This window comes from Thalassotalea euphylliae, from assembly GCF_003390395.1.
Lineage (GTDB): Bacteria > Pseudomonadota > Gammaproteobacteria > Enterobacterales > Alteromonadaceae > Thalassotalea_F > Thalassotalea_F euphylliae_C.
Map to the genome: position 1 here is coordinate 519,042 of NZ_QUOV01000001.1, position 57,671 is coordinate 576,712.

Sequence of the window (57,671 nt, forward strand, 5' to 3'; positions counted from 1 at the left end):
CTAGAATCTACCACCAATAGTGTCAGCTTCTTGATCCAGTAAATCTATTACCATCTCTTGGCAATCTTGCTTTGTTAACAATCCACCGTGACTAATCCACTCTAAATCAATGACTTCTGTGCCAGGCAAATGACTGTAGGTATATGGGTAAACGATTAAGTCTTGTTTTGAGGCGATCGTGAACACTTTTGTATTGGGAATAAGCGCTTCAAAGCTCGGTAAACTCTTAATAAAATTACCTTTGCTATAAAACATTTTTCTCGTCCATTTAAGCGCAAAACGGGTAACACTGGCCGTGCCTAGATGTGGGCTACCTAGCGTGATGACTAGCCCGATGTGAGGGGCAAGCTCAGGGTGGCGTTGCAGGACTAAACGGGTGATCAAACCTCCCATGGAATGGGCGATCACAACTATCTTGCGATTAGGGTCAATTCGAATGATTTCTTGAATGGCTTGGGCATAACGTTCGACATAAACTTGCGGCGCAATGTAGGGTTTGCCCATATCAATCGCCCACGAATCAAAGCCTTGTGCTGACAGCGTTTGGCGCAAACCATAAAAACAGCTGCCATTCATATAAAAACCATGCACACATAAAATATAAGGGCGATGATCTTTACTGATTTTGATCGGATCTTTTTTGTCGCGCTTGGATATTGCCCACCATACAATTTTGGCAGAGCTGATAATCGCTTCGAGATGAATTCGCCAAAAACCTTGCAGTGTTAATTTCGGATAACTGATGCCTAGTCGCTGATGAGCGTATGCTGAGCGAAAACACAAGGCCAGAATAATAATGCAGGCTAGCAGGTAAATACTGAGTAGATAAAATAACACACTGCTCATCAGTGGCTGACTTCCTTAGTTGTTAATAGCAATAGAATTAAGTAGTTACTTAAATTGATTATACTCGTAAACTTGAAAGTCAGCCGCACTAACTGCACTGAATGAGCAATTAACCGGTTTAGTGAGTTAATTTACGACAAGCGCTCAGCTATTTCTGCTACGGTTTCTTTACCAAAGAACAATTCGTCTCCAATATAAAAACTAGGCGCACCAAAGCTGCCTTTGTCTACTGAATATTGCGTATTTGCTGCCAGCTTTTGCTTAATTTCATCGCTTTGGCATAGCGTCATAATCTCATCGGCTGGCAAGTCTGCTGCAGACAGTACCTCTATCAATACTTGTGCGTCGTCCATTTTTAAGCCTTGTCGCCACATACCATCGAACATGGTATTAACGTACTTCTCAAATACCTGCTCGCCAAGGCTTTGCGCAGCAATTGCGCCACGCATAATCATCAGTGTATTAACTGGAAAATGCGGGTTCAGTTTAAACTTATCGGCTAGCTGATAACGGGTTAAAAATCGACGTAACTCGGCTTGCATATAGGCAAACTTGTTCTTTATTTTTTGGTTCGCCAGAAACGGTGACGTATTGCCTGTTGTTTTAAAAATACCGCCAAGTAGTACAGGTACGTAATCAAAATTAACTGCTTTTTTCTGTGTTAATTCTTGCACTAGAAGGTGGGCTAAGTAGGCATTAGGGCTACCAAAATCAAAGTGAAATTCGACGTTCGTGGTCATAAGTTGCTCCTTGCTTACCATTTTTCTGCATACGGGCGGATATCAAGCTCGAAAGTCCATGCATCGCGAGATTGCTGATGCAGCTGCCAGTATGCTTGTGCGACCGATTCGGGCTTCATTAAACCGTCTTCTGGCAGTGAACTTTCGTCAATACCGCGGTCTTTCATCAACTGATGCACCCATTCTGTATCTACACCGGCATCAATAACTAAGTGAGCTACGTGAATATTTTGTGGGCCCAACTCACGTGCCATGGCTTGTGCAAGCGAGCGTAGACCTGCCTTAGCACTAGAAAATGCGCCAAACCCGGCATTGCCTTTTACGCTCGCAGTCGCTCCTGTAAAGAAGATTGACCCGCGTTTTCTTGGCACCATATATTTCGCCGCTTCACGGCCATTTAAAAAGCCAGCGAAGCAGGCCATTTCCCAAACTTTGTGGAAGACACGAGAAGTGGTTTCTAAAATAGGGAACTGAACATTGGCGCCAACGTTAAAGATCATTACGTCAATTTCGCCTACGGTATTTTCAATTTCAGCAAATACATGCTCAACATTGGCTTCGTCGCGAGCATCTAAAGCAAAGGCTTTTGCTTTGCCTCCGAGTTCACTTATTTCATCGACGAGTGGCTGAAGTTTTTCTACTTTTCTACGCCCTAAACAGACGAGGTAACCTTCTTGGGCGAATCGTTTCGCAATCGCACTACCAATATAGTCACCGGCCCCGACAATTAGCGCGACTTTTTCTGCTGTTGATGACATTACACCTTACTCCTGTTGTTGCTTTTTCTTGTTGTTACTTTTTCATCGTTCCTTGTCGTGCTAGTCCCTGCTCAGAAAAATTTTTTAACGTTAATTTTAACTCTTAAAAAGTGAGCAAGTCATTGGCACGGTTTAAGTATTACTTGTTTGTTTCAAAAATAGCTATTCCATTTTTTGATCGGGGTTAATAAATTTCACTTGCGTTTTTTTTGTTCACAGGTTTAGATAGAGAAAACTGAGTAATTACTCAAATTTTTAGTGTAAGCGCTTAGCTCTCGATATAGAACTAACACATAAAGTGCTGACATTTGGTTCATACGAAAAGCGTGTAGAGAACCCATTAGTGCAAAATCAAAGCAATAAGATACTGAGCTTTGACAATTTAACTAATAAAAGTACCTGATTTGTAATGGAAAATTTAGGTGAGTTAGCGAGTACATCAAACTGTGCATGTTAAGGCATCGAAACAGAGTTGTTAATAATTCAAATACCGACTTGATACAATGGAGAATAGGTGTGCGTTCAACAATTAATAAATATGCGATTAAGTGTCTTTCGACATTTTTCCCAACGAAAAAGCCAACGCTATTTCAAGGGCAGGGAGCAACGACTAAGTTAACGGAATTAATGGTGGTCAATGGTCACAAAAGGCCATTAATAATTGTTGATGGTTTTCTTAATGCCAATGGCGCGATAAAAAGCACCGTTGAAAGCTTCACACAGGCGGGCTGCGAAGTCTCTGTATTTGACGAAGTTGCAGCAAACCCAACCTTTAAAATTGTTGAAGATTGCCTCAGCTTAGCGATAGCCAATAAATGTGACAGCGTGTTGGTTGTCGGCGGTGGTTCGGCGATTGATACAGCTAAAGTGGTGAGCGCAGCGCTAACCAATGGCGCGGTGTCGAGCAAGCTGATTGGCATGCTAAAAGTCAAAAATCCTCCGTTACCACTTTATGCGGTGCCAAGTACATCAGGTACGGGTTCTGAGGTTACTGCAATCGCAGTTATCTCTGATACCAGCACCCATAAAAAACAGTTCTTTATTGACCCTAAATACGTGCCTGTGTCGGCTGCGTTAGACCCTGAGTTAATTGCGAGCTTACCGCCAGAAATGACGTCTACAACGGGTATGGATGCTTTAACACATGCGATTGAGGCTTATACGTCAACCGTAAAATTTAGCGATGCGGAGCGCGATGCGGTTTCTGCGATTCGATTGTTGGTGAAGTATTTACCTATTGCTTACCAAGACGGTAGCGACTTGCATGCCAGAGAAATGGTGGCACTAGGTTCATTTCTAGCAGGCTATGCATTTAGTAAAACCGGTCTTGGCTATGTGCACGCTATCTCTCATCAAATTAGCGCGCATTACAATACCCCGCATGGCCTAGCTAATGCCGTGATATTGCCGAAAGTACTGCGTTACAACCAAAGTGTTTGCCAATCTCGATTTGCTGAATTAGAACGTGCTTTAGCTACACAGCCAAAGTCTTTAGATGAAAAAGTGCTTGCTGCAGATTTTATCAAGCGTATTGATCAACTATCAGAAGAAGTGCAAATTCCGGCAACATTGGAAGGCTTAAAAGATAGCGACTTTGATGCAATTGCGCGCGATGCGTTATCTGAGGCAAAAGAATCTTATGCGGTTCCTAAAGTAATGAAGGCATCAAACGTTAAAACAATTCTGCAAGCTATTGTGAATGGCGAGCGCAATGTTGTTTTTGCTTAGCGCATAGTTCAATAGCGCAACATGCTGCACCAATGCATTTGCGTAAACAAAAGATAAGCCCGTGAATCAAAGTCGCTTGATTCGCGGGCTTTTTATATCAACCCTACTTATGCAGATTCGTTAAGCGCTAGTGGTAGCGAACGAAGGCGCTTGCCGGTAGCGGCATAAATTGCATTGCCAATCGCTGCTGCGATAGGAGGCACGCCTGGTTCACCTACACCTGTTGGCGGCTTGGTTGACGGCACAATATAAACGTTAATTTGTGGTGCTTGCGGATAACGCATGATCGGATAGTCATGAAAGTTCGTTTGCGTTATTTGGCCTTGCGCAATCTTAACTTGGCTGTTCAATGCGGCCGACATGCCGAAAATAATACTGCCTTCCATTTGCGCTTTGATAACGTCGGGGTTGATCGCGACACCGCAATCAATAACGCAGGTAACCGAGTGTACAATAATTTTATCTGCCTCAACTGAAACATCAGCAATTTGTGCTACTGCTGTTTTTAATGAACGATGCACAGCAACGCCTAGGGCGCGCTTGCCTCTGCTTGATGACTCTGGGCTTGTTGATGCTGGTTTAGTTGGCCAATTAGCTTGTTTGGCAGCAATGCTAAGCACTTGCTTTAGCCCTTCATCTTTTAAGTTTTTCAAGCGAAATTCGATAGGGTCATGTGCGGCTTGGTAAGCGAGCTCATCAATAAAAGTTTCCTTAAAAAATCCACTGAGTGAATGGCCTACGCCGCGCCAGTAGCCCGTGCGAATGCCTGGATCGTAAGTGACATTGCGAATTTCACAATGCTCAGGCAAGTAGTCTTCAAATAAGCCCTCAACACTGGAAGTTTCATTCTTCCAGTTGTTGATCACATCGCCGCCGCGTTTTGCCAGCCATGCAGAAACGCCGGAAGGCACAAAGGCTGGCAGCACAGCAGGCAAGGCTTCTGGCAGCACATAGGGGAAAATATTAGGGCCAGCTCGTCGGCCACTGAGTACTTTTAAATAGCCATTATCATCAACTTTCGCTTGATATTGAATAAGTGCTGGAGGTCGATAATAGTCATTGTGCAAGTCTTCAGTGCGCGACCAAATAAGTTGAATCGGTTTATTGGTTTGCCGGGCGATGTGAGCCGCTTCTAAAACATAATCTACGCCAACACGTCGACCAAAACCGCCGCCCATAAATTGGTTGTGCAAGCTAACCTTGTCGCGATCAAGGTCGAGCAGATCAGCAACACCATTGCGGGCAAATTCTGGCGCTTGCGTACCGACCCAAATATCACATTGCTCATCATTGATATGAACAATACAGTTCATTGGCTCCATGGTCATATGGGCCAGATAAGGTGCGAAATAAGTCGCGCTATGATGATTTAGCGCTTGGTATTCGTCATCGTTTAGAGCATCAGAACCACCACCTTGTTTAAACGCTTCAACACCGGATTCTTGTGATAGTTTTTGCGTTAGGTGTTGCGGTAACTCATTACTATTGAATGTCGCTAAATCCCCTTGTGACCAATTGATTTCGATCAGAGGAATCGCTTGTTGTACTTGCCAATAGTGTTTAGCAACAATGGCAAGACCTGTAGGCACCGCGACAACATCGGTTACCCCCTCTAGCGCAAGCGCTTTGCTGGCATCAAAATCGACAAGTGTTGAATCTATACTTGGCCCGTGGATAACGGTTGCACGATGTAAATTAGGCACATTTTCGCCCAAATCGATACCATAGCTTGCTTGCCCTGTGACTTTGGCTGTAATGTCGATTCGTTTGCTGTGTTTGCCAATGTGCTTAAATTCGCTAGCGGCTTTAAGCGGGGCATTGTCAACGGGAGTTAGCTGAGCTGCCGCTTGAATAAAATCACCCATTGGGTATTTGTTGTCTTGGAATACAACAAAACCATTGTTAAGGGTTAGCGCATTTCGGTGAATACTGGGGTCAGTATTGAGGAGAGTGCTTAGCTGAGTGCTAGCAGCCTTGAGTATCGTTTCTCGCGCATTCGCAGCAGCTTGGCGAAGCGGTAGGTAGTGTTCGCGAATACTGCTGCTGCCCCACGTGCCTTGCATGTTGTAACCGGTATTGGTGTAGGTTTTATCAACTGGAGCAAAATGCACATTAATGCGCTCAGGGGCAATCGCCAGTTCTTCGGCGATGAGTGTGGTTAGCCCGTGGTAAATACCTTGCCCCATTTCATCTCGTGGTAATACAAAGTGCACTTCACCTGTGGCAAGAATTTGAATAAAGCCTTCATCTTGATAACTAGCGCTACTTATTTGCGCAAAGGCATTGGGTTTTGCCGCACAACCTGAAACGGGAACAATTAAACTGGCACCAGATGCCGCTGCAAGCTTAGTACTTAACTTGAGAAAGCCACGACGAGTAATAGTCATTACATTGCCTCCCCTGTAGCTTTTACTGCTGTGCCAGCTTCGTTAGGCACTTCTCGCTTAGCGGGTTCATATATTTCGACGCCATTGGCATTATTGCTAGACGAAGCGCTAGTGTTTATCGGTGATTCTTTGAGTGAACTTTGCTGCAAAGATTGCTTGTTGTTGATCACTCGCTTAATCGCTTTCTCAATTCTTGGGTAAGTACCGCAACGACAGATATTGCCTGCCATCGCCGCTTGAATATCTTTGTCACTCGGATTGGTATTCTTCTCTAATAATGCCAACGCCGACATGATTTGTCCTGACTGGCAATAACCACACTGTGGCACATTTTCATCGACCCAAGCTTGTTGCACAGGGTGCAATGTCTCGCCATCCGCAATACCTTCAATTGTCGTTATCCTTTGATTATTAGCAGCACTGACAGGCAGTACACATGTGCGAACAGGCTCACCATTTAAATGCATAGTACAAGCACCACATAAGCCCATACCGCAGCCAAATTTGCTTCCTGTTAGGCCAACGACTTCACGCACTACCCAAAGTAAAGGTGCGTTAGGATCAACATCTAGTGCTGTAGGTTTACCGTTAATTTCAAACTTGATCATCTTGTTTTTTAGCCGGTTCGAGGCAATTCGTTCGATTTTCTTCGATTATAGAGATATTTAATTCGTGCGTGTTATTCCTTTTTTTGTTTAGTGATAGCAAAGTTGGCTTGAAGTTTTCGCTCGTGGCTAGCGTATTGTCTTAATTTGGTTAATATAAGCGTTTTGCAATAATCATGAGATGACAATGTTTACGGAATCTTTTACGCCACATTTTAGTGATACCGACGCGCTTGGTCACATTAACAATACAAAAGTTCCCATTTGGTTTGAAGGCGCTAGAACCCCAGTTTTTAGGATTTTTACGCCAACCTTAGATACCGCAAACTGGCCACTTATTTTGGCCAAAATTGATGTGTCATTTGAAGCGCAAATGTATTATGGCGAGACCATGGAAGTGCGCACCGCAATTAGCCGAATTGGTGGCTCTTCATTTGATGTTTACCAAGAGCTTTGGCAAAACGGCCAGCGAGTTGCCAGTGGCACTGCAGTTATGGTGCACTTTGATTTCAAACAGCAAAAATCAGCGGTAATTCCAGAAAATATTCGTCAGCTGTTAACCGAACATTTAGTCGAGTCTTCATCTGACGCTAGCTAGCTCTGGGTTGGTATTGCTAAACATCTTTCAGGGACGAGATTTTTAGATCAGATAAAGATCTTTTACTGTTGCATCGAGCCACACGGTGGTAGAATCGATCAGCTAAGATGATCAATTTTCTATCGTGCGCCTGTGAGCGAATAACGATGGTTTTATAGTCAGTACGTGTTGCTTACTGTCAGATATTGAATAGGAAATATACATGGCCAGTCGTGGTATTAATAAAGTAATTATTGTAGGTAATTTGGGCCAAGACCCAGAAGTTCGTTTTATGCCAAACGGCGGCGCTGTGGCTAATTTTACCGTTGCAACCAGTGAAACTTGGAAAGACAAGCAAACGGGTGAGCAAAAAGAGAAAACTGAGTGGCACCGTATTGTCATGTATCAGCGTCTTGCTGAAATTGCTGGCGAATACCTGAAAAAGGGTTCAAAGGTATACTTAGAAGGTCGCCTGCAAACGCGTAAGTGGCAAAACCAGCAAGGTCAAGATCAATACACGACTGAAATTATCGTTAACGACATGCAAATGTTAGATTCTCGTGGCCAAGGTCAAGGTGGTTTCCAACAGCAAGGCGGTTACAACCAAGCACCTCAGCAGCAGGGTGGTTTTAAACCAGCAGCGCAACAAGGTGGCTTCAACCAAGCGCCTCAACAGCAGGGCGGCTTCAATCAAGCACCAGCGCAGCAGCCAAACCAAGCGCAAGGTGGTTTCAATCAAGCGCCAGCGCAGCAGCAAGGCGGTTTTAACCAAACGCCTCAGCAGCCAAGCCAAGCGCAAGGTGGTTTCAATCAAGCACCTGCTCAGCAGCCAAGCCAAGCACAAGGTGGTTTTAACCAAGCGCCTCAGCAGCCAGCAGCGCCTAAGGTAAACCCACAAGAACCAACTATCGACTTTGATGACGATATTCCGTTCTAACGAGTGTATTTTTACACGCTACTAGATAGCTAAATGGTGATTTAAGTGTATAGTCGCCAATAAAACAAAACCCAGCAACTAGGCTGGGTTTTTTAATTTTTGCTTAGCAAGCATTGTCAGTTTTACATTTGCGATTGTAAGTAGTTACTTAGCCCAATCTTATCAATTAAACCTAGTTGCTGTTCTAGCCAGAATGCGTGGTCTGACTCGGTATCGTTAATAAGCGTTTGCAACATGTCACGGCTAACGTAGTCTTGCTTGCTTTCACAAAGTGCCATTACGTCTTTAAGTTTCGCATCAACTGCGTATTCAACTCGTAAGTCACTGGCGAGCATTTCTGGTACGTCTTTACCTATTTTCAGGCCTTCACGTTTGACCATATCTGGTGTGCCTTCTAGAAACAAAATGCGTTCGATAAGCAGTGAGGCGTGGCCCTTCTCATCATCGAATTCATGGTCTATGCGTTCGAATAATTTATGTAGGCCCCAGTCATGATACATTCTGGAGTGGATAAAATACTGATCCATTGCTGCAAGCTCATAGGCAAGCAGGTCATTTAAGCTGTCGATTATTGCTTTATCACCTTTCATTGTTGTCTCCTAAAGCTGTGCTTGTAGGTATTTCTCAATACCCATGTTTGCTATTTGATACTCTTGCGTTTCGATCCAATCGATATGTTCTTCTTCACCTTCGAGGATCTCGGTCAACATGTCACGGCTCACAAAGTCTTGCTCGGTTTCACACAAGGCAATAGCCTCTTGCAATACGGTGCGTTGGCCTAGTTCAAACGTGTAGTCGCATTTGAGCATTTCCGTGGTCTCTTCGCCAATGGCTAGTTGGCCAAGTTGTTGTAAATTAGGTAGGCCCTCTAGAAAGAGGATACGTTCAATGAGCTTGTCAGCCTGCTTCATATCGAGAATCGATTTTTTGTAGCATTTTTCGTTAAGTTGGCTGAAACCCCAATTTTTGAAAATTCTAGCGTGCAGGAAATATTGATTGATCGACGTTAGCTCGGTTGTTAATACCTTGTTTAACATCGCGATAGTGTCGGTTTGCGATTTCATGATATTGTCCGTAATGAGTAAAGGGCAATATCAGTATAGTGGGGATATAGGGGAATGCAAAAAATACAACAAAGTCAATGACTTGTTAAAAATAATGATTATCAATTAGGTTATTGATAGCAGCTTGTTTTAGTTAGCCAACATCTTTAAACAGGCTTTCATCAACGATGGTAGTGTCGATAATTTGTTGAGTAAGTTTCACACAGGTACCGCATTGTGAGGCAATATCAAGCTGCTGTTTAAGTTCGCGAATTGAACCTACACCTTGCTCGATAACCATTTGTTTGATTTGCTTATCTGTAATGCCTTTGCAGATACAAACGTACATCGGTACCTCTTAAATGATCTGGAATATAAAAACGCAAGTGATAATAGTTATTATTTGATTTGTGATCAAGCAGTAATTTGAGCGGAATTTCTAAGCTATTAGCACAAAAGGATTTTTATTTTCTGAAGCTTTTAGCAGTTAGCTTAACTGGTATGAAAAACTGAGATAAAAAAAAGCCTAGCTAACATTACGTTAACTAGGCTTCTTTAGTGAAAACGGACAATCAAGGTTGATTACACTAATAGTAAATATCCTGTTTGTTGTGGACTTGAGGGTCTTCAACTAACTCCTCAAAATTAACTTCAAAACTGCTGTTATTGTCGTTGTCAGCTATGTATACGGTACGTGTAGAGCTGTCTATCCATGTTACGGTGCCGCTTCCTTTTTTACTGCCGCACTTCATGCCTATATGAATATCGTTAAACTCCATTGTTCCTCCTAAAAAGAAAAGTTGAGATATACCGCAGATGTTTAGATTAAACGTTCTACTGATAGTTCCCAGATCACAATTTATGTTCAGTTTTGTGTAAAAAACAAACAGGCGAATTACCAGTATAGAAGTAAATCAGTAGCTTGCTAGCTTTTCGGAATGTTTTTAAAAAGTACTTAAAAATTAGTGGTTAAGGTGAGAATAGTGCACCAAGTGTAGTTGCTTTTTCAGCGCCAGTCACGGCAGGCATGTTACTAGGCAGCTGGTTGATATAAGCAAAGGCAAGCCAAGCAAATGCCATTGCTTCGAGTTGGTCGCCGTCTATTTTCAGTTGTTCTATTGCAGCAACAGAAACATTATCAAGCTCTTTTGCTAACGCCTTTTGAAGTGTCGAATTTAAACGGCCACCGCCACAAAGCCAAACTGCGCAGGTTTGTGTTGAACCTGAGGTGAGTTTCTTTATTTGATCAGCGATAGTTCGTGCCGTCAAATTAAGTAGGGTCGCTTGTACGTCTTCTGGCTTGTGCGCTTGGTTGTCCAAATGCTTATTTAACCATGCGAGGTTATATACTTCGCGCCCCGTACTTTTCGGTGCGGGTTGTGTGAAGTAGTCGTGACTTAGCAGGGTGTTTAGTAATTCTTGATTGCAAGTGCCTGAAGCTGCCCACTCGCCATTCTTATCAAAGTAATTGCCTTGATGATGCAGTTGGTACCAATCATCGAGTAAGCAATTGCCGGGGCCAGTATCGTAGCCTTGAACATCTTGATTATTGCTTGGTAAGAAAGTTAGGTTGGCGATTCCGCCAATATTAACAATAACATTGTGATGACTAGCCGCAGGTGTGCCAGTTATAAGAAATTGATGAAATGGCGGCACGAGCGGCGCGCCTTGGCCACCAAGTGCGATATCTTTTAAGCGAAATTGGCCAACAACCTCAATCCCAGTTAAACAGGCTAATGTTTGGCTACAGCCAATTTGCAAGGTAAAAGGGTGTGTTTCTTCTTGGCTTGCTAGTGACGGACGGTGGCGAATGGTTTGGCCATGGTTTCCTATCGCGATAATTTGCTCAGCACCGACGTTCGCATTAATAAGCAATGTTTTTACCGCACTGCTAAATTGTTTAGCAAGCGCTTTATCTAGGCGTCCCATTTGCTCTATTTCGTTATCACTGCTGAGATAAAGCGAAGTGATTTGCGACTGGGTTATCTCGTCATAGGCTTGATAATGGCTAGCGACAAGTACGGGTTTACCTTGACTGAAATCGACAAGAGCAACATCAATACCGTCGGCGCTAGTGCCCGACATTAAACCAACATAATAACGCGTCATTGTCAGCCATTTAGCCGTTGTTGCTTTTGGTGCCTTGCATGGCTAATAACGCTTGCTTTGAGCCATTAAGCTCTTGAATGCGCTTTTGTGCAACGGCAGCAAATGCTTGTTTGTACTTTTTCGCGATCGGTTTTGCATCTGGTAGTTTAACCGTGCGTGGGTTACGGTGCGTACCGTTAACTAAGAATTCATAGTGCAAGTGTGGTGCTTGTGACATGCCAGTTGAGCCAACGTATCCAATGACTTCACCTTGCTTAACGCGTTGGCCTTTTTTCACAGCTCGTTTAGAGAAATGTAGGTATTTAGTAACGATACCGTCGCCATGTTGAATAAATACATAGTTGCCATTGTACTTGTTATAAGTCGAATGGGTGACTTTACCATTGCCTGCCGCAACTACCGGTGTGCCCGTTGAAGCTCTGTAATCTACGCCATTGTGCGCTTTCCAACGTTTTTGGATAGGGTGGAAGCGGCGAGGCTTAAAGTTAGAGCTGATATAACGGAAATTAACGGGCGCTCGTAAAAATGCCTTGCGCATACTTTTGCCTTCCGGCGTGTAGTATTCGTCGTCAGTGAAGCGAATAGCCTTAAATTCTTCGTTTTGGTTCACAAACTCTGCCGCCAGAATTTTACCTGGGCCTATGTATTCACCGTCAACATAGCGGTTTTCATAAACAACGTGAAAGCTGTCGCCTTTGCGAATATCTAGCGCGAAATCGATATCCCAACCAAAAATATTGGCGAGCGAGATAATTTGGTTATCGTCTAAGCCAGCGCTGATACCTGCATTCCAAAAACTTGAATTAATGATGCCATGCGCAAAGGTTTCACGTACTTCAACTGCTTTTTCTTCAGTACGAGTTTGGTAGCTATCGTCAATACGCTCAACGTACAAGGTTTTGATTTTCGACAGCGGATAAGCCAATGACACCAACTCACCTTGCTCGTTTTTACCTAAGCGTAGCGTATCGCCAACGTTAATTTTCTTGAGCTGTTTGGCTGCCTTATCAATTTCATAAGTGGTGCGCGCACTTAGGCCAGCACGCTTAAAAATTTTAGCCAGTGAATCACCTTTTTTAACCCTTGCTGTTTGCCATTTTAATGCTGGCGTTTTAGGCTCTGGTGCTTCAATTTCTTGCTTACCAGTGGGTTGCGGTAAATTGTTAGCAAGTGTTTCAGTAGGTGAGTTTTGCGTGTTTTTTGAGCTTTTTTCTTGAGTAATGCCTTGTGATTTTTCACTCGCCGTGACTTCTGCAACACCTTGCGCGGTAACTTGGTAACGTTTGCCAACTTCCAATGCAGGTGTTTGTTTGCTGGCGGTTGCTTTCTCTGATGGCAACAGCAACGACAGTACAAGTAGCGAGGACACTACGCTGATCACTACCTTGTGCTGTTTAGGCAGTGATAAATATAAATTTTTTATATTTTTCAATTGGCTACTACTCAAGTGATCAACTAGGAACAAAAACAATTGTGCCACTATAACAAAAAAATACAGCTTAAACAGTAACAGGGTTTTATCCAGCCCCTAATTTACAGTAGAATCGGCGACCTATTGATGAATAATATTGACCGATGTGGAGCGAGTTACATGACTGATGTCAGCCAAGCGTTTGCTGAAATTAAACGTGGTGCCGAAGAAATTTTGCTAGAAGATGAGCTGTTAGAAAAGCTCAAGCAAGGTAAACCATTAAAAATTAAAGCAGGCTTTGATCCAACAGCTCCAGATTTGCACCTAGGTCATACGGTTCTGATCAACAAATTACGTCAGTTCCAACAGTTAGGTCACGAAGTCATTTTCCTTATTGGTGATTTCACTGGCATGATCGGTGACCCAACGGGTAAAAACGTTACTCGTAAGCCGTTAACGCAAGAAGATGTACTTGCCAACGCTGAAACCTACAAAGAGCAAGTTTTTAAGATTCTAGACCCTGCAAAAACACGTGTGGAATTTAACTCGACATGGATGGAAAAGTTAGGTGCTGCAGGCATGCTTAAACTGGCTTCACGCCAGACCGTAGCACGTATGATGGAGCGCGATGACTTTAAAAAGCGCTATGCAGGCGGCCAAGCAATTGCCATTCACGAATTTATGTACCCACTTGTTCAAGGTTGGGATTCTGTAGCACTTGAAGCTGATGTTGAGCTTGGTGGTACCGATCAAAAGTTCAACTTATTGATGGGTCGTGAACTACAAAAAGTGGAAGGCCAACGCCCGCAAACGGTATTGATGATGCCATTACTTGAAGGCTTAGACGGTGTTCAGAAGATGTCTAAATCACTGGGTAACTACATTGGTATTACTGACACGCCAACGGAAATGTTCGGCAAGATCATGTCAATTTCTGATGATTTGATGTGGCGCTACTACGACCTACTAAGCTTTAAGCCGATTGAAGAAATCGACGCATTCAAGCAGCAAATAGCAGATGGCGCCAACCCGCGTGACGTGAAAATTGAATTAGCGAAAGAAATTATCGCACGTTTCCACGATCAAGCGGCGGCAGATGCAGCTCACCAAGAGTTCATTAACCGCTTCCAAAAAGGTGCGATGCCAGACGAAATGCCAGAGTTAACCGTTGCCACCACAGACGGTGTAATTGCCATCGCCAACTTACTGAAAGAAGCGGGCTTAGTGGCTAGTACCTCTGAAGCGATGCGTATGATTAAGCAAGGCGCTGCGAAAATTGATGGCGAGAAAGTAGCAGACAATAAAGTACAAGTTGAAAGTGGTACAACGGCTGTTTACCAAGTCGGTAAACGCAAATTTGCACGTGTGACAACTGCGTAACAAATCAGCCTTATTGATATTTAAAAAAACCAGCAAGTTTGCTGGTTTTTTTATGCTTGTATTTTCTTGGTCACTCGGTAGGCTAACTGACAAGAATCGTTAAATAATAAACAATAATCTATGCGAATCAGCTCGCCTAAACGCTTTTTTCAATTCACTAAGTTTGCTCGCCGCTTGTGCTGCCTTAGCGCTTTTTTCTTGCTAACAGCTTGCAGTTCACAACCTAAAATTGCCATTGTGAAATATCAGCCGATTTTTGATTTTAGCCAAGTGCAAAGCTATGGCTTGTACCAGCGTAATGACGAATTTAACGACTGGCAGCTAATCAGCGATAGTCTGCGTAATGGCATTGAGCTGGCAATCGAGCAAGCAATGGATAGCCAAGGTTTCGCGTTTAAAGACAGCAGCGAAGCAGATGTGATCGTAACCTACTATGTTATGCGTCGCAGTGCTCGTAGTTTTAAAACCTACAATCGTGGCGTTAACTATTGTTCATACTGTTTAACGAATAGCAAAACAGGTACGCGTGCCGAGCGATTAGATATCAAAGCGGGGAGTTTAGTGATTGATGTGATTCAGCCTAAACATCGACGCTCTATTTGGCGAACGAACTACCCACTTGGCCTGAACGAGAAAGACACCAGTATTGAAGTGAATGCAAAAATTAGTTTTGCGGTCGCGGCAATGCTCAAGCAATTTAGCCAAACTCAACAATGGATTACCTCGCATGCCACTTAGATCTTCTGGTGATCGAATGGGACAAAACACCTTACAACAGGCAATTTTTAGATGGTTGATTATTGCTTGTGTGGTGCTAGCCTTGCTGACTAGCGTGTTATTAGCGTTAGGTTACATGCTCAAGGAAAATGAACGCAAAACCAGAGCATTGATAGAAGCATCCCAACCTGCTCACCAATCCACACGCCCACGCGCCCAGCAGGCATTAGAAGCACAACCACATGCTGAGTCTATAAACCCTTTAATTGAATTGACTGATGACCTTTTGCCTACACCTGAACAGTCGCAACTAACACTAGCCACTCAAAATAGTGAGGAGAGCGCAGAAAGTGAGGTTGAGGCAAAGGTGAAAGCACAGCTATTAAAAGACTTAGCTCGCTTGCGCCAATTAGAACAAGCGAAACAGACCATCTTGAATAATTTAGTTTGCCAAGATGTTAGTCAATGCCATTTTGTTGATACAAGCTCGATCGAACTCGGTTGCGTTGTTGCCGTAAATACCATAGGTAAAAGTATGTTAAGTAAAGCGCAATTTGTGCAAACGTTCAGCCAAAATGACAGTGAATGTGAAGAGCGAATTAGCGAGCTTTCACTGACTTGCCATCACAATATGTGTTCCATTGAATAGAACACTTACAATCCCTACTAAACACATTATTGAACTCACTAAGCCACTACCGCTAAGCTATTTTCAATAAACTATTGTCACCAAGTGATGCTCGCATCTTCGTTTGGCTTGGGTATAATGCCGAACATCTTCCGATAACAGTGTAATTACTATGTCTTTCCCCAATGATGAAACGGGTAATGTCCTGCAGGAAATGCAGCAAGCAGGCATTGAGTTAAATGAAATGCATGATGTTGTGTTTTTTCAATTATTTGAGCAAAAAGCGCAAGCGGAGCAATTGGTTGCTCACTTACAAGCAGTAGCGCCAGATATGGTAGTAGAGCTTCATCCCGATGAAACGCCGAATGTTTGGGACGTTGACTGTACGGTGCGCATGGTACCAAGCTATGAAGGGATCGTCGCCCAAGAAGCCGAATTTGAGCAACTTGCGGCCAAGTTCAGTGGTTACAACGATGGCTGGGGCATTGAAGCCTAGCTGTTTTTCGTTAATACGTCGTGTGTGATTAGCAGCACCCACGACGAGTAGGCCAAATTCTATCGCTAATCAGCTATTGTTATCTTTGTCACGAATATGGAAGGCTGGCAAAGATACTCGCCAATAAATAGCCGCTAGGCGCAATAAGAGTGTTGTAAGAATCGCGGCAATCAACGTCAAAGTGTGATCTTGGCCATACCAAGAGAGCAGGGCAAACAAGCTACTTCCTAACATGGCAGCAGTTGCGTATATCTCTTGTCGTAAAATTAGTGGAATAACATTACACAAGACATCGCGGATCATACCGCCCGCTACCCCGGTGATAGTGCCTAAAACAACTGCCGCAGGAATTGGGGCCCCTAGCGACAAAGCCTTTTCCGTACCAACCACTGCAAATAGCGCCAAGCCAAAGGCATCGGCTATTAATAAAAATCGTGTCGGTATACGTTTGGGGCGGCGAATAAATAAAATGGTTAACAGCGCCGTTAAGCAAATCACCCATAGGTAGTAACTGTTGGCCAGCCAAAACACGGGCGCATCAAGAATGATGTCGCGAATGGTGCCTCCGCCTATCGCTGTCACGGCAGCAAGCACAATGACGCCGAATGGGTCGAGTTTAAAGCGTCCTGCCATCAGTGCGCCGGAAAGGGCAAAAACAACCGTACCAAATATATCTAGCCAGAATAACAACTCGGTCATTTAACCCAATTACTCCAAAGTTTTCAGCGGTAAACCGTTAGCTTGCCACGCAATAATGTCGCCAGTTAAATGCCAAATATTGGAATAACCTTGTTTGCGAAGTAATTGCTCAGCAACTGCCGCCCGTCTACCAGAGCGACAATAAACAATGATGTTGGCTGCCTTATCACTTGGCAGTAAAGTGAGATTATTGGCCAGTTCCGTATGGCTAATATTGATTGCCGATTGAATATGGCCAGTTTTAAATTCTTCTGCGGTGCGCACATCTAGCAGCGTATAGCCACTGGTGAGTGGTGCATTGACTAGGCTCAATACGTGCTCCTGTGACACGCTTGGCCGCTCAGATGCCCAGACAAAACTGGTAACGGTAACGAGTAGCAATTGCAGGCTAGCTGCTAACTTATTCATTTGAACCCTTAGTAATAGATAAAAGTATTTTCTAGTTTTTAAAGCTTAGGTTATGACGCTCAAGTTTTATGTATAAAGGTATGTCGCATAACTTTACTCAGTTTAATTATAGCGATGTTACGATCACGAACAGTATATGGCATGTAGGCAATAGCAAATTAGCTCAGGCTTTGGCTCGCTGCCCAAGCAAACACGTAATAACTAACGACTAAGATAACCAGTAGGGTATTGATCCGCCCAATAAATTGGTAAGCCTGACTAATCGTATTGATGTCTGGCGCGCGCCCTTTAGGATTAAACTCGATGCGTCTTAATTTTTTACCTTCATACATAGCCACACCCGCTAACTTGGTATTTAGTGCAATAGCAAAAAACTGCAGTAAAGCATCATTATTTAATTGGAATATTTTCGGTAAGGTTAATCGCCATAACAGGGTTGATTGTTGGCCAAGAGATAACAACAAACCGGCGAGCAGGAAAAGTCGACTCGGCAACCAAGTAATCAACTGTGATAGCGCATTTACAAAGCCGCCAAAGTGCATCATGTTGCTGCGTTTAGGGTTCCAAGCGTAATGCATTTCCAACAGTAAGCGATAACTAATAGCCGCCAGTGCGCCGCCCACAAGATAAATCGCAATGACGCTGACCGTAAGTTGCATGTGTTTGATAATCAGCGCTTCAATGGTTGCTTTGGACAACCCCATGGCAGAAAGCTGACTGGTGTCTCGCAGTACAAGCCGTTTAAGGGTTTGTTTGGCCTTATAATTATCGCCAGCGCGCAGTGCTTTAGAAATCGTTTTCGCGTTGGGTACAAGCGTTAATGAACCAAGCGCAAAATACAGCAATAGCCCCTGCCAGAGCTCTGGAATCGCAACGAAATCGGCAAATAGCCATAGAATTACCCACAATGGGGTGAAGGTGACGATAACAGCGACAAAGCCTGAAATGCTTTGCTGACTTTGGCCGTTTTCAGCTTTGTTGACTTTGTTAGCCAGTTGCAAACAAAAGAATTGAAAAAATTGCCAGGGGTTATGTGCTGCAATGGTTTGCAGCACACGCTTAACCAGTAATACCGCCAACAGTAAAACAATACTTTCAAATTGTGGTGGTATTGCGGCAAACCAGTCCATTAGTTAAGAGTCACGCCCTCTAGTGAGTTGATCATATTGATCACTAACTCAGATGAGTTAACAGACGCGGTTTCCAAGTAGGCTTCAAATGAGGTTGGAGATTCTTTGCCTGCAATATCAGACATTGAGCGAATAACGACAAATGGCACGTTAAATTTGTGACAAGTTTGTGCAATCGCGGCACCTTCCATTTCAACTGCTGCCATGGTTGGGAAATTGGCACGTGCTTTAGCGATATCTTCATCGGCAGTCATAAAGGTATCACCCGTTGTGATCAAGCCAACTAGCGTATTAATACCGTCTAGTTTTTCAATCCCAGCTTTTGCTGCTTCAACCAATGCCGGGTGCGGAATAAAAGCGGCTGGGTTAGCTGGCAATTGACCAATTTCGTAACCAAAAACGATAAGATTAACATCGTGGTAGCGTACTTCAGAGCTAACAACAATATCACCCACTTTAAGTGATTGTTCAAAACCACCCGCAGAGCCCGTATTGACGACATAATCAGGCGAAAACTTGTCGATCAATAAAACGGTAGCTAGTGCTGCGGCAACTTTACCAATACCTGATTGAACAATAACTACATCGTGCCCATTTAGCTGGCCTTCGTGAAACTCGAAGCCGCCGTGTTGGGTTGTCGTTGGGTTAGTTAAGGCTGCTTTTAAAATGGCAACCTCTGGCTCCATTGCGCCAATAATACCTGCTTTCATCGGAAATCTCGGTTAATAATAGTTAGCGCGATTATACGCCATTACACATTAACAGCCACTGGTAACTGTGCCAATACGTGGCTCAGCACCCGTTTTAGGGTTGAAATAATAAGCGTAGCAGGCGTCAGCTAATCGGTAGCCTTGTGGCCAAACCAACATCAAGCCGTTGCTATTGGCTGGGCTTGGTGTGAAATCTAAGCTGGGGGCAGTGTTTTGGTTACCAACACCACACAAGTCATTAATGGTGCACTCTGCAGTGGGGTTGGTAAAAGTAATGTTTTGACCAACATTAAGTAAGAATTGCCATGCGTTAGCCCAGTGACCACTGGCATAACCTTGCTCGATCGCAACGTTGCTACCGTTCACCGTAATATTACCGTCTTCTATATTGTCAACGCGTGCTTTGGCTGCAACCAATGATGAACTTGAAGCGATGGCTCCGGCTACCCCTTCGATAACGGCTTCGCGGCTGTCAGAGGCAAGGTCAATAAAGCGCGGCGCAGCAACGGCGGCTAAAATGCCAAGAATAACAATAACAACAACAAGTTCGATAAGGGTAAAACCCTGATGGCGTGATTTCATAATTACAACTTTTTAACAACGATAATTGGGCGCAAGATTATCAAGTTTGACGGGGCAAAGCAAAGCTAGCCCGAAGCTCAGGTAGAGTTGGGCTAGCTAGAAAAAGTGAAATTTAAAGGCTAGTTTAAGTGAACTAGCTGAAGCCTATTTAGTGGGGCATCGCCGCCATTGATGGCGTGGCTAGAGATGGAGTTTGAGCAGCCATTTCTTTAGCGGCATTGGCTGTAATAACCCCCGCATTTCTTGGGCGTGCTTTCACCATAGGCGCAGGAATAACGCGACCTTTGACTTTCGGCATTGTTTTTACACTGCGACCAAGCACTTTATTGCCTAAACAAGCACGAATTTCTTCAACCGTGTAATTAGGCTTAACTTTGATACGCACATGTGGAATGGAGGCTGCTTCTAACGCACCGCTAACAAACCAATCTTTTTTCACTTTGTAACCGCGTCCGTTAGTGTCTACCAGATCAACAGCGCCTAGTAGCTTCATTGTGCTACGTTGGCAAATAACAAAGTCTAAATATTTATTGTTGGCGCTTTTCAGCGCAGCTTGAGTGGCTTTTTTCGAGACACCGCGACGAATATTGACAATGTCAGCTAAGGCTACGCGGTTAAGCACACGGTAGTCAGGGCCAAGCGCACTTTCGACAAGCGTAAGAAAGTTTTTCTCAGCGGCTGTGTATACAGCTGGCTTGCTATCAAATGGGAATGGAAAGCTGTTATCCGTTAATCGGCTAGCCAATACGGCAACAATTGCAATTAAACTGATTAGGGCAAAAAGGATAAGCTCCATAAACATCTCCAAGTATTCAAATTCTTGACGGGGTTCTTTATAAACCTGTTAAAGCAGAATACGTGCCAGAGATCTTTGATGGAGCTTATTTATGTGGATTGGTATTGTTAGTCAAATTCCGTTTAGCTGTGAATAAGACTGACTATCCCAAGCTGAGCTTAGCTAGGATAGTTTGCTGCTAGTGCATCATAAACCTGTTGTTGGAAGTCGTTTGCGCTGCTATCAAGCTTGCTCACAACGTCAGCTAATACTTCGTTGTCTTCCTTACCGTGCCACACTTTGATGTAAGTGCCTTCTTTATAGCCATAATCTTGGCGGAAGAAGTTCAGGGTGTTTTTGCCCACATACTGACGGAATAACTCGTCTAAGTTCATGTTCATCAAACGCATGCAGTCGGCAAACGCTTGGGCGTCAAATTCACGTTGGCTTACAGCTGCTGAAGCGAGCTGTTCTAGCGCCAGTTTAAAGTCTGTTTCTTCGCTAGCTGTTGCTAATTCATTGGTAAGCGATGATGCAATGTCATCAACGCTAGCACCTGTCATCAAACGCAAACTTAAACCAAAATGAAAAATATCAACGAGCTCTAGTTGTACTTGTGGAACGTCAATTTCTTGGTGCTTCCACCATTTCCAACCATGATGATCAAGCATTTCTGCGCACTCAACCCAAATGGCACGGTACCATTCGTAGCCATTTTCGCGCCAAGTCTCGCTTACTCGGCTATTCATCGCATCTTGCATGGCCAGCATTTGGCTTATTTGAGTGGTCGCGACTATTTGTGTGCTCATTACTATCTCTTTTATGGGGTCTTTAAAATCAAAGGCTATAGTGTGCCTAAGCCGTGTTTCGCATGCAACTTTTTGAAGGGTTTGTCGGGCGAATAGCTCAGCTTTCTCTCGCCCGTTTGCACTTCCCTTAAGCAATAGTCTTTTGCCGATGGGAATGTGGGCAACAGTCGTTACAACAGGCTAATAGCTAGTATTGTTGGTGTGACTAATGCCACGACAACGTTACACGCTAAATAGGCTGGCCGCTTGCCAATTTCAAAGCCGTAAACAAATGCACCAATACAACTAACAATTGCCAATGGCATTGTAACAAGCGCCCAATAGGCATTTAATGGCAATATTTTGAATTGGATTAATACCGCAATGAGCGCGAACGAAGAAAGTGTAGAAACAAGCAATATCATGCTTGCTATGGTGGCGCCACAATGAATGGGCAGGGTGTTGCGGCCATGAGCTGCGTCTGCTTCTGTGTCAGGGAATTGATTCAGTAATAAAAGGTTGTTGATTTGAAAAAAGCTGATGCCTGCAATTAGCAGCGCATCTAATGTTATTGTGTAGGTCAGTGCTAAAAAGCTTCCCAGCGTAATGATCAAACTAAAGCCAACACCCGGTGAAATAAAGCACAGCCAAGGCAAAGTGTTGAGGGTACGTGTGTATTGAATTACTACAGCTAAACCAATCAGGCCAAGCGGCAACAATAGCCAAGTACGAGTAACACATAAGTAACCGCCAATGAGCACAATAAGCACTATACAGGTAATGGCAATGTTACGAGCCCAGTTGGCTTCGCTGGGAGTTGCGACGAGCGCGCCGCTGCCACCACTAAAGGGTGTGCGTTTCGTTGCCAGGTCTAAACCACTTTGAAAATCTAGGTATTCATTCAGGGTGTTGACGGCAATATGTGCTAACAGTGCACAACTGAAAATTAGGGAAAGTACAAAAATATTGATGCCATAACCATGATCCATTGCCATACTTGCTGCCAGCCCAATACAGATGGGTGTTAACAACAGAAAAGGTGGGCGCATGGTCATGAACGCCGCTTTGACTTGCTCCATCACAGTGCTCTCACGTTAGGTTATAGAAAAAGTAAGGGGCATCCAATGATGCCCCCTACTAACCTTTAATCAAAAACTTATCTGAGGATTAAAGTATTAAGTGCTTTCAATATATTGTTGTACCAGACGCTCTAAAATATCCAGTGGCACCGCACCATTTTTCAAGACAACGTCATGGAAATCGCGTAAATCAAAGCGGTCGCCCAATACTGCTTTGGCTTGCTCGCGCAGTTCAAGTATCTTCATCATTCCTACTTTATAAGCGGTTGCTTGACCTGGCATAACGATGTAACGCTCAATTTCTGAGACAACGTCAGACTGCGCCATACCAGTATTCGCTTTCATATAGTCAATGGCTTGTTCGCGGGTCCAGCGTTTGGCATGAATGCCAGTATCAACTACTAAGCGTACGGCTCTAAATAGCTCTGCTTGCAAGCGTCCGATATTATCAAACGGATTTTCCTGGAAACCTAATTCCCATGCGAGCTGCTCAGTGTAAAGCGCCCAACCTTCAGTGTAGGCAGTAAATGGCGAGATTTTGCGGATAAAGGGTAAACCTTCTAGTTCCATTGAAATCGCAATCTGGAAGTGGTGTCCTGGAATGCCTTCGTGGTAGGCCAAAGTGCGCATGCTGTAAGTTGGCGTTGCTTTGATGTCGTAAAGATTGGCAAAAAAACGGCCAGGGCGTGAGCCATCGATCGCCGGTTGTTGGTAGTATGCGCCTGGCGAAGTTTTTTCTTTAAACTCCGGAATACGAACAACTTCCATCCCAGCTTTTGGACGAATGCGGAACGCGCTATCTATGCCAACTTCAATTTCATCAAGAATTTTTTGATAGTCTTTCAGGATTTGTGCGCGACCTTCGTCACTATCTTCATAATAAAAGCGCTCATCTGCTGCGAGTGCTTCGATTGCTTGACTAAATCCTTGGCTCGTATCGAAACCTTCATTCGCTAAAATTGCAAGAATTTCAGCTTGAATACGCGCGACTTCCGATAAACCAATCTGATGAATTTCGTCGGCAGTGTAGTCTGTGGTGGTGAAAAACTTTAATGCGGCTTGGTAAGCTTTGTCGCCGTCAGGTAATCGCCAGAAACCTGCGTCTTCTCCTGTACGCGGTTTAATGCGTTCAAAATACTCAATAAACAAATCATAGGCAGGGTAAACATAATCGATAATATTGCGCTCTGCACTGGCGAGAAGTCGGCTCTTATCTTGCTCGTTAACATCTGCAGCGTCATCAAGCTTGGTTTTTAGCGAGGTGTAAAGGATATTTTCTTGTGCTGGCGTGGCGACAAATGTGGTCATTTCATCCAGTACGCGATCGACAACAAAGCGTGGCGGTAATATGCCTTTTTCTTCACGAAGTTGAATACCCGCTAATGTTTGTGCAAATTTAACACGCACAGCTTCAAGTCTTGCGAGATAATTTTCAGCATCTTCAACACTATGTACTTGGTGTTGTGCTTCCATAAAGCTTGGGTAGCCATTTTGCACACCAAATAATTGGTTAACAGGGTAGTTGTGGTAGCGGAATGGCTCAGATTGCTCGCCAAACTCGAGTAAATACAAGGTAATTTCTTTTGACAACTGATCGCTTTCTGACAAGCTTTCGTCATCGTAACTTAACAGTACTTCTTTGATCTTTGGCAGCTTTTCGTATAACTCATCAGTGCTTTGAGGGCTGTTGTCATCGAGCTTGGCATTGTGCCCCTTGATGCCAAGTGACTCTAAAAAGCCAAGTGACGTGAGTGTTTCAGGGCTTTCAAAAGCAAATTGGATCAGCGTGCGATCCAGAAAAGCGCGAAACATAAATGGTTTCTCTGCTTTCCATTCATGCGTGGCAAAGGCTACTGCGGCGATCAGTATGACCAGCAGGCCGAGCAATAGGCGTTTCAAGAATGTTTTTATCATGGTTTTACTCTTTATTGGTTTTTTATACTTCTTTTGAGTCTAGCCAACTTAGCCTAGCATTTTGCATTGCCTTGAGTACATAAATATCAGCGAGTTAGCCCTCGTATGGCAGACTAAATTCAATGGCATAGTCATGCATCAAACTTATAAACTCCTATTCATTTATATCATTGGTATTTGTCTGACGAATAACTAGTATCTTAATACCAAATTGAATAATTATTTGACCACTCAGCGAGAATTTAAAGGCTCATAGACAAGGCTTGGCGTGCAGAGAATGGTTATTCCCTTGTCAAACGGCATAACGCAGTATATGAGCTTTTAAAACTCGCCCGTGGGAATGCATAAGCAGCATGATAACTGCACAAAATTCAATTGATGTAGAGCAACTATATCGTCATAAATTTCGTTTGTTCTAATGCTGCTTATGTCATTCTGAGAGACTAAATAATTAGTCAAATTGGTATAACAATACACTAGCAGCCTAGCTGCTTTAGGCAAAAACTCCTGGGGGCGAGAAATGAGTGAATTAGTAAAGCCAGAAGCGAATATCGAAAATATGACGCGGGGTAGCCAGCAATTTGGCGTACCTAAACCGCCTGTGTTTGAAGATAAAATGGCGCAACGTCAATATGATAAGCAGCGTTTAGCATCAGCATTTCGCGTATTTGCAATGAAGGGGTTTGATGAAGGGTTGGCAGGGCATATTACCGTGCGCGATGCCGTTGAGCCGGATACTTTTTGGGTCAATCCATTGGCTGTGCACTTCTCGCAAATTAAAGCGTCAGATTTAGTTCGTGTTGATCACAAGGGAAATATTGTTGAAGGGAACTATGCCATCAACAATGCGGCATTTGCTATTCATTCACGTATCCATGAAGCGCGCCCGGACGTGAATGCTGTTGCTCATGCACACACCACATACGGGCGAGCTTTTGCTTCATTGGGCATTAAGTTGGCGCCAATTTCGCAAGACGCTTGTATGTTTTATAACAATCATGGCGTATTTACAGAGTTTACTGGCGTTGTAGCGGTTACTGAAGAGGGTGATTTAATCGCTGAGGCGCTAGGGCAAGGAGCCGGTGTGATATTGCAAAATCATGGCCTGCTTACTGTTGGCAAGTCGGTTGATGCTGCAACGGCAAACTTCGTGATTATGGATAGCTGTTGCCATAGCCAATTATTAGCACAAGGGGCGGGTGAGTTAACCTTGATCCCAGAGCAAGTAGCGGCACAAACGCAAAAAGTGAATGGCTCTGATTATGTGACTTGGGGCAATTATCAACCAATGTACGCACAAGCGCTTGCGTTAGATGATAGCTTTTTAAATTAGAGCATATAGCTTGGGCTATGGCTAGAGCGTATTAGCGGCGACTGGCAATGCGCTGGTCGTCGTGATATTCCACGACTTGATTTCGTCCTCCATCTTTAGCACTGTAAAGCGCAATGTCAGCACGACTAACTAGCTGATTTGGCCTTAATGATTCCAAATTATCACAAATGATAAACCCGACGCTGACGGTCACCACTTGTGGCGATTTTCCACTGAATTCATGAGGAATGGCAAGGTCACGTATTTTTTGGCAGATTGCATTTGCGGCTTGAGTACAATAGTCGCGATCGGTATTGCTCAGCATGACAATAAACTCTTCTCCGCCGTAACGCGCAATAATATCACTTGGCCGCTTAGTGATATCGGAAACATTGAGCAAACTACCGATATTTTTCAAGCACATATCACCCATTAAATGGCCGTAATGATCGTTGTATTGCTTAAAGTGATCGACGTCGAACAAAATAATTGCTAACGATTTATTGTCACGTAAGCACCGCTGCCACTCTAAGCTCAACTGATTGTCGAAATGGCGGCGATTGTATAGCCCCGTTAAACTATCGGTGATTGCTAGCATCGCCAGCTCCTCATTGGCTTCCGACAGCTCTTTTTGCATTTTTTCTAAATCTGCGGTGCGCTCTTTTACCCGCTGTTCAAGCTCAGCATTGGTTTGTTCGATTCGGTTGCGATGTTGTCGCTGTAAGTGAAAAATCAATTTGAGCAGTAAGAGCACCATGACCAGAGATATGCTCAATACTTGAATAAAAGTGTTGCGGGTTTTGTAGTAGGGCTCTAACGCCTCTTCTACGTTAATTTCCGTTGCAATCCCAAATTGAAACTTATGATCCCAAATCCAAGCACCCATTACAGGCACGCCGCGATAGTCTCGATAACCTTCGGTATTGGTGCCGCTTTTACCTTGTGTTGCTTGTGCGGCCATCAGCGTAAGGGGTCGTTGTTCGTAATGTAGCTTAGCTTTATAGCCTTGTGTTAAGTCGCCGCCGGGATCTTTAATTAGTACGTTAAAACTGCTGCTTTGATTATCGCTAATTATGTTTAGATCGCGCAGTTGTTGATCAAAGCGGCTTTCGGTAAGTAAAGTGCCTGACTTGTCAAAGGCATAGGTTTCACCTGTTTCACCAATGCGGCCAATGGTGGTAACGCTAGAAAAATACCTTCTCGGATTGATGCGTAGCGCCAGAGCAGCAATAACCTGTTGCTGACTGTCAAGCATAGGGGCAACGATAAACATTGTCGCTGCTTCTTTATCGGCTTTAATCGGTGGAATAAAGGTGGTTTCACCATTAAAAACTTTGGCAAGCAGCTCTGGCTTATGGCGTGCAATAATATTTTCACGCCCTAAGCTATTGTTATCCATTGCCGCGATATTGGCGTAATCAGGAGCGATGATGAAGAAGCCCTGATCGCCAAACTTGCGAATAATAGGCAGAATAAATTGCCTAAACGCTCGCAGGTTTTCACTATCTGCAAGTGGAAAGTCGCTGTGGTATTCGTATAGGATTCGCTTGGTTACGGCTACGATAGCGGCTGTTTCTGCAATGCTAGAGACGGCAAAACGACGTTGCTCAACGAGTATTTGATGGGCCTCTTGTACCGTCAGTAGCAAGGTTTGCAAGTTGTCTCTGATCTGCTCTGTGGTACTTACTTTAATTTGTTTTAGGGCAAAAACAGACAATAGAATCACGGCACCCATGAAGGTGGTGATAAGGGTAATAGCGCGGATACTTTGTTGCTTGGGGTGCTTAGGTTGCTGCACGCATTACATCTCTTGCCTCGATACGCCGCTCTACTATAGCACTTTTAGTTGGTGATAATATATTCAAAACGCATAAAAAAGGGCACGCTAGACTCATTAAGTAATAAGTCGCGTACCCTTAGTTTTTCGCTTTGCTGATAAAGCGTTTTGGTCTGCTTGTTAAATCGCGATAACTTGCTCGCTATAAACAAAATCCAAAATGCCCATGGCGGCTTTTCGGCCTTGGTCGATAGCGGTTACAACAAGGTCAGAGCCAAGTACCATATCGCCACCAGCAAAGATATTATTTGCGCTTGTTTGCAGGGCAAACTCGCTGTTGTCTGTGGCGACTACGCGGCCTCGTGCATCAACTTCGACACCCGCGTCTTTCATCCACTGCGGCGGGCTTGGTAAGAAACCAAATGCGATTACCACAGCATCAGCTTCCATCACAAACTCTGAGCCTTCAATGGGCTCTGGGCTGCGGCGGCCATTTGCATCTGGCTGACCCAGTTGGGTTTTAACAAAGCGCACGCCAATCGCATTGCCTTGTTCGTCAACCGCAATATCAAGTGGTTGTAAGTTGAAGGCAAAGTTAACGCCTTCTTCTTTCGCATTCTGTACTTCTCGTGGTGAGCCCGGCATATTGGCTTCATCACGACGATAGGCACAGGTAACCTCACTTGCCCCTTGACGCACTGAACTGCGAACACAGTCCATGGCGGTATCACCACCACCGAGTACAACAACTTTTTTGCCTTCGAAATTCACATAAGGTTTTACGTTCTCTGTAATCCCCATAATGTGCTGCGTATTGCCAATAAGGAAGTCGAGAGCATTGTATACGCCACTGGCTTGCTCGTTTTCGAAGCCACCTTCCATATCGGTATAAGTACCCATGGCAAGGAACACCGCATCGAATTCTTGGCATAACGTATCGAATTCAATATCAACACCAATATTAGTGTTTAGTTTGAATTCAATGCCCATACCTTCGAAAATTTTGCGACGGCGAATAACAACGTCTTTTTCCAGTTTAAACGCTGGAATACCAAAAGTTAGCAGACCACCAATTTCTGAATGCTTGTCATAAACTACACAGTCGACACCATGGCGTGTTAAGACATCAGCACAGGCAAGACCAGCAGGGCCAGCGCCAACAATGGCAACGCGTTTGCCGGTTTTAACGACATGCGACAAGTCAGGTGTCCAACCTTGCTCAAAGGCCGTATCGGTAATGTATTTTTCAATATTACCGATAGTGACCGCACCAAATTCATCATTTAGCGTACAGGCAGATTCACAAAGTCTATCTTGAGGACAAACGCGGCCACACATTTCAGGCAAGCTGTTAGTTTGATGACAAAGCTCGGCAGCTTCGAATATTTTGCCTTCAGTGACTAGCTCTAACCACTGTGGAATGTAGTTGTGTACTGGACATTTCCACTCACAATAAGGGTTACCGCAGTCTAAACAACGATCTGCTTGGCCTTTACTTTGATCGCTACTGAGCGGTTGATAAATCTCAACAAAGTCAATTTTTCGCTGTTCAATAGCTTTTTTGGGCGGATCGATACGTTTTACATCGATAAATTGATAAACATTTTTGCTCATAATTCTTTACTCCACCCTTATTGCGCTTGCACGCGAAGCTCTGCCGATGAACGCGTTTGGTGACCTAGCAGGGCTTTAACATCAGTTGCTTTTGGCTTGATTAGCTTAAATTTAGGCGCGTAATTATCGAAATCGTTCAATATAGCTTGCGCGCGTAAGCTGCCCGTTTCCTCAAAATGTTGGTTAATAATGCCACGTAAGTGCTCTTGGTGAATCACTAGCTCTTCAATTGGCAACATTTCAATCGACTCTGTGTTTAGACGAATTGCCAAGTCATCCGCTTCATCAAGCACATAAGCAAAGCCACCTGTCATCCCTGCACCAAAGTTCAAACCCACTTGACCCAGAACAGTAACAATACCGCCAGTCATGTATTCACAGCCGTGATCGCCTGTGCCTTCGATAACGGCATGCGCACCCGAGTTACGTACACCAAAACGCTCACCCGCACGGCCACAGCCAAACAAGCGACCGCCTGTTGCACCGTACAAACAGGTGTTACCCATGATCATGGTTTCATGGCTTGCATACTCAACGCCTTTAGGTGGCTTGATAGTTAACTTACCACCGGTCATGCCTTTACCAACATAGTCGTTAGCGTCACCGGTTAAGGTCATTTCTAACCCGCCAGCGTTCCAGACGCCGAAACTTTGACCCGCAGTGCCTTTAAGGTGAAGTTTAATTGGGTTACTTGCCATACCTTGATCGCCATGATGTTTAGCAATTTCACCCGAAAGTGCTGCACCGACTGAGCGATCAGTATTGTTGATGTTAAATCTAAACTCCGCGCCTGTTTTATGGGCAACAGCATCGCGAGCAGCTTCCACCAATTGTTGATTAAGCTTGCCTTCATCGAACGGAATGTTAGCTTCCGTTTGGTGAAGTGCTGTGTGCTTGCCTGCAACCACAGGGGCAATAATTGGCGACAAGTCCAGTTTTTGCTGCTTGGCACTAATACCTTGCAGCGGCACGAGTAAATCAGTACGGCCAATGATGGCAGTTAGGCTTTCAACACCCAGCTTAGCTAAAATTTCACGTACGTCTTGTGCCACGAACTTGAAGTAATTCATCACTTGCTCTGGTAAGCCTTTGAAGAATTCTTCGCGTAACACTTCATCTTGCGTTGCAACACCAGTAGCACAGTTGTTTAGATGACAAATTCGTAAGAACTTACAACCTAAGGTGACCATAGGTGCAGTACCAAAACCAAAGCTTTCAGCACCTAAAATAGCTGCTTTAACAATGTCTAAACCTGTTTTTAAGCCGCCATCAACTTGTAAACGCACTTTATGGCGTAGACCATTTTCTACCAGTGATTGGTGCGCTTCCGCTAAACCAATCTCCCATGGACAGCCAGCGTACTTCACAGACGTTAATGGGCTAGCACCTGTACCACCGTCATAACCTGAAATGGTGATAAAGTCAGCATATGCCTTAGCAACACCTGATGCGATCGTACCAACACCTGGGCCTGATACTAATTTAACCGAGATTACCGCTTTTGGATTAACTTGCTTCAAGTCGAAAATTAGCTGAGCTAAATCTTCGATTGAGTAAATGTCGTGATGTGGTGGTGGTGAAATTAGCGTTACACCAGGCACAGAAAAACGCAATTTAGCAATTAGTGGCGTAACTTTGTCACCCGGTAGTTGACCGCCTTCACCCGGTTTTGCACCTTGTGCCACTTTAATTTGTAGCACGTCAGCATTGACTAGGTAATGCGGTGTAACACCAAAACGACCCGAAGCGATTTGCTTGATACGTGAGTTTTTCACGGTACCAAAACGGCGTTCATCTTCACCGCCTTCACCAGAGTTAGAGAAACCACCTAAGCGGTTCATGGCAATCGCTAACGCTTCATGTGCTTCAGGGCTTAATGCACCAATAGACATTGCCGCGCTGTCAAAACGCTTGAATAAGTCTGCGTCTGATTCGACCTTTGAAATATCAATCGCTTGCGTGTCATCTTTCAGTGCTAACAAGTCGCGTAACGCTGCGGTAGGGCGATTATTCACTTCGTCGGCAAACTGACGATAATCGCTATAGTCACCAGTTTTAACCGCATTTTGTAGGTAACTTACTACATTTGGGTTAAACGCGTGGTATTCGCCGCCATGCACATATTTGAGTAAACCACCGTGGTCAACTTTTTGGTGTGGTAAAAAGGCACGACGGGCTAAGTTGATATTGTCTTGCTCGATATCGCTAAAATCAGCACCTTGCAATCTGCTCGGAATATCCGGGAAACAGGTTTGCATAATGTTATCGTTAAGGCCAATCACTTCAAACAAGCCAGCACAACGATAACTGGCAATAGTTGAAATACCCATCTTAGATAAGATTTTTAATAAGCCTTTATTGATACCGTTTCGGTAATTTTCAATGGCTTGACGTGCAGGGATTCCAAGTTGACCTTTGTCGACCATTTGTTCAATGGTTTCAAACGCTAAGAATGGGTAAACCGCTGTGGCACCTAAGCCAAGTAGCACCGCAAACTGATGTGAATCACGAACCGATGCTGTTTCAACAATAATATTGGAATCGCAACGAAGCTGCTCTTCAACCAAACGTTTTTGTACAGCGCCTACTGCCATTGCCGCTGGAATAGGTAATAAACCAGGGTAAATTTGACGATCTGACAACACTAAGATAACAGTGTTCTTGTTGCGCACAAGATCAGTTGCTTCGTCACATAAGCGCTGCACTGCTGCTTCTAACCCTTCTGCTGGGTCATAGTTCAAGGTCAAGGTATCTGAACGATAGTGCTCTTGATCTAATTCGCGCAGTTGTTTTAACCCTGTATACATTAATACAGGGGTGTCGAAAATAATGCGATCGGCATGGCCAGTAGTTTCATTAAAAACGTTGTGCTCGCGGCCAATACATGTTGCCAATGACATTACATAACGCTCGCGCAATGGATCAATTGGTGGGTTGGTTACCTGCGCAAATTGCTGGCGGAAGTAATCATAAAGTGTTCTAGGCTTACTTGATAATACTGCCATCGGCGTATCATCACCCATTGACCCCGTTGCTTCCTGACCATTCTCGGCAAGCACTTTAACCACTTGATTGATTTCTTCATAGCTGTAGTTAAATAGCTTGTGATATTGCGCCATCTCGCTGTCGTCAAACATACGAGTGCCAATTAGGTTGGCTTCCAGTTGATCAAACGGTACTAAGCGGCGAATGTTTTTATTTAACCATTCACGGTATGGATGGCGAACTTTTAATTCATCATCAATCTTGTTTGAGTCGAAAATGGTACCTGTATAGGTATCAATCGCCAGCATTTCACCTGGGCCAACTCGGCCTTTTTCAAGCACTTCATCTTCGCCGTAATCCCAAATGCCAACCTCTGACGCTAGGGTAATAAAGCCATTACGGGTAATGACGTAACGGGCTGGGCGAAGGCCATTGCGGTCAAGATTACAGGCAACATGGCGACCATTGGTCATCACGATACCAGCTGGGCCATCCCACGGCTCCATGTGCATGGAGTTAAATTCGTAGAAGGCTTTTAAGTCGTCATCCATGGTTGGATTATTCTGCCAAGCAGGTGGCATTAATAATCGCATCGCACGGAAGAAGTCCATGCCGCCAGCTAAAAATAGCTCTAGCATATTGTCTAGTGACGAGGAATCCGAACCACTTTCGTTAACAAACGGCGCTGCATCTTGTAAGTCTGGTAATAATGGTGAATTAAAGCGGTAAGTACGTGCTCGTGCCCACTGGCGGTTACCTTTAATGGTGTTGATTTCACCGTTGTGTGCTAAGAAGCGGAAAGGTTGCGCTAGGTGCCATTGTGGCGAGGTGTTTGTTGAGAAGCGCTGATGGAAGACACAAATAGCGCTTTGCATGCGAATGTCAGCCAAATCTAAATAAAAGTTTGGCAGGTCAACCGGCATCATTAAGCCTTTATAGATAGTAACCTGACAAGATAGGCTGGCAATGTAGAATTTCTCGTCGCTAATGCGCTTTTCGGCACGGCGTCTTGCCATATATAAGCGGCGCTCTAAATCACGGTTACGCCAGCCTGGCGGTGCATCAACGAAAATTTGTTCAATAGTTGGTAAATTACTAGCGGCGATTGGGCCAAGAATTGATTTGTCAGTAGGGACAACACGCCAACCAACAATAGTCAGTGTTTCGCGGCTTAATTCTTCTTCAAATATTTTTTTCGACGCTGCGGCAAGCTCTGGGTCAGTGTTAAGAAACACCATACCGACCCCATATTTTCGGCCTAGCTGCCAACCGTTTTCTTCAGCAATGGCACGGAAAAATGTGTCTGGTTTTTGTAGTAATAGACCACAACCATCACCCGTTTTCCCATCGGCTGCAATACCCCCCCGGTGCTGCATACGATCTAAGGCGCTAATCGCAGTTTTTATTAATTTGTGACTTGCTTCACCTTTTTGATGAGCAATTAAACCGAAACCACAATTATCCTTTTGTGTGTTGGGATCATATAGCTGCATTATTGTTCTCCAAGCATTTTACAATTCGCAGATACGAGGCTTCAGGCACGAATAATTAGGTAATAATTGTGAATAAATATACCTGAATGCATTATGAGCGAACCATAGACACTAACGACAAATATACATTCCGTCAACATTTATAGAGTATTTGCTCGTAATTAATTTTCATAATAATCGGTATTTTTATGGCTTATTTATCGCTTGTTGCGCCATTTTAAAACAATGGTTGCACAAAAGTTGAATAAATGGTCAATGATGGGGCGTGTATGGGGGAGCGCTTACATATTCTGTAATTTTATTACATAAAAGGCGCGTTGCCAGTTAAGTTAGGGGCGCTAGCTTGATGACGTGATGAAAATTAATTTTATTCATATTTATAACGAATAAGTATATCGAAATTTGTCGATATTAATAAACAAAAAAGCCTGCTTCAGCAGGCTTTTCATAGAAACGATTTCTGGCCAGCTAGTGGCTTTATTTAGCTTTATGCTTGATAGCCGTCTTCAACGCCTTTGGTGGTGATACTCACTGCGTTGTGTGCGTGTAGGGATTCAAGGTGATTTACTTTAACCCAGAAGTCATCATACTGCGTAGCTTGATTCATCGTATGCTGCAGTTTGCGCGCCGCATCTTCACAGAACATCAGGTTCTGACCGTTTAAGCGGGCAAACTCTTGCTCGTCTTCTCGTTTAACTGCGGCTTGTACAGGTGTTTGTAACGTGTCTTCAATCGCATCAACTAGGTCACTGATCGGAAACTCTGTGACCGATGAGTTCAGTTTAACTTTTACTTTGGCAATAGAGCGCTGGCTGTGTGGTGTGGCGACAACGCCTTCAGTTGTGCCGAGCCATTCATGTATTGTTTGCTTGTCGATACTGTCTTGTTCATCAAACTTATTTAAGAAAGCTTGCTGTATAAGCTGGCGAGCTAACGCAGCAGAGCAAGGGCAAGTGGACGAGTATCTTACGTCGATTGCTAGTTCAACTGACAATTGCCCTTTGTTTAACTGGCCAGTTAATACAACCGGGTAGGCTTTCCAACCTTGTTTGCCACTGATTAGCGATTTACGGCGCATGTGATAATCAAAGTGAATGGCGACTTTTGCTTGGTCGCTTAGTTCTTGATGAGAGCTAATAAAGCCATCGAGCAAGGCCGCAAAGCTTTGGTAATTCAAGGTATTGTTATTGGATAATTCGTCGAGCAATAAATATAGGCGCGACATGTGAATACCTTTTGCCTGTGCCTCTTTCAAATTCACAAACGCATCAATGTGAGCTGACACCATTCGCTCTGGCTGGTCTTTAGAAGCCACCATTAAAGGCATTTCAATATTGCTCATTCCAACCCAATCTAACGTCCCTTCGGTTTGGGCAGTGGTGTGATTGGCGATGTCTGGCATTGATGTTGGCATTAGTTCTCCGCAATCTCAGTAGTAAAACTTAATAAGCTACTCAGGGCGTGTTGATCTTTCAGGGTTGGTTTTGCAGAAGCTGCCCTGCGGGTTCATCTAAACACTTCCTGCTCATTGTTGCTCGCTTTTTACATAGAACAACTATGCGACAAAACGAGCACCGCGATCAGAAAGTGTTTAGATTGAACAACATTCAACCTCAAAAAATCAACACGCCCCTGTCAGCGTAACCAGCCTAGAACCAAAAACCACATAAAAAGTATTGATTTGAGGGCTGTTTTCGCTAATAAAATGGGCGGCTATTCTGAACGAAAATCCGGCTAAAATCAATATCTGTAGCGGCATTCTCATGAGTAAAGGTGTAGCATTTAATGAATTTAGATTTACATTAAATACGCTTGCGATTAGGCTGTGTGGTGATACGAAATAAGAGGAATAAAAAGCACTATGAACCAGCCTGCAACTATTGATAAATCGCTAATTCAAGGATATTTAGACAATTTAGGGGGCACGGTGGTAGCGCAGATGCTTGCGCTTTATCAGAAGCAATCTGGCGTTTACATTGGTGAGATTGAAGCTGCGATCAATGAGCAAAGTCAATCTAACTGGCAAGAACGTTGTCACAAAATGAAAGGTGCTGCGGCAAGTGTCGGCTTACTAAGTGTTCATCAGTTTTTAGTGGCTATTGAAAAATCGACAGAAACTTGGCCACAAAAAAGCGAGCACCTTGCTCGCTTAAAAATTGATAATACCGCCGCTATTGCTGATTTTAAGCAGTGGCTTGAAAGCTTGTAAGAAGCTTTTTTACAGCCTAAATCTAAACCCCAAATAAGCTTAGCTAAAGCCAATCTAAACTTTGGCTAAGCGTCGATGCTACCAACGAAACGGTAGCCTTCACCATGGATGGTATTGATTAGCTCTGGCGTTTCTGGAATAGATTCAAAGTGTTTACGCAAACGACGAATGGTAACGTCAACCGTACGGTCATTTGAGCGTAAGTCGCGACCCGTCATTTCCTTGATTAATTGCTGGCGAGAAACAATTTGCCCAGCATTTTCAATCAACAATTTAAGTGCACGATATTCACCACGAGGAATTGGAATAATATCGCCAACGGGTGTTGTCATCTTGCGTGAGTTACCGTCAAGTGACCATCCGTTAAAATTGATAATTGCACCGTCAGTGTCAGGTTTTACATGAGTAATACGGCTGAGGATATTGCGTGCACGAATGGTTAACTCTCTTGGGTTAAATGGCTTAGTCAAGTAATCGTCTGCGCCAATTTCTAGACCCAAAATTTTATCAATGTCACTATCACGACCAGTTAGGAAAATAAGTCCCATATCGCGATTGTTAGTCAATTCTCTAGCCAGCAACAAGCCGTTCTTACCAGGCAAGTTAATATCCATGATAACTAAGTGTACTTTTTGTTCTCTTAGCTGAGCGTCCATCGAATCGCCATCAACAGCTTCAGAGACTTGATAGCCTTCTGCTTCGAATAGATTTCGGAGGTTAAAGCGTGTGACGTCTTCGTCTTCAACGATAAGGATATGGGCTTTTTGCATTTTTTGTCCGTTTACTAACTGGTATCTATGCTTAGTATTGTTTAACTAGCCTTATATAGTAACTTAATCGCTAAAGTTAAAGGCTGGTGTTCGTATTTTTTACTTTAGTCTTTAACATTTTAGCAAACAATATAGGTGACTTCATCCGTCACATGGTTACAGAAAGTAATCAATTAGTTAAATTTAGGCATTTCGGTTAATTGTGCAGGGAAAGCGATCTCAAATTGTACGCCTTGCGTTGGTTCAATATCGAATTGAATATGGCCGCCAAGCGCTTGGGTGACAAGGTTATAAACTAAGTGTAAGCCTAAACCACTGCCACCTTCGCCGCGTCTAGTTGTGATGAAAGGATCGAAGATCTTGGTTTTGATCGACGGCTCTACGCCTTTGCCATCATCTTGGTAATTAATGTGCAGTTGGCCACTTAAATACATCACATTGATTGTGACAGTTCCACCATCACTATCTGCAAAACCGTGAATGATGGAATTCACAATCAGGTTGATCAATATTTGGTTAATCGGTCCAGGCTTGCTAATAACCGCTAAATTTTCACTGCACTCAATTTGAAAATTCACCTTTTTCTGTTTGAGTTGTGGCCCCAATGACAAGATCACCTCGTCAATCAACTGCATAACGATAAATGCGCTATCTGCTTCATTACTTTGGTTTACTGCCACTTGTTTGAAGCTAGAAATTAAGTCTGCAGCACGATGTAAGTTGCGTGTGACAATTGCCAGGTTCTCTTCACTTTCCGTCAGAAAACGGCGCAGTTGACTCGCTTTTAGGGTTTTATCGTTAAAGGCGGTATGAACTTCATTTAAGCGATCAGATAGCAAGCTCGATGCGGTAACGCCTAAACCTATTGGGGTATTTACCTCATGAGCAACACCTGCGACCATATCGCCTAACGAGGCCATTTTTTCACTTTCGACTAGTTGCCCTTGGAACTGATGAAGCTTTTCTAGCGTAGATAGCAACTCTTGGTTTGAATCTTTCAGCGCGTCAGTGCGTTGGCTAACTTTATCTTCCAATTCGTGGTTAAGTTTTAAAATCTGTTGCTCTGCATTTGCTTGTTTTTCTATATGTCGCTCAATGCGGTTGAGCATGACATTTAAATCATCGGCAAGTAATTCAAACTCTTGGTTTTCCATGCCGTTAACACGAACACTGAAGTCTTTTTTCTGCGATACATTGCGTATCGCTATAAGCAATCGATTAATCGGTGTAATCACCGAACTGTACATAATATTGGTGATGAGTGCGCCGATAATCAGCACTAAAATATAGCCAATAGATAATGTGAACCAGGTCGTTGTTTGCAGTTCATGGTAGCTATTTGTATCAAGCTGCAAGTAGGCATAACCAATTAGCTTGTTATCGACATTGATTGGGTTGATATATTCAATAATGCTATCGGTAATGATGGGCGCTTGATATTTTTCGATACTCGCAGTTTTCTCTGGGATAGCAGGGAAGCCTTGCTTATTGTAGCTGGCAAAAAAGTTCAGCTCTTGGTTTTCAAAGCGATAGACGTGAACGTAATTAAAGCGAGGTAAATTTGAAAGTCGCTTCATTACCTCTTGATATTCACTGTAGTTGTCGGTTTCGATGAATGCTACCGCACGGCTACTTATAATGGCTGCGCGCTCTTTAATATCTTGTTTTAGCTCTGCGCCAAGGTGATCAAAAACAAAATATGAGACAACCAAGTGTGCGAGAAAAAATGAGCCGGTTACAAAAGCCAGCATTAATAGATTCAACTTACGACGAATTGACTTAGTTTGCACAACTTGGTTGGAATGCATAGTTTGGTTCGAATGCATAGGCTGGTTGGAGTGCATAGTTTGGTTCATTACTAGATTTTAACTACCTATCTTAGTGCTTATTCGCCGTTTTTAATGCTCAATTTTTAACTTGAGCACGTGTCGTAGGCGCAAAGTAGCATGGGTTTATATCTACGATGCTTTTTCAGTGAATATCAAAAGGTCAGCGCTCGTCAATGTTTTATTCTTTATTAAAGTTAATTTATACCAATTTAGTTAACGACTGACGCACTGTTTTTTTTTCACGCTTGCCAGTAATAACTACACTGAAGCGAAGTAGACAGCAAAGCCACGTTGATTAACCGTGGTTTGTATTTGTTTAAAACCTTCAGCCAAAATAGGTTGGTATTTTAAAAAGCTATTTGCCACCACAGTTAAGTTACCACCTCTAACTAATCGTTTCGGACACTCACGCAAAAACGTTTCGGTTGCAGCATAATGCGTCTTCAAGCCTTGATGAAACGGCGGGTTAGTGACGATATGTGAAAATACCCCGTTAACTTCACTTAGGCCGTCTGAGGCAAATACCTCGCCTGCTAAGTTATTTACTTTTAACGTCTCTTGCGTGGAAGCAACTGCCAGTGCACTAATATCGAGGGCGGTAATTTCTGTTTCAGGGTATTGCTTGGCTAAGTAGGCGCTGATCACTCCGGCACCACAGCCAAAATCAAGCAGTTTGCCTTGGTAACTTTTTTTCAGTAATTGCTCGGTAGGTAAATTTTCTAATAGAACTTGTGTGCCTTTGTCTAGTTGCTTTTGGCTAAACACGCCCGGCAGTGCGGCAATGTTAAGTTCAATACCGGCAACCGAAAGCGGGTAGTAGTGGAACCAATCGGCAAGGGAAAACTGATAATCACCACGAATAAACTGACCAGCGAATAAACTGCAATGGCGAGCAGAATCGAGCTTATGACAATGGCTAATATAGTCTTGGCTTAATTTTGCTGCTGATTTGATGCCGCCTTTGTTTTCACCAACAAACAGCACTCGTGCATCGTCTGTTAAATGTGGAGCAAGCATAGCTAGTGAATAAGCAAGCTCTGCTTTGCTTTTCGGGAAGGCAATCATCGCTAAGTCATATGCGATATCTTCTTTGTTTTGCTTAACTTCTTCACTTTGTTTAGCTTCGTTGCTATGTCTAGTTTCTTGGCTCTGCTCAGCGGTTAAGTGCGTACCAAAGCTGTAGCTCAACTTTGAACTTGGTTGGGCAGCCGTTATTTGCGCCAATTGATCCGCAGCTAGCTTGTTATTGGTGAAATAATGCAATTGGCACTCAGGATATTCATCAAGCCATTCTTGATATAGCCCGTCGACGGGGAAGTTAACTAACACTGCCCGCGTACATGCTAACTCGTCGATATTGCGAACCAGTACTTGAGATAAATTCGATAATGCCATGTGATGTCCAACTTGCCTCGCGTTAGACGCTAATCGTCAGCGTTAATACGTTGCTTACCTAGGTTGATGATAGCCAGCTTAAGCCGAGTGTGAAACTGCTTCTTGCCGACACAAATTGCCAAAATTCGCGGACTACAAACTTCACTAAAATCGCGCGAGGCCGCATTTTACGTGATTGATAAAGCAAGGTATAGCGGTGTGTTGACATTAGAGCAAATATTCGATGTAATGAGCCCGTCCTTATTCCTGCGCGGTGGTGTGGCTCGTCAAGCTCATACCATCGCGATGAAAAGGGCCAGAAGAGGAGCGTTAACCAGGTAGTTAATGTCAGGAGATCAAACTCCAGTGACCATTAATGAGGGGGATTAACGCCGAGACTAATACATTTTTGATTGATGTATTGGTCGGTTGCTCAGGCTGAATCCTGACAACTGTCACCCATTAGGTGGAGAGCTTCTGGCCTTTGTTGAACTGCCTGCGCTTTTTGCCGTGGGCAGGGAACAAATGCCGATAAGTTCTCCGAACGAAGTGAGTTCGAGAGACATGAATCCTGAAACTTCTAATTCATTAGCTAACGCAACCTTACCCAAATTCCCATTGTGGACTGCGTTGGTTACCCCTTTTGCCGAAAGTGGCGCTATCGACTTTGCCTGTTTATCGCGAATTGCTCGCGAACAAGCAGCCGTCGGCAATGGTTTGTTACTGCTTGGTAGCACTGGCGAAGCAATGGCGCTCAATGCTGAGCAACAGTTTGGTATCGTAAAATACGTAGCTGAACTTGGCCTTGATGTGCCGATCATGGTCGGTGTTGGCGGCTTTCAATTAATGCAACAGCTAGAATGGATTGAACGCTGTAACCAGCTAAATATTGACGCCTATTTACTTGGTGCGCCCTTGTACGCTAAGCCTGGGCCTGTTGGCCAAGAGCAATGGTTTACCGCTTTGCTTAATGCTGCCAACAAGCCTTGTATGCTCTACAACGTGCCGTCGCGAAGTGCGGTTACTTTATCGGTTGAAACCTTAGCGAAGCTGCAAAATCATCCAAATTGTTGGGCACTTAAAGAAGCCAGCGGTGATATCGCGCAATTTAATCGCTACCGCGAAGCCTGCCCTAAGCTTGCGCTTTTCAGTGGTGAAGATGCCATGATGCCTGAGCTGGCTAAACTTGGTGCTGCTGGCTTAGTGTCGGTTGCTAGTAATGCTTGGCCATCAGCGACAAAGCTCTATGTTCAACAGTGTTTAGCGCATACCGAACTTGATAACGCGCTTTGGCAGCAAGCCGTTGATGCGCTATTTACCGTTGCAAATCCAATCCCTGTGAAAGTGTTAATGCATGAGAATGGCGAGTTAGACTCCGCCGCTTTGCAACCCCCACTTACCCATTTCGAATTGTTAGATAAACAGCCCTTGATTGAGGCAAACGATGCTATCGACGCTTGGTATCGCGAGCAAACGCAAGTAACGCAGCCTATACAAGTTACTCAACAGGCGCGTGAAATTCCATTAGAGAAAAACGAGCCGCTAGCCAAGCAAAGTGCTTAGTTTTAGTACTAATAATCGCTGCTAAAGGCGCGATCATCAAACTAACAATTAACCCCAAACAGAATTCAGAATTAAAGGTAGAAAAATGACTAATTGGCAAGAAGTTTTACAACAAATGGAGCGTGGTGAAGTACGCGCGGCAACCCAAGACGAGCAAGGTAACTGGCACGCTAATGTTGAAGCCAAACAAGCAATATTGGCGGCGTTTAAAGCGGGCGAAAACACCGAATTTGGTGGTATTTATGAGGGCTTTGTTGATAAACACAATTTACCGGCACGTCAGTTTACTCGCGATGATGCGGTACGCTTAGTACCAGGTGGCTCATCGGTGCGCGCTGGCGCCTATGTTGCTCCTGGCGTGATTGTTATGCCACCGGCTTATATTAACGTTGGTGCTTATGTTGGCAAAGGCACCATGGTTGATAGCCATGCACTAGTGGGCTCGTGTGCGCAAATTGGTGAAAACGTGCATTTGTCTGCCGCAGTGCAAATTGGTGGTGTGCTTGAACCCGTGGGTGCGAGCCCTGTGATTGTTGAAGATGGCGCCTTTTTAGGGGCTGGTGTGGTTGTGGTTGAAGGTGTCGTGATTAAAAAAGGCGCGGTGTTAGCGCCAGGTGTTTCGCTGTCTGCTTCTATTCCTGTGTTTGATTTAGTCAATAATCGCCGTTTAGAAAAAGGTGAGCCAATTCCAGAGCGCGCTGTTGTTATTCCAGGTACGCGTCCGGTCGGCGGTGAATGGGCACAGTCTCAAGGCCTAAACATGGCGTGTGCCTTGATTGTTAAGTATCGCGATGAGCAAAGTGATGCTTCACTTGAGCTTGAAGATGCATTGCGCTAGTCAGCGTTATTAAAGGAAATTAGGATGACGACATCAAACCTACTCTCTGACGATTTATCGCAAGCACTGCGCGCTCATCAAGGCAGTAGTCATGAAAATGGCTATTTTGTTTATGATATTGGCGCGCTCAAACAGCACTTAAATGAGCTACAGCAGCAAGATGTAGTCAAGCTTTGGTACGCGGTCAAAGCCAATCCATTATCAAGCGTTATTCAAGCGGTGGCGAAAAGCGGTATTCAGTTTGATGTCGCCAGTAAAGGCGAGCTAACGCAAGTATTATTGCAAGGAGTCGACGCCGAGAAAATCTTAAATACTGGTCCAGCCAAGTCTTACCAGCAAATTTCTTATTTTCTTCAGCAAGGGGTTAATACCTTTGTTGTCGAAAGTTACAACCAGTTGCAATGGCTGGCACTGGCTGCAAAAGAGCAAGGCAAAAAGCCAGATGCTTTACTGCGCGTTCAGCTGCGCTGGCCAGAAGGAGAGAAAAACCCGTTAGGTGGCAATAGCTTAACGCCATTTGGCTTAGGCACTGAAGAATGGGCAGGGATTCGTGCCAGTGATTTCCCAACGGTGAATATTTGTGGCTTACATATCTTCCAATGGGGCAATATGCTCAGCAACAGCCAAATGTTTTCGCTTTGGTCACAAATGGTTGAGCCGCTCGTTAGCTTAGCTGAGCGCATTGGTTTTGAGCTTAAAGTGCTAGATTTAGGCGGTGGTTTAGGGGTTGATTACCTTGAAACGGGTCAAGGAATAGACTGGCAACAAGCCATGGCTGATTTGGCGCAAATTAAAGCACAAGCAGGCGTGGAAGAACTATGGCTAGAGCTTGGCCGATATGCGGTTGCACCGTTTGGTTACTATGTTACTGATGTCGTTGATCGCAAAACTAATTTTGGTGAGGAACAATTGGTGTTGGCAGCAGGTATTAATCACTTGTTGCGCCCGGCTATCACCGACCAACCTTTCCCAGCCAAGCTGCTGAGGCCATCAAGCGAGGAAGTGCAAGATTTTCATTTGCACGGCCCGTTATGCACGAGTATGGATTGCCTTGGCCAATTGCCCTTGCCGAGCGATACCAAAGTTGGCGATCAACTGGTGTTTAATCTTGCGGGGGCTTACGGCTTTACCGAAAGTATGCCGCTGTTTTTATGCCATGAAGTGGCCGCGGAATATGTTTATGATAATCAGCTATTAACCGAAGTGCGTGCAGCACAGCCTGCCACTTGGTATATGAGATAGGAAGCGGTGATGACAAAAACAATTAATCAAGTGACCAAATCAGTACTTAATGTCGGCGAGATGGCTAGTGGCGCCAAATTGACAGTGCCGGTTTATCACTTTGCTGGCCAAAGTGATGCGCCGAGTGTTTATATTCAGGCCAATATGCATGGCGCAGAAGTACAAGGCAATGCGGTAATTTACCAGTTGCTTGAACAGCTTCGTAACCTGCATATTTTAGGTGATATCACCTTAGTACCATATGCCAATCCAGTTGGTTGTAATCACAAAAATGGTGAATACACGCTTGGCCGTTTTGACCCAATAACTGGCGTGAATTGGAATCGTATGTATCACCACAACCCAGACTTGGTGGTGCCTTTTGTACAAGATAACTTTGACGCTAGTGAGCAAGAGATCAAAGCCAAGTTCAAACAAGTGCTACTTGATGATATCGATCAGCAGCTTGATCACAACATGTATGGCTTAACCACAGGTCAGCGCATTGCTTATCAATTGCAGAAAATGGCACATCAAGCTGACTTAGTGTTGGACTTACATACCGGCCCTATCTCCAGTAAGCATTTATACTGTCCTGAATATGCCAGAGCCAGTGCTAGCTATTTCAATATTGAACACACCTTGCTGATCCCCAACGAGTTTGACGGCGCACTAGATGAAGCAACTTTTTGCCCATGGTGGTCGCTTGCCCAAGCCTATGCCGCAAAAGGTCGTCCATTGGTGCTAAATAAGGAAAGCTTTACTGTCGAACTGGGCTCACAGGAGCAAATTGATTTAGACGTAGCACTCGATGATGCCAATAGCGTACTGACCTATTTAAGCTATAAAGGCGTTATTAAAGGTGTAAGTAAAGGTGCAAATAATGGCGCAGACAGTACAAGCGAGCAGTTTGTTCCAGCGCCAATGACACGTTTTGCCTGTTATTTAAAAGATTACAAAGCCTTCTGCTCACCAATGGGCGGCATGGTCGACTATCTGGCAGAGTTTGGTGTACCACTACCAGCGGGCGAGCCACTCGCGCGTATTTTGCGTATGGATAATTACGGTGATGGTGATGCGCTGCATTATATTAGCTTAGATAAAGAGGTGATCCCGATTTTGCACTTTGCCTCGGCCAGCGTAAATCAAGGGACTGAGCTCTATAAAGTATTTACAGAGTTTTTTACGCTTTAAGGACGATGCTAACGGTTACTTTAGTCGGATATAAATCCAGCTAGAAATAAAGAAAGGGCTGATACGATAAGTATCAGCCCTTTTTTAACTTTATTGCTAGTTAAGCAGACTAACTTAACACCTGCCAAAACACATTGATTGCCATCACGATCAACGCGATGCTGGATAATGCATAGCAAATAAAGCGCGCCATTACCGGACCATTTAAGCAATGAATCATGGAGTGGGGGACGCGCAGCAGCACAAAAATCCAAGCACTAATATAAGTTAATGTGCTTTGATCTTGTGATTGAATCGCAACCAGCGCAACTGCATAGAAGAGTACAGGCATTTCAAATAGGTTTTTCAAATTATTTGATGCTGCATTGGTTTCAGCTGGAATAATTTGGCTGACATTTTCCGGCGCTTTTAAGCGGTCGGCATCAATTTGGTTACCGATTAAAAAAGTTAATCGGCGAGCATACATATAAACCCATACTAAAATGGTGAGTCCGATCATCACGGCCAGCGGTAAATAGAGCAGGTGATTGGTCATTTTTGTTTTTCCTTGCGATTAGCTATTTTTGTTATCTGAAATTTATTCTGTACCGAACTGTACTATTTATAGCCGATTAATCAACTAGCTAGGCGTTAGTTTTTAATATGAGCACAATTGTTAAGTTAACTTTGTGTTAAACATTCAGGCTATGTTATTGAATTGCAATGACTGATGTTATAACATCACATCGCTATGAAGACATGCCCAAATAATAACAATGACAATTTAAAGAAATACAGCGCTATTGTGCTTGCTGTATGGCTTTTTGCATTGTTTATACATACCAGTCACGTTCAACAAGATTATATTGAAACACTATCTCAGGCAGAGCTCCAAACCGACTGCCATTTTTGTCAAAATTCACTGGATAAACCGCAAGATAGCCTTGCGAAAGTTACAGCTTCCCAAGGCGTATATCGCCTTAAAGTGCTCGCTACTATTCAGTTTGCTCAGCAAACAGGTACACATTTCAACCCCCCTCTACGGGCACCACCGGCTTCTTTAATTAGTTAGTTCTCTCGCCAATAGTGTTAATTGCATATCTTGCAATACGCTGTGGCACACAAGTTTTATACATTAAGGGTTTATTCATGCAAACAAGAAAAGCGTTGGTCGCGTTAGCGGTCGCTGCTACTTTTTCTAACAGCGCATTGGCGCAAAACGTAAGTGGTCAAATTATTGATGCAGCAGGCAAGCCTGTTGCCAATGCCGAAGTTCACGTCGAAAATTCAAAGGCGCGTACGTTCACTAATGACCAAGGCCAATTTGTGCTTGAAGGTGTCAACAAAGGTGAAGTTGAACTTCACGTGCGTGCTGATAACTTCAATCACTACCACCGCGAAATTCAAGTAACCGATCAAAACCTAACAGGTTTGTCGATTTCACTATCACCAACAGTAATGGAAATTATCGACATCCAAGCAACGCCATTGCACTCATCATCAATTGAGTCTGCATTACCTATTAGCGTGCTGGCGGGTGATGATTTACGTATGAAGCAAGCGTCAACGCTTGGTGAAACGCTTAAAAATGAAGTGGGTGTGCATTCAAGCTACTACGGCCCTGTGGCAAGTAGTCCAATTATTCGTGGTTTTGATGGCCCGCGTGTATTGATTACCCAAAATGGTTTAGATGTTGGTGATGCATCACGCGTTGGTGCAGACCATATTGTCGCCACTGAAACCGCAACAGCAACCCAAATTGAAGTATTGCGCGGCCCTGCAACCTTATTCTACGGCAGCGGTGCTGTTGGTGGTGTGGTCAATGTGGTGGACGAGCGCGTACCAACCAGCACTGACACAAAATTAGATTACTTACTGCAACACGGTACGGTTGCCGATGAAGATGAAGCGTCATTTAGCTTAAACACTGGCAGTGGTGATTTTGCCCTGCACTTAGATGGTTTCTGGCGTGATTCAAACGATTACGATATCCCAGGCTTTGCGGAAAATGAAGCGGCGCACGACGACGAGCATGAAGAAGAGCACGAAGACGAGCATGAAGGTGAAGAGCACGGTGAAGAAGAAGTAGAAGGCACATTAGCCAATAGCGCTGCTGAGTCATCAGGCTTTACCATTGGTGCTAGCTACTTATTAGACAATGGCTTTATTGGTTTCTCTTATGGCCGTTTAGATCGTGAATACGGAATTCCGGGTCATGGCCACGGCCATGGTGAAGAAGAAGAGCACGAAGGTGAAGAGCATGAGGAAGAAGAGGAAGAAAGCGTATTTGGTGATTTAGAGCAAGATCGCTTTCAAATTTTAAGTGACCTTTACTTTAAAGACCAATTTATCTCACGCGTTGCGTCAAAACTTGCGTATACAGATTACCAGCACCAAGAAATTGAAGGTGGTGAAATTGGTACTACGTTTAAAAACGACAGTTTAGAAGCGCGTGCCGATGTTTATCACAAAGAAATTAATGGTTGGAACGGTGCATTTACCTTGCATTACAAAGACAGTGATTTTGAAGCTTTAGGTGAAGAAGCTTTTACCCCGCCGTCTGAAACAACGACCTTAGCCTTCGCTTGGTTAGAAGAAAAGCACTATGGCGATTTGTTAGTGCAATTAGGTGCCCGTATTGAACACGTCGAGTTAACACCAAGTGGCGAAGCAATAGAACATCATGACGATGAGCATGAAGAGGAAGAAGAGCACGAAGAAGAACACGGCATGCTGGAAGAGCAATCGTTCACACCGGTTAGTGCTTCTGTTGGTTTAGTTTGGGATTATCAGCCGGGCTATAACTTAGGTTTCTCAGTGTCTTACTCAGAGCGTGCGCCGTCAGCACAAGAATTATTCTCAAATGGCCCGCATATTGGTACGAATACCTTTGAGGTTGGTGCGCTTTATGATGTGGTAGAACATGACGATCATGTTGACATTGAGCTAGGTGATCAGGATGTTGACATCGAAAAGTCATTCAATATTGATTTAACCTGGCGTAAGTTTGAAGGTGACTTCGGTTTTATTGTTAGTGCCTTCTATAACCAAATCGATGACTATTACTACCAGCAAGACACAGGCTTCTTTATGGAAGACGGTCACGAGCATGGTGAAGAAGAACACGAAGAAGAAGGTCATGAAGAAGAGCATCACGATGAAGCTGATGAGCATCATGATGAAGAAGAAGGCTTACCAGTCTTTGTTTACCGTCAAGACGATGTTGACTTATACGGTGTTGAAGCGGAATTTATCTACCAAGTGAGTGCACCACTGAAAGTGTCGGTATTTACCGATTACATCCGTGCTGAGCTTTCTGACGGTGGTGACTTACCACGTATTCCACCAATGCGTATTGGCTCTCAGTTCAACTACCAAACTAATAGCTTTGCAGCTGAATTAGCCGTAACTCATTACTTTAAGCAAGATGATGTTGCTGAATTTGAAACGGAAACAGACAGCTACACTATGGTAGATGCTAACTTCAACTACTACCTAGATGGCTTTGGCGCTGATACGGCGTTGTTTATCAAAGGTAATAATTTAACGGATGAGGAAGCACGTGTTCATTCATCATTCTTAAAAGATGATGCACCACTACCAGGTCGTAACATTACCGTCGGTATTCGCGGTAGCTTCTAATCGAGTTATTGATTGCTAAAAGTAAAAAGCCCTGAAAATTCAGGGCTTTTTTGTATTTGAATGCTGAGTTTCTATCTAGCTTGAATTAACTAAGTAGGTTTAAAGGGAAAAGTTGAATCAACCTAAATTTTTCTGAAATAAATCTTCCAATTTTACAATTGTTTCTGGAATCAATTTCACATCGGTTGGCGCAATAAAAATAGTGTCGTCACCAGCAATGGTACCTAGTACACCGTCACTTTTACTGACGCTATCAAGCAAACGGGCAATCAGTTGCGCTGCACCTGGGCTAGTACGAATAATGATCATCACATTGTTATGCTCAATATCTAACACTAGCTGCTTAAGCGGGCTTTTTGCGGTTGGCACACCAAGCTCAGCGGGTAAACAATACACCATTTCCTGACGGGCATTACGGGTGCGTACCGCGCCAAATTTACTGAGCATGCGCGATACTTTTGATTGGCTAATATTGTCGAAGCCTTGTGCTTTTAAGGCATCAACTATTTCACCTTGGGAGCCAAATTGCTCTTGCTTGAGTAAGTCTTTAAATGCTTGAACTAGGGCTTCTTGTTTTTGTTGTGCTGTCATCATACTGCCATACTACCTGTTGCGTTATCGCTTGCGCTTTTGGGGTTAAGCATAGCGCAATTAAGTGCATCCATTCGTTGAAATAGCCTGATTCTAGACCAATTTCATTCATTTATTTTTCTACTATGCTCTACTATACCAAGTAATGGTGGGAATAGGGTAGCACCGTGCTTCTTGCCTCATTATAAATAACGTTATTTGGTGAATAAGTGTCTTTTTGTGCCCAAACATAATTAACATTCAGGGAAGTTATCAATGTAACTGTAAAGGAAAATTGCTTATTGGCGTGAAAAGGGCAAACTTCCTGAGGATTCTCTAATTGTTTTTTATGGACTAATGCTATATCTTTTGGGCGACAAAAATTAAGTAAATACTCAAATCGGGAGAGAATTCCAATGAAAGTTGCTGTATTAGGCGCAGCTGGTGGTATCGGCCAAGCGTTATCTTTACTATTAAAAACTCAATTACCTGCAGGTTCTGACTTAGCATTATACGATGTTGCACCTGTTGTTCCTGGTGTTGCTGTTGATTTAAGCCACATCCCTACTGCGGTAAATGTTAAAGGTTACGGTGCTGACGACTTAGCACCTGCATTAGCCGGCGCAGACATTGTAATCATCCCAGCGGGTATGCCTCGTAAGCCAGGTATGGATCGTGCTGACTTGTTCAATGTTAATGCTGGCATCGTAAAAACGCTTGCTGAAGGCATCGTGGCTAACTGTCCTAAAGCACTAGTAGGTGTTATCACTAACCCTGTTAACGGCACTGTGCCAATTGTTGCTGAAGTATTCAAAAAAGCAGGCACTTACGAAGCTGGCCGTGTATTCGGTGTAACAACGCTTGACGTTATCCGCTCTGAAGCTTTCATTGCTGAGCTTAAAGGTGTTGATGTTGCAACGGTTAAAGTACCAGTTATTGGTGGTCACTCAGGTACAACAATTCTGCCACTACTTTCTCAAGTAGAAGGTGTTGAATTTACTGAAGAAGAAGTAGCAAGCCTAACTCCTCGCATTCAAAACGCAGGTACTGAAGTTGTTAACGCTAAAGCTGGCGGTGGTTCTGCAACTCTTTCTATGGGCGCTGCGGCGGCACGTTTCACTATGTCATTAATCAAAGGCTTACAAGGTGAAGAAGTTGTTGATTACGCTTACGTTGCCGTTGAAGATGGCGACGCAGAATACTTCGCACACCCAGTACGTTTAGGTAAAAACGGTGTTGAAGAAATTCTTCCATACGGTGAATTAAGTGCATTCGAGCAAAAAGCGAAAGCAGATATGCTTGAAACCTTAAACAAAGACATCAAAGAAGGTATCGACTTTATCAACGGCTAATAAGCTTGCTGATAAAATAGCATTCATACTTTCAGTAAAAAACGGCAAGCCTAAGGCTTGCCGTTTTTTTTATGCCTAGGTTTTAGCTGATGCCAATCGGTATAATCAAGTGCCTATTCCATTCTTTGCGTACCATTTTAAACTTTGATAAATGGTCGGTTAATTAATCTCCAAACAGTCGCTAACACCTTCTAATAAATTGACTAATTGGTCAGTTTGGCCATATTGTATCGTCCCATTTTTGGTTAATGTCTAGACATAACGTTACTCAATCAAATGTGGGTCTATTGCCAGAAGGCATAAAAAGATAGAAGGAGCACAATAGAGGAAGTTACTCAACACTGCCCTTACTAAGCAGTTTACTCAATTACATAATAATGACGGTCGAGTTTAGGCCGATGTAACGGATTAATAATTAAAGACATGGATATGTTTATTTATAGGAAATAACTTTTGCCTAGGCAAAAAAGAAAAACAGAGAAAAAATTTTGAAAAAGCAGTTTAATTTCAAAACCCGCATTGTCATGGTTGCGATTAGCTTATTAGCCATTTCCATGATCATCTTAGCCACTTCCGCGTACTATCAACTGTCTGGATTAGTGAAGGCAAATGTTGATGAATTTGCCACGCTACAAATGTCGAGCAATGGCGCGAAAGTTCAAAATTACATGTCGAGCATCAAGCAAGGCGTTGAGCAATCTGCTGAACTATTTGCAGGCGCTACCGACAAAGCACAAATTCAAGGCTACTTAAACAGCCTTGGTCGTTCTATTTCTGCTGCCGATATCATTGTTGGCTATGAAGACGGCATGGGTCTTAGCCACAAGCACGGTGAGTTCAATGCTGGTAATGCAGACCCGCGCTCGCGCACTTGGTATCAGCAAGCTAAGCGACAAGCGTCGACAACGGTAACCAAAATTTACAACGACAAGTCTTCTAACCAGTTAATGGTGACCTTAGCTACACCGCTATATCAAAGTGGCCAATTTAAGGGGGTACTAGCTGCTGATATCGCGATAAAGGCATTAGATCCATTTATTGAGCGTGCTACCTTCCCTGGCTCAATCGCGGCGCTATACGATGATACCGGCTTGACAATTTCGTCCACTGGTGAGGTTGATGTGCCGGGTGAATCGCGATTGTCAGACTTTGAGCCGCTAGTTGAACTCGAACAAATCATGTTGTCAAAGCAGCAAAACATGCATGAGTTCGAGTTATTAGGTATTGATAAAATCGCTTACTTTGAGACGGTAACCATTACCCAAGACACTACTTGGTTTATGTTGGTCGCAATCGATAAATCAGTTATGTATAGCGCGTTGGGTGACTCTTTAGTTTCATCAAGCCTGACTACCTTTGTGTTAATTGTATTATCGACTATCGCGATATACATATTGCTTTCTTACGCCTATCGCCCAGTTGAAGCGCTGAAGAAAACGGTTAATGAGCTTTCAAATGGTAACGGTGATTTAACCAAGCGTTTGAAAGTAGAACGTGAAGATGACTTGGGTGAAATCTCAAGAGACATCAATACGTTTATCGAAAACTTACAAACAATGATGCGTGATATCGCTGAATCTAGTCAGTACATTGCTAGCAGTGTGGATGACTTACAGGCGTTGCGTCAAAGTAACAATGAAGTGTTAGAAGCGCATCGCCTTGAGACTAGCCAAGTGGCAACTGCACTGAATGAAATGAGTGCAAGTTCAACCGACGTTGCCAATAACACTGAAAACGCAGTGAATGTGACCACGAGCACTAACGAGCAAGCGTTACACTCTAAGCAAGTGGTTTCAGGTGCGACCCAAAATGTTAGCGATTTGGTCGAGAAAGTTGAAGAGTCTTCAAGCCAAATTAATCAAATGGGACAAGAAATTGATAATATTTCGGCTGTCTTGAAAGTGATTGGTGATATAGCGGAGCAAACCAACTTACTTGCCTTAAATGCGGCGATTGAAGCAGCACGTGCTGGCGAACAAGGCCGAGGTTTCGCGGTAGTTGCTGATGAAGTGCGAGCACTAGCGTCAAGAACACAAGACAGTACCACTGAAATTCACAATACAATTAACCGCTTAAATGCAAGTTCGCAAAGTGTTATCAATGGTATTGAGTCGACGAAAGCAAGCTGTGTTGAAGCTTCTGAACAAACTCACTTAGTGGTTGAGAACCTTGATCAGATCGTGAATTCAGTTGGCGGCATTAATGACTTAAATATTCAAATTGCTGCTGCGGCTAAGCAGCAGTCTTCGGTTTCTGAAGAGATTAATCGCAATATGGTGACCATTAGTGACATGGTTGAGCAGGTTGCGGCCAGCAGCGATGAAGTGAACGGCGCAACCACGGTATTAGCAAGTGCTAATAGCAACTTAACCAAAGTGGTGAGTCAATTTAAGCTGTAGTATTGTAGCTAACATCAGTGTTAAATATTGATGACTAAAAAAACCGACCTACTGTGAAGTAGGTCGGTTTTTTGTTTCTAGGCTTTGCCACTTTTAGAGTTTTAGTGCCAAGCGTAAAACTTTTACAACCCAGCGTTTAGATACTAAAGGCTTCGCTTAAATAAGCGACTAGCAACCAGTAGTTACGGTAATAACTTCCGGCGGTACTGCATTTACAACAGCACTCTTGTAGCTTACATAACAGTTAGTTGCGATAATTTCTGCAGCAGTTGGCGAGTTATTTGGCGCTTTATTCGTTAAATACAGGCCGCGGGCAACTTGATTATCAGCATTGCTGTCGTTGAAAATCGTATTGAAAACAAAGTCATCACTAAGATTCATCGCTTCAAGAATTTCTGGCACATTATCGCTGTCGTTGAAAGATATGCCAATTGGGTATCCTTGATCGAAGAAAATACCTTCAAATTCAAAACCATTATCAGTGCGGCTTTCAACTAAAGCCTTACTGTTATAAAGGTTGGCGGTTGATTCCAAACTACCAGCTAATGCTTCAAGTGCTGCTTCGTTAGCATCAGAAGATAGGTTGATAAAACGTGGCACAGCCACAGCTGATAAAATACCTAAGATGACAATTACGACAACAAGTTCGATCAGGGTAAAGCCTGCTGCCTTTGTTACATTCGAATTGTGCAGCTTAGTACCGGGTAGTAGAGAGTTAGGTGATTGGAAATTTGGTGAATTGGCATACATGTTACTTCTCCTAGAACGACAGTGCCTGACAGATAAAATAAACGCTACTTATTGTGTTGGTAAGCAAATGAACAAGCATACAACAAGCTTAGTTAATGTTAACAGTACTTTAACATAATATGCTGTGCTCTATCGCTAATAATACTGCTCGAGTGCGATCTCTTACACCGAGCTTGGTTAAAATGCTGGAGACATGATTTTTAATGGTACCTTCAGATTTAAACAAGGCACCTGATATTTCTTTGTTGGAATAGCCGCTCGCCATCAGTCTCAGTACTTCTATCTCTTTTGGAGTCAGCGGCTCTAATGGAGCAGGAGCAGTAAAATCATCACTAACACCGTTAACTTTGGTCATGCCTTTTAACAGCCGTTCTGTAACTGCGGGCTGCACCATAGTTTGCCCATTATGAACCGCTTCAATAGCACTAATAAGTGACTCCAGTGATACGTCTTTCAGTAAGTAGCCTTTTGCACCCGCTCGCATCCCTTTGAGAACCAGCTCTGAATCGTCGAAAGTAGTCAGAATAATAACGGGCGTAGCAATTCCCGCTTGCGATAACTGCACTAAAGTTTCAATACCGTCCATTTTCGGCATAGAGATATCGAGTAAAATTACATCAGGTTTATGTGCTGCTACTTGTGCTAATACTTGTGTGCCATCGCTAGCTTCAGCGCTCACGGTAACTTTTTCTGATAGCGCAAGTAAGCTTTTAATTCCCTGCCTAACTAAGGTTTGGTCGTCTACGAGTAGTAGTTTTATAGTCACTTATAAAGTCTCGTTCTTTTCTTGGTGTTGCATGCTAAATTGATTGACGCATGTGATTTGGCAAATTAACGGCAATCGTTAACCCACCATTTTCACGATTAAAGTTTACCGTGCCGCCAAGAAGCTCTGCACGCTCTGTAATACCTGACAGTCCATTACCCGCGATTAGCGTCTTTGGCGCAGAACCATTGTCATAAATTTTTAGCTGAATTTCGTCTTGTTGCTGGGTAATGGAGAGCCAAAATTCACTAGCACCGCTATGACGCAGCGTATTGGTAATCGCCTCTTGGCTGATGCGAACTAAGGTATTTGCCAGTTCAAACGAATCAAGTTGGATATCTGTTTGAATCGACTGGTGTACCTTGAGTGCAGGTACGCCAGCGACAAGCGCCTCAATTGCTGCCTGCACGTCAATAGCTTGATTCGCCTTAATTGTGCTGACCGCCTCGCGTACATCGCTTAACAAGAGTTTGGCAAGTGCATAGCTTTCATCAACTTTTTCTTTCGCGGCTGAGTTGCCATCACGCTCACATAAATGAGATGACACTTGCAGGTTTATGGTTAGCGCAGTGAGATGATGACCAAGTAAGTCGTGAAGTTCACGAGCAATGCGTGTGCGTTCATGTTGCTTTGTCGATTGTGTTAACAATTGCTGAGTGGCGAGTAGCTGGCGGTTAAGTTCATTTGCTTGTTCGCTCGCTTGTTTGGCTTTTTGTGTTTGTTGGCTCATCAGCAAGCTAAAAATATGAAACGTGCCATAGAGAGAGCCCGTCAATACAAAATGGTCTTTTTGCCAACGCCAACCATAGAAGCTAAACCACACGACGACTAGCGCAATAATAATGAGTAACGCCGTTTCAAATCGGCAGAAATTAATCAGCATGCCAGCCCAAATAATGGTAAGAATTGGAATAAAGTCGAGTGGCAGCATTAACATAATGGCAAATGCACTCGCTAGTTGTAATCCAAAAAATACTTGATGGGCATGGCCAAAGAGTGACGCTTTATTAAGTTTGGTCGCACCAAAAAAACAGACAATATAAGCGGCGAAACAAATGGCAATCCCCAATGTATTTGCTTGCACGTTGGCGGTTTGTGAAGGTAAGGCGTAGAGTGAAATGGCAAGTACTAACCCCCAAGTCACAACAGCTAAAACATCAAGTCGCTCACAGTGTTGGCTAATTTTAGTGATGGCTTTGTACATATCTTCTTATTGGTAACCTGTTGACGATTATAGCTTTTAAGGATTATTTCAGATTAAGTTGTAAAAACCTATAGGCCAAAAGTCATGTTTTTAAATCGTGACATTTGGCACTGATGTCGCCAAATGGCAGTGCGTAGACTACTCCCAACAACTTAGGGAGAGAAAATATGTACTATTCAATTTATTCCGTTTTACTGTTTTTACACATTGTGGTTGGCAGTGTGTCATTGATCACTTTTTGGTTGCCTGTTATTGCGAAAAAAGGTGGGCATTTTCACAAGCGGTCAGGTAAGTGGTTTGAGTTTGGCATGCTTGCTGTCAGTTTATCTGGAATTGCTATTACCTTAGTGGTGTTATTTGATCCGTTAGCGATTAAAGATCCTTCGTCTTCATTATCTGGCGCAGAAGCCGATAAGCTGGTGTGGTGGAGCGAAATGTTCGCTTGGTTTTTACTGATGTTGTCGCTTTTGGTGCTTAACAGTACACGCCACTCGGTACTCGTATTGAAATGTCGTGAAAACAGACTGGCACTGCGTCAATGGCCACACCTGTTGCCAATTCTTACTATGGCGGTAATTTCGCCTTATGTCGGCTATTTAGGTACTAAATATTCTTTTGTCTTATTGCAGGTGTTTAGCGCTTTGTGTTTGGTGAATAGTTACCAATTACTGCACTATATTTTTAAACCGTCTATTCAACCAAGAGAATGGCTAATTCAGCATTTGCGTCATATTATTGGTGCAGGCATTGGGGCTTACACCGCGTTTTTTGCTTTTGGTGGCCGTCAACTACTCGCCAATATTGTGAGTGATCAGTGGCAAATTATGTTTTGGGTGCTGCCGGGTGTCATTGGTGGTGTATGCACCCATAAATTAGTCAAAAAATATCGTCAGCAGTATAAGGTGCAATAGGCTGCTAATGTGAAGCGTTAAAGAGATTTTTATGAAGCAAATATTTCTTGAAGATTTTGTCGTTGGTCAAGTGTTCACAACAAAACAACATCAAGTCACTGCTGAGCAAATTATCGAATTTGCTCAGCAATTTGATCCGCAGCCATTTCATACCAATAAAGAACAAGCTCAAAGTAGTTTTTTAAGGGGCTAGTGGCCAGTGGTTGGCATACGGCGGCTCTTACCATGAAATTAATTGTGGCAAGTGATGCTAAACCCGCTGGTGGCTTGATTGGCGCAGGTGTTGATCAGCTTCGATTTAATCAAGCTGTTCGCCCTGGCGATAGCTTGCAAGCTAAGGTCACGGTTATTGAAGCAAAAGCATCTAGTTCAAGCCCGAACAGGGATTGGTTACTATTGCTGTGTCGGCGACAAACCAAGAGCAGCAAGAGGTATGCAGCTATGTATCAAATGTTGTGATGCCTACGAGGCCTAACCCCTGACACTTGACGGTTAAGGAGTGATGATCTGATGTGCGACGAGCTTAGATATTACTTGCTCCTTATTTTTTGCCCCCAGCTTAAGCTTTAAATTCTCTAAATGAAATCTCGCTGTTCGTTCAGAAATATTGAGCTTTTTACCGACCTCGTTATATGTGCAGCCATTACTTAACCATTTACCGCACTCTATTTCTCGATGGGTTAATTTTAGCTGCTGAATGGCAACATCTGGGCAACTTTTTAAGGCACAAAGCTGTTGATGAAATACGGTAGAGGTGATCTCAAGTTGCTTGCCATACTGTTCAAGCCATTTAGTTTCTGCCTCATTGTCTATGGCGCAACCTAAACCAGCTATTTGAAGTTTATTATTACTTAGTGGTATTGAAGCGCCAGCATTGAGTTTGTGAGCTTTGACCTGCTGCCAAAAGCCAAATTGCGCTTTGCCGTTACTGCATTGTTTCGCGTATGACCAGGGCACAGGCGAATTGCTCACAACAGATAGTGGAATGGTAGTGTCTAGTTGTAGGTAGTTCTTGGCGATATATTCATCGACCCATTGTTGAGGGTAGGTACTAATCACATTTAATTCACTGGGGTGTTGTGCGTTAAACTGAAAGTAACCAAAGCTTTTAATGCCAATTTTAATGAGCTGTTGCTCAAACAAATTGACGAGTTCGGCTTCTCGCTGACATTTTATCAGCTGATAAATATCGTCCCATTCCATCTCACATCTACATCCTGTAAATACCTGTCAAAACTGACAGTGCAATTTTGTTGTTTATTGATTAATACTAAAAAGGTCTATGTTTTAAAGGATAGTCGGCGATTCGTTCTAATAGGTGAAATTAATTTAACTATTGAGTTAAGACGTTGAAACATATGCGTAAGGAGGCGTTATGTTATTTGTCAAATTAATGGTATTAATAGGAATGCTGATTGCTTCACAACTTGTATCGATAGGTAAAAGTCATGCCGCTTGGAAACTGTTTTTGG

52 protein-coding genes, 1 pseudogene and 1 riboswitch (1 of these 54 only partly in view) are annotated in these 57,671 nt (G+C 43.6%); of the genes and pseudogenes, 20 read left to right on the top strand and 33 right to left on the bottom strand.

Annotation, left to right across the window (positions count from 1 at the left end):
• The 3 genes from DXX92_RS02310 to DXX92_RS02320 form a co-directional block, all read right to left on the bottom strand.
• The gene (locus DXX92_RS02310) at nucleotides 1-846 is read right to left on the bottom strand and encodes an esterase/lipase family protein (protein WP_115998951.1); all 846 of its coding nucleotides are present in this window, start codon (nucleotides 844-846) and stop codon (nucleotides 1-3) included.
• Nucleotides 847-977: 131 nt separating this feature from the next.
• The gene (locus tag DXX92_RS02315; RefSeq protein WP_116002266.1) at nucleotides 978-1,586 is read right to left on the bottom strand and encodes a 2-hydroxychromene-2-carboxylate isomerase; all 609 of its coding nucleotides are present in this window, start codon (nucleotides 1,584-1,586) and stop codon (nucleotides 978-980) included.
• Nucleotides 1,587-1,600: 14 nt separating this feature from the next.
• On the bottom strand, nucleotides 1,601-2,344 hold the full coding sequence (locus DXX92_RS02320; RefSeq protein ID WP_115998952.1) for an SDR family oxidoreductase: 744 nt from the start codon (nucleotides 2,342-2,344) through the stop codon (nucleotides 1,601-1,603).
• Between the two features lie 516 nt (nucleotides 2,345-2,860).
• Here DXX92_RS02320 and DXX92_RS02325 point away from each other — a divergent pair.
• A complete protein-coding gene (locus DXX92_RS02325; RefSeq protein WP_181901673.1) occupies nucleotides 2,861-4,072 on the top strand; it encodes an iron-containing alcohol dehydrogenase in 1,212 nt (403 codons plus the stop codon).
• A gap of 107 nt (nucleotides 4,073-4,179) precedes the next feature.
• Here the strand turns inward: DXX92_RS02325 and DXX92_RS02330 are convergent, their stop codons facing one another.
• Together DXX92_RS02330 and DXX92_RS02335 are read right to left on the bottom strand one after the other, a co-directional pair.
• Nucleotides 4,180-6,459, bottom strand: coding sequence for a xanthine dehydrogenase family protein molybdopterin-binding subunit (locus tag DXX92_RS02330; protein WP_115998954.1), 2,280 nt, complete (start codon nucleotides 6,457-6,459; stop codon nucleotides 4,180-4,182).
• Entirely contained in the window at nucleotides 6,459-7,067 is a 609-nt protein-coding gene (locus DXX92_RS02335) for a (2Fe-2S)-binding protein (protein ID WP_115998955.1), read from the bottom strand. Before DXX92_RS02335 ends, DXX92_RS02330 begins: the two co-directional genes overlap by 1 nt.
• Before the next feature lie 184 nt (nucleotides 7,068-7,251).
• Between DXX92_RS02335 and DXX92_RS02340 the strand changes: the two genes are divergently transcribed.
• Nucleotides 7,252-7,662: an acyl-CoA thioesterase gene (locus tag DXX92_RS02340; protein WP_116002267.1), complete on the top strand. Its 411-nt coding sequence runs from the start codon at nucleotides 7,252-7,254 to the stop codon at nucleotides 7,660-7,662.
• Nucleotides 7,663-7,864: 202 nt separating this feature from the next.
• Complete coding sequence (gene ssb, locus DXX92_RS02345) at nucleotides 7,865-8,578, top strand: single-stranded DNA-binding protein (RefSeq protein WP_115998956.1); 714 nt, start codon at nucleotides 7,865-7,867, stop codon at nucleotides 8,576-8,578.
• Between the two features lie 122 nt (nucleotides 8,579-8,700).
• On the opposite strand, the gene bfr (DXX92_RS02350) is transcribed toward ssb, so the two are convergent.
• From bfr (DXX92_RS02350) to DXX92_RS02375, 6 genes are all read right to left on the bottom strand, one after another.
• Nucleotides 8,701-9,168 carry a bacterioferritin gene (gene bfr, locus DXX92_RS02350; protein WP_115998957.1) on the bottom strand — a complete coding sequence of 156 codons (468 nt, stop codon included), beginning with the start codon at nucleotides 9,166-9,168 and terminating at the stop codon, nucleotides 8,701-8,703.
• 9 nt (nucleotides 9,169-9,177) lie between these two features.
• Nucleotides 9,178-9,642, bottom strand: a complete 465-nt coding sequence (bfr, locus tag DXX92_RS02355; RefSeq protein ID WP_115998958.1) for a bacterioferritin — start codon at nucleotides 9,640-9,642, stop codon at nucleotides 9,178-9,180.
• A 133-nt stretch (nucleotides 9,643-9,775) separates the two neighbouring features.
• Entirely contained in the window at nucleotides 9,776-9,970 is a 195-nt protein-coding gene (locus tag DXX92_RS02360; RefSeq protein ID WP_115998959.1) for a (2Fe-2S)-binding protein, read from the bottom strand.
• Nucleotides 9,971-10,208: 238 nt separating this feature from the next.
• Nucleotides 10,209-10,400: a hypothetical protein gene (locus DXX92_RS02365; protein WP_115998960.1), complete on the bottom strand. Its 192-nt coding sequence runs from the start codon at nucleotides 10,398-10,400 to the stop codon at nucleotides 10,209-10,211.
• A gap of 190 nt (nucleotides 10,401-10,590) precedes the next feature.
• Nucleotides 10,591-11,730 carry an anhydro-N-acetylmuramic acid kinase gene (locus tag DXX92_RS02370; RefSeq protein ID WP_115998961.1) on the bottom strand — a complete coding sequence of 380 codons (1,140 nt, stop codon included), beginning with the start codon at nucleotides 11,728-11,730 and terminating at the stop codon, nucleotides 10,591-10,593.
• Between the two features lie 10 nt (nucleotides 11,731-11,740).
• Entirely contained in the window at nucleotides 11,741-13,153 is a 1,413-nt protein-coding gene (locus tag DXX92_RS02375) for a peptidoglycan DD-metalloendopeptidase family protein (protein WP_428977354.1), read from the bottom strand.
• Nucleotides 13,154-13,321: 168 nt separating this feature from the next.
• Between DXX92_RS02375 and tyrS the strand changes: the two genes are divergently transcribed.
• The 4 genes from tyrS (at nucleotide 13,322) to DXX92_RS02395 (ending at nucleotide 16,362) form a co-directional block, all read left to right on the top strand.
• Complete coding sequence (gene tyrS, locus DXX92_RS02380; protein WP_115998962.1) at nucleotides 13,322-14,521, top strand: tyrosine--tRNA ligase; 1,200 nt, start codon at nucleotides 13,322-13,324, stop codon at nucleotides 14,519-14,521.
• A gap of 120 nt (nucleotides 14,522-14,641) precedes the next feature.
• Entirely contained in the window at nucleotides 14,642-15,259 is a 618-nt protein-coding gene (locus DXX92_RS02385) for a DUF4136 domain-containing protein (protein ID WP_115998963.1), read from the top strand.
• Nucleotides 15,249-15,887: a hypothetical protein gene (locus DXX92_RS02390; protein WP_115998964.1), complete on the top strand. Its 639-nt coding sequence runs from the start codon at nucleotides 15,249-15,251 to the stop codon at nucleotides 15,885-15,887. The genes DXX92_RS02385 and DXX92_RS02390 overlap by 11 nt, the downstream gene beginning before the upstream one ends.
• 151 nt (nucleotides 15,888-16,038) lie before the next feature.
• Nucleotides 16,039-16,362 (top strand): ribonuclease E inhibitor RraB, encoded by a 324-nt coding sequence (locus DXX92_RS02395; protein WP_115998965.1) that lies wholly within the window; start codon nucleotides 16,039-16,041, stop codon nucleotides 16,360-16,362.
• A 69-nt stretch (nucleotides 16,363-16,431) separates the two neighbouring features.
• Here DXX92_RS02395 and DXX92_RS02400 read toward each other — a convergent pair whose 3' ends face one another.
• From DXX92_RS02400 to DXX92_RS02440, 9 genes are all read right to left on the bottom strand, one after another.
• Nucleotides 16,432-17,061: a trimeric intracellular cation channel family protein gene (locus DXX92_RS02400; protein WP_115998966.1), complete on the bottom strand. Its 630-nt coding sequence runs from the start codon at nucleotides 17,059-17,061 to the stop codon at nucleotides 16,432-16,434.
• A gap of 9 nt (nucleotides 17,062-17,070) precedes the next feature.
• Nucleotides 17,071-17,469 (bottom strand): rhodanese-like domain-containing protein, encoded by a 399-nt coding sequence (locus tag DXX92_RS02405; RefSeq protein ID WP_115998967.1) that lies wholly within the window; start codon nucleotides 17,467-17,469, stop codon nucleotides 17,071-17,073.
• 158 nt (nucleotides 17,470-17,627) lie between these two features.
• The gene (locus DXX92_RS02410; RefSeq protein ID WP_115998968.1) at nucleotides 17,628-18,599 is read right to left on the bottom strand and encodes a cobalamin biosynthesis protein CobD/CbiB; all 972 of its coding nucleotides are present in this window, start codon (nucleotides 18,597-18,599) and stop codon (nucleotides 17,628-17,630) included.
• On the bottom strand, nucleotides 18,599-19,309 hold the full coding sequence (gene mtnN / locus DXX92_RS02415) for a 5'-methylthioadenosine/S-adenosylhomocysteine nucleosidase (protein WP_115998969.1): 711 nt from the start codon (nucleotides 19,307-19,309) through the stop codon (nucleotides 18,599-18,601). Before mtnN ends, DXX92_RS02410 begins: the two co-directional genes overlap by 1 nt.
• Nucleotides 19,310-19,357: 48 nt before the next feature.
• Nucleotides 19,358-19,891, bottom strand: a complete 534-nt coding sequence (locus tag DXX92_RS19285) for a type II secretion system protein (protein ID WP_115998970.1) — start codon at nucleotides 19,889-19,891, stop codon at nucleotides 19,358-19,360.
• A gap of 148 nt (nucleotides 19,892-20,039) precedes the next feature.
• Complete coding sequence (locus tag DXX92_RS02425; protein WP_115998971.1) at nucleotides 20,040-20,687, bottom strand: DUF2726 domain-containing protein; 648 nt, start codon at nucleotides 20,685-20,687, stop codon at nucleotides 20,040-20,042.
• Nucleotides 20,688-20,845: 158 nt separating this feature from the next.
• Nucleotides 20,846-21,475 carry a dUTP diphosphatase gene (locus DXX92_RS02430; protein WP_115998972.1) on the bottom strand — a complete coding sequence of 210 codons (630 nt, stop codon included), beginning with the start codon at nucleotides 21,473-21,475 and terminating at the stop codon, nucleotides 20,846-20,848.
• A 170-nt stretch (nucleotides 21,476-21,645) separates the two neighbouring features.
• Entirely contained in the window at nucleotides 21,646-22,533 is an 888-nt protein-coding gene (locus DXX92_RS02435) for a prenyltransferase (protein ID WP_115998973.1), read from the bottom strand.
• A 96-nt stretch (nucleotides 22,534-22,629) separates the two neighbouring features.
• Complete coding sequence (locus DXX92_RS02440) at nucleotides 22,630-24,447, bottom strand: DUF885 domain-containing protein (protein WP_115998974.1); 1,818 nt, start codon at nucleotides 24,445-24,447, stop codon at nucleotides 22,630-22,632.
• Between the two features lie 520 nt (nucleotides 24,448-24,967).
• Here DXX92_RS02440 and DXX92_RS02445 point away from each other — a divergent pair.
• On the top strand, nucleotides 24,968-25,780 hold the full coding sequence (locus DXX92_RS02445) for a class II aldolase/adducin family protein (protein ID WP_115998975.1): 813 nt from the start codon (nucleotides 24,968-24,970) through the stop codon (nucleotides 25,778-25,780).
• 31 nt (nucleotides 25,781-25,811) lie between these two features.
• Here DXX92_RS02445 and DXX92_RS02450 read toward each other — a convergent pair whose 3' ends face one another.
• From DXX92_RS02450 to folE2, 4 genes are all read right to left on the bottom strand, one after another.
• Nucleotides 25,812-27,557 (bottom strand): sensor domain-containing diguanylate cyclase, encoded by a 1,746-nt coding sequence (locus DXX92_RS02450; RefSeq protein ID WP_115998976.1) that lies wholly within the window; start codon nucleotides 27,555-27,557, stop codon nucleotides 25,812-25,814.
• A gap of 159 nt (nucleotides 27,558-27,716) precedes the next feature.
• Nucleotides 27,717-29,150 (bottom strand): FAD-dependent oxidoreductase, encoded by a 1,434-nt coding sequence (locus DXX92_RS02455; RefSeq protein WP_115998977.1) that lies wholly within the window; start codon nucleotides 29,148-29,150, stop codon nucleotides 27,717-27,719.
• A gap of 17 nt (nucleotides 29,151-29,167) precedes the next feature.
• On the bottom strand, nucleotides 29,168-33,628 hold the full coding sequence (gene gltB, locus DXX92_RS02460) for a glutamate synthase large subunit (RefSeq protein WP_115998978.1): 4,461 nt from the start codon (nucleotides 33,626-33,628) through the stop codon (nucleotides 29,168-29,170).
• 487 nt (nucleotides 33,629-34,115) lie between these two features.
• Nucleotides 34,116-35,042, bottom strand: a complete 927-nt coding sequence (gene folE2, locus DXX92_RS02465; protein WP_115998979.1) for a GTP cyclohydrolase FolE2 — start codon at nucleotides 35,040-35,042, stop codon at nucleotides 34,116-34,118.
• A gap of 447 nt (nucleotides 35,043-35,489) precedes the next feature.
• Here folE2 and DXX92_RS02470 point away from each other — a divergent pair, with 447 nt between their 5' ends.
• Nucleotides 35,490-35,837: an Hpt domain-containing protein gene (locus tag DXX92_RS02470; protein WP_115998980.1), complete on the top strand. Its 348-nt coding sequence runs from the start codon at nucleotides 35,490-35,492 to the stop codon at nucleotides 35,835-35,837.
• Nucleotides 35,838-35,902: 65 nt separating this feature from the next.
• Here the strand turns inward: DXX92_RS02470 and arcA are convergent, their stop codons facing one another.
• The 3 genes from arcA to DXX92_RS02485 form a co-directional block, all read right to left on the bottom strand.
• On the bottom strand, nucleotides 35,903-36,607 hold the full coding sequence (arcA, locus tag DXX92_RS02475; protein WP_115998981.1) for a two-component system response regulator ArcA: 705 nt from the start codon (nucleotides 36,605-36,607) through the stop codon (nucleotides 35,903-35,905).
• A 173-nt stretch (nucleotides 36,608-36,780) separates the two neighbouring features.
• Nucleotides 36,781-38,415 (bottom strand): HAMP domain-containing sensor histidine kinase, encoded by a 1,635-nt coding sequence (locus DXX92_RS02480; RefSeq protein ID WP_245961382.1) that lies wholly within the window; start codon nucleotides 38,413-38,415, stop codon nucleotides 36,781-36,783.
• A gap of 279 nt (nucleotides 38,416-38,694) precedes the next feature.
• Nucleotides 38,695-39,831 (bottom strand): class I SAM-dependent methyltransferase, encoded by a 1,137-nt coding sequence (locus tag DXX92_RS02485; protein WP_115998982.1) that lies wholly within the window; start codon nucleotides 39,829-39,831, stop codon nucleotides 38,695-38,697.
• A gap of 291 nt (nucleotides 39,832-40,122) precedes the next feature.
• Nucleotides 40,123-40,295: riboswitch (Lysine riboswitch) on the top strand.
• Nucleotides 40,296-40,374: 79 nt separating this feature from the next.
• Here DXX92_RS02485 and dapA point away from each other — a divergent pair.
• The 4 genes and pseudogenes from dapA to DXX92_RS02505 form a co-directional block, all read left to right on the top strand.
• Nucleotides 40,375-41,274, top strand: a pseudogene (gene dapA / locus DXX92_RS02490) (4-hydroxy-tetrahydrodipicolinate synthase); the annotation flags it as partial.
• 184 nt (nucleotides 41,275-41,458) lie between these two features.
• Nucleotides 41,459-42,211 carry a 2,3,4,5-tetrahydropyridine-2,6-dicarboxylate N-succinyltransferase gene (locus DXX92_RS02495; RefSeq protein WP_115998984.1) on the top strand — a complete coding sequence of 251 codons (753 nt, stop codon included), beginning with the start codon at nucleotides 41,459-41,461 and terminating at the stop codon, nucleotides 42,209-42,211.
• A 24-nt stretch (nucleotides 42,212-42,235) separates the two neighbouring features.
• Nucleotides 42,236-43,453 carry a PLP-dependent decarboxylase gene (locus tag DXX92_RS02500; protein ID WP_115998985.1) on the top strand — a complete coding sequence of 406 codons (1,218 nt, stop codon included), beginning with the start codon at nucleotides 42,236-42,238 and terminating at the stop codon, nucleotides 43,451-43,453.
• Between the two features lie 9 nt (nucleotides 43,454-43,462).
• The gene (locus tag DXX92_RS02505; protein ID WP_115998986.1) at nucleotides 43,463-44,626 is read left to right on the top strand and encodes a succinylglutamate desuccinylase/aspartoacylase family protein; all 1,164 of its coding nucleotides are present in this window, start codon (nucleotides 43,463-43,465) and stop codon (nucleotides 44,624-44,626) included.
• A gap of 109 nt (nucleotides 44,627-44,735) precedes the next feature.
• Here DXX92_RS02505 and DXX92_RS02510 read toward each other — a convergent pair whose 3' ends face one another.
• Nucleotides 44,736-45,161, bottom strand: coding sequence for an MAPEG family protein (locus DXX92_RS02510; protein WP_115998987.1), 426 nt, complete (start codon nucleotides 45,159-45,161; stop codon nucleotides 44,736-44,738).
• 593 nt (nucleotides 45,162-45,754) lie between these two features.
• Here DXX92_RS02510 and DXX92_RS02520 point away from each other — a divergent pair.
• Nucleotides 45,755-48,247 carry a TonB-dependent receptor gene (locus tag DXX92_RS02520; RefSeq protein ID WP_115998989.1) on the top strand — a complete coding sequence of 831 codons (2,493 nt, stop codon included), beginning with the start codon at nucleotides 45,755-45,757 and terminating at the stop codon, nucleotides 48,245-48,247.
• A gap of 117 nt (nucleotides 48,248-48,364) precedes the next feature.
• On the opposite strand, the gene argR is transcribed toward DXX92_RS02520, so the two are convergent.
• Nucleotides 48,365-48,838 carry a transcriptional regulator ArgR gene (argR, locus tag DXX92_RS02525; RefSeq protein ID WP_116002270.1) on the bottom strand — a complete coding sequence of 158 codons (474 nt, stop codon included), beginning with the start codon at nucleotides 48,836-48,838 and terminating at the stop codon, nucleotides 48,365-48,367.
• A gap of 395 nt (nucleotides 48,839-49,233) precedes the next feature.
• Between argR and mdh the strand changes: the two genes are divergently transcribed.
• Nucleotides 49,234-50,169, top strand: a complete 936-nt coding sequence (mdh, locus tag DXX92_RS02530) for a malate dehydrogenase (protein ID WP_115998990.1) — start codon at nucleotides 49,234-49,236, stop codon at nucleotides 50,167-50,169.
• Between the two features lie 488 nt (nucleotides 50,170-50,657).
• Entirely contained in the window at nucleotides 50,658-52,568 is a 1,911-nt protein-coding gene (locus DXX92_RS02535; protein WP_115998991.1) for a methyl-accepting chemotaxis protein, read from the top strand.
• Nucleotides 52,569-52,736: 168 nt separating this feature from the next.
• Here the strand turns inward: DXX92_RS02535 and DXX92_RS19290 are convergent, their stop codons facing one another.
• The 3 genes from DXX92_RS19290 to DXX92_RS02550 form a co-directional block, all read right to left on the bottom strand.
• Entirely contained in the window at nucleotides 52,737-53,318 is a 582-nt protein-coding gene (locus DXX92_RS19290) for a type II secretion system protein (RefSeq protein ID WP_115998992.1), read from the bottom strand.
• Nucleotides 53,319-53,427: 109 nt separating this feature from the next.
• Complete coding sequence (locus DXX92_RS02545; protein WP_115998993.1) at nucleotides 53,428-54,084, bottom strand: response regulator; 657 nt, start codon at nucleotides 54,082-54,084, stop codon at nucleotides 53,428-53,430.
• 34 nt (nucleotides 54,085-54,118) lie between these two features.
• Nucleotides 54,119-55,288 carry a sensor histidine kinase gene (locus DXX92_RS02550; protein ID WP_115998994.1) on the bottom strand — a complete coding sequence of 390 codons (1,170 nt, stop codon included), beginning with the start codon at nucleotides 55,286-55,288 and terminating at the stop codon, nucleotides 54,119-54,121.
• 167 nt (nucleotides 55,289-55,455) lie between these two features.
• Here DXX92_RS02550 and DXX92_RS02555 point away from each other — a divergent pair, with 167 nt between their 5' ends.
• Genes DXX92_RS02555 through DXX92_RS02560 form a run of 3 tightly spaced genes read left to right on the top strand, consistent with a single transcriptional unit; the run spans nucleotide 55,456 to nucleotide 56,658 of the window.
• Nucleotides 55,456-56,199, top strand: a complete 744-nt coding sequence (locus DXX92_RS02555; RefSeq protein ID WP_115998995.1) for a hypothetical protein — start codon at nucleotides 55,456-55,458, stop codon at nucleotides 56,197-56,199.
• Between the two features lie 31 nt (nucleotides 56,200-56,230).
• Nucleotides 56,231-56,392 (top strand): MaoC/PaaZ C-terminal domain-containing protein, encoded by a 162-nt coding sequence (locus tag DXX92_RS19070; protein WP_181901674.1) that lies wholly within the window; start codon nucleotides 56,231-56,233, stop codon nucleotides 56,390-56,392.
• Nucleotides 56,393-56,424: 32 nt separating this feature from the next.
• Complete coding sequence (locus DXX92_RS02560) at nucleotides 56,425-56,658, top strand: hypothetical protein (protein ID WP_147301917.1); 234 nt, start codon at nucleotides 56,425-56,427, stop codon at nucleotides 56,656-56,658.
• A gap of 33 nt (nucleotides 56,659-56,691) precedes the next feature.
• Here the strand turns inward: DXX92_RS02560 and DXX92_RS02565 are convergent, their stop codons facing one another.
• The gene (locus DXX92_RS02565) at nucleotides 56,692-57,402 is read right to left on the bottom strand and encodes an autoinducer binding domain-containing protein (protein WP_115998997.1); all 711 of its coding nucleotides are present in this window, start codon (nucleotides 57,400-57,402) and stop codon (nucleotides 56,692-56,694) included.
• A gap of 172 nt (nucleotides 57,403-57,574) precedes the next feature.
• Here DXX92_RS02565 and DXX92_RS19075 point away from each other — a divergent pair, with 172 nt between their 5' ends.
• On the top strand, nucleotides 57,575-57,671 hold the 5' portion of the coding sequence (locus DXX92_RS19075) for a hypothetical protein (RefSeq protein ID WP_181901675.1). It continues 68 nt past the right edge of the window; 97 of the gene's 165 nt are visible here — the first part of the coding sequence; it begins with the start codon at nucleotides 57,575-57,577; its stop codon lies beyond the right edge, outside the window.

Coding starts and splice junctions, on each gene's coding strand:
- DXX92_RS02310 (WP_115998951.1), bottom strand. CDS start 846: ATGAGCAGTGTGTTATTTTATCTACTCAGTATTTACCTGCTAGCCTGC.
- DXX92_RS02315 (WP_116002266.1), bottom strand. CDS start 1,586: ATGACCACGAACGTCGAATTTCACTTTGATTTTGGTAGCCCTAATGCC.
- DXX92_RS02320 (WP_115998952.1), bottom strand. CDS start 2,344: ATGTCATCAACAGCAGAAAAAGTCGCGCTAATTGTCGGGGCCGGTGAC.
- DXX92_RS02330 (WP_115998954.1), bottom strand. CDS start 6,459: ATGACTATTACTCGTCGTGGCTTTCTCAAGTTAAGTACTAAGCTTGCA.
- DXX92_RS02335 (WP_115998955.1), bottom strand. CDS start 7,067: ATGATCAAGTTTGAAATTAACGGTAAACCTACAGCACTAGATGTTGAT.
- DXX92_RS02340 (WP_116002267.1), top strand. CDS start 7,252: ATGTTTACGGAATCTTTTACGCCACATTTTAGTGATACCGACGCGCTT.
- ssb (WP_115998956.1), top strand. CDS start 7,865: ATGGCCAGTCGTGGTATTAATAAAGTAATTATTGTAGGTAATTTGGGC.
- bfr (WP_115998957.1), bottom strand. CDS start 9,168: ATGAAAGGTGATAAAGCAATAATCGACAGCTTAAATGACCTGCTTGCC.
- bfr (WP_115998958.1), bottom strand. CDS start 9,642: ATGAAATCGCAAACCGACACTATCGCGATGTTAAACAAGGTATTAACA.
- DXX92_RS02360 (WP_115998959.1), bottom strand. CDS start 9,970: ATGTACGTTTGTATCTGCAAAGGCATTACAGATAAGCAAATCAAACAA.
- DXX92_RS02365 (WP_115998960.1), bottom strand. CDS start 10,400: ATGGAGTTTAACGATATTCATATAGGCATGAAGTGCGGCAGTAAAAAA.
- DXX92_RS02370 (WP_115998961.1), bottom strand. CDS start 11,730: ATGACGCGTTATTATGTTGGTTTAATGTCGGGCACTAGCGCCGACGGT.
- tyrS (WP_115998962.1), top strand. CDS start 13,322: ATGACTGATGTCAGCCAAGCGTTTGCTGAAATTAAACGTGGTGCCGAA.
- DXX92_RS02385 (WP_115998963.1), top strand. CDS start 14,642: ATGCGAATCAGCTCGCCTAAACGCTTTTTTCAATTCACTAAGTTTGCT.
- DXX92_RS02390 (WP_115998964.1), top strand. CDS start 15,249: ATGCCACTTAGATCTTCTGGTGATCGAATGGGACAAAACACCTTACAA.
- DXX92_RS02395 (WP_115998965.1), top strand. CDS start 16,039: ATGTCTTTCCCCAATGATGAAACGGGTAATGTCCTGCAGGAAATGCAG.
- DXX92_RS02400 (WP_115998966.1), bottom strand. CDS start 17,061: ATGACCGAGTTGTTATTCTGGCTAGATATATTTGGTACGGTTGTTTTT.
- DXX92_RS02405 (WP_115998967.1), bottom strand. CDS start 17,469: ATGAATAAGTTAGCAGCTAGCCTGCAATTGCTACTCGTTACCGTTACC.
- DXX92_RS02410 (WP_115998968.1), bottom strand. CDS start 18,599: ATGGACTGGTTTGCCGCAATACCACCACAATTTGAAAGTATTGTTTTA.
- mtnN (WP_115998969.1), bottom strand. CDS start 19,309: ATGAAAGCAGGTATTATTGGCGCAATGGAGCCAGAGGTTGCCATTTTA.
- DXX92_RS19285 (WP_115998970.1), bottom strand. CDS start 19,891: ATGAAATCACGCCATCAGGGTTTTACCCTTATCGAACTTGTTGTTGTT.
- DXX92_RS02425 (WP_115998971.1), bottom strand. CDS start 20,687: ATGGAGCTTATCCTTTTTGCCCTAATCAGTTTAATTGCAATTGTTGCC.
- DXX92_RS02430 (WP_115998972.1), bottom strand. CDS start 21,475: ATGAGCACACAAATAGTCGCGACCACTCAAATAAGCCAAATGCTGGCC.
- DXX92_RS02435 (WP_115998973.1), bottom strand. CDS start 22,533: ATGGAGCAAGTCAAAGCGGCGTTCATGACCATGCGCCCACCTTTTCTG.
- DXX92_RS02440 (WP_115998974.1), bottom strand. CDS start 24,447: ATGATAAAAACATTCTTGAAACGCCTATTGCTCGGCCTGCTGGTCATA.
- DXX92_RS02445 (WP_115998975.1), top strand. CDS start 24,968: ATGAGTGAATTAGTAAAGCCAGAAGCGAATATCGAAAATATGACGCGG.
- DXX92_RS02455 (WP_115998977.1), bottom strand. CDS start 29,150: ATGAGCAAAAATGTTTATCAATTTATCGATGTAAAACGTATCGATCCG.
- gltB (WP_115998978.1), bottom strand. CDS start 33,628: ATGCAGCTATATGATCCCAACACACAAAAGGATAATTGTGGTTTCGGT.
- folE2 (WP_115998979.1), bottom strand. CDS start 35,042: ATGCCAACATCAATGCCAGACATCGCCAATCACACCACTGCCCAAACC.
- DXX92_RS02470 (WP_115998980.1), top strand. CDS start 35,490: ATGAACCAGCCTGCAACTATTGATAAATCGCTAATTCAAGGATATTTA.
- arcA (WP_115998981.1), bottom strand. CDS start 36,607: ATGCAAAAAGCCCATATCCTTATCGTTGAAGACGAAGACGTCACACGC.
- DXX92_RS02480 (WP_245961382.1), bottom strand. CDS start 38,415: ATGCATTCCAACCAAGTTGTGCAAACTAAGTCAATTCGTCGTAAGTTG.
- DXX92_RS02485 (WP_115998982.1), bottom strand. CDS start 39,831: ATGGCATTATCGAATTTATCTCAAGTACTGGTTCGCAATATCGACGAG.
- DXX92_RS02495 (WP_115998984.1), top strand. CDS start 41,459: ATGACTAATTGGCAAGAAGTTTTACAACAAATGGAGCGTGGTGAAGTA.
- DXX92_RS02500 (WP_115998985.1), top strand. CDS start 42,236: ATGACGACATCAAACCTACTCTCTGACGATTTATCGCAAGCACTGCGC.
- DXX92_RS02505 (WP_115998986.1), top strand. CDS start 43,463: ATGACAAAAACAATTAATCAAGTGACCAAATCAGTACTTAATGTCGGC.
- DXX92_RS02510 (WP_115998987.1), bottom strand. CDS start 45,161: ATGACCAATCACCTGCTCTATTTACCGCTGGCCGTGATGATCGGACTC.
- DXX92_RS02520 (WP_115998989.1), top strand. CDS start 45,755: ATGCAAACAAGAAAAGCGTTGGTCGCGTTAGCGGTCGCTGCTACTTTT.
- argR (WP_116002270.1), bottom strand. CDS start 48,838: ATGACAGCACAACAAAAACAAGAAGCCCTAGTTCAAGCATTTAAAGAC.
- mdh (WP_115998990.1), top strand. CDS start 49,234: ATGAAAGTTGCTGTATTAGGCGCAGCTGGTGGTATCGGCCAAGCGTTA.
- DXX92_RS19290 (WP_115998992.1), bottom strand. CDS start 53,318: ATGTATGCCAATTCACCAAATTTCCAATCACCTAACTCTCTACTACCC.
- DXX92_RS02550 (WP_115998994.1), bottom strand. CDS start 55,288: ATGTACAAAGCCATCACTAAAATTAGCCAACACTGTGAGCGACTTGAT.
- DXX92_RS02555 (WP_115998995.1), top strand. CDS start 55,456: ATGTACTATTCAATTTATTCCGTTTTACTGTTTTTACACATTGTGGTT.
- DXX92_RS19070 (WP_181901674.1), top strand. CDS start 56,231: ATGAAGCAAATATTTCTTGAAGATTTTGTCGTTGGTCAAGTGTTCACA.
- DXX92_RS02560 (WP_147301917.1), top strand. CDS start 56,425: ATGAAATTAATTGTGGCAAGTGATGCTAAACCCGCTGGTGGCTTGATT.
- DXX92_RS02565 (WP_115998997.1), bottom strand. CDS start 57,402: ATGGAATGGGACGATATTTATCAGCTGATAAAATGTCAGCGAGAAGCC.